Annotated in this window: 54 protein-coding genes and 1 tRNA gene (1 of these 55 running past the window's edge); 25 read left to right on the top strand and 30 right to left on the bottom strand. The window is 64.5% G+C overall.

Annotation, left to right across the window (positions count from 1 at the left end):
- The 17 genes from ABGV18_RS09005 to ABGV18_RS08925 form a co-directional block, all read right to left on the bottom strand.
- A protein-coding gene (locus ABGV18_RS09005) for a DUF4376 domain-containing protein (protein WP_396585726.1) crosses the window boundary here: on the bottom strand, positions 1–279 show its 5' portion. Its footprint begins 288 nt before the window's first position; 279 of the gene's 567 nt are visible here — the first part of the coding sequence; the start codon lies at positions 277–279; its stop codon lies beyond the left edge, outside the window.
- Between the two features lie 3 nt (positions 280–282).
- Positions 283–1,329, bottom strand: a complete 1,047-nt coding sequence (locus ABGV18_RS09000) for a gp53-like domain-containing protein (protein ID WP_396585725.1) — start codon at positions 1,327–1,329, stop codon at positions 283–285.
- 3 nt (positions 1,330–1,332) lie between these two features.
- Entirely contained in the window at positions 1,333–1,878 is a 546-nt protein-coding gene (locus ABGV18_RS08995; protein WP_396585724.1) for a phage tail protein I, read from the bottom strand.
- A complete protein-coding gene (locus ABGV18_RS08990; RefSeq protein ID WP_396585723.1) occupies positions 1,871–2,776 on the bottom strand; it encodes a baseplate assembly protein in 906 nt (301 codons plus the stop codon). Before ABGV18_RS08990 ends, ABGV18_RS08995 begins: the two co-directional genes overlap by 8 nt.
- 1 nt (position 2,777) lies before the next feature.
- On the bottom strand, positions 2,778–3,134 hold the full coding sequence (locus ABGV18_RS08985) for a GPW/gp25 family protein (RefSeq protein ID WP_396581387.1): 357 nt from the start codon (positions 3,132–3,134) through the stop codon (positions 2,778–2,780).
- On the bottom strand, positions 3,131–3,802 hold the full coding sequence (locus ABGV18_RS08980; protein WP_396581388.1) for a phage baseplate assembly protein V: 672 nt from the start codon (positions 3,800–3,802) through the stop codon (positions 3,131–3,133). Before ABGV18_RS08980 ends, ABGV18_RS08985 begins: the two co-directional genes overlap by 4 nt.
- A gap of 83 nt (positions 3,803–3,885) precedes the next feature.
- The gene (locus ABGV18_RS08975) at positions 3,886–4,353 is read right to left on the bottom strand and encodes a phage virion morphogenesis protein (RefSeq protein WP_396581389.1); all 468 of its coding nucleotides are present in this window, start codon (positions 4,351–4,353) and stop codon (positions 3,886–3,888) included.
- Positions 4,350–4,742, bottom strand: a complete 393-nt coding sequence (locus ABGV18_RS08970; RefSeq protein WP_396581390.1) for a phage tail protein — start codon at positions 4,740–4,742, stop codon at positions 4,350–4,352. The genes ABGV18_RS08975 and ABGV18_RS08970 overlap by 4 nt, the downstream gene beginning before the upstream one ends.
- The gene (locus ABGV18_RS08965) at positions 4,739–4,930 is read right to left on the bottom strand and encodes a hypothetical protein (protein WP_396581391.1); all 192 of its coding nucleotides are present in this window, start codon (positions 4,928–4,930) and stop codon (positions 4,739–4,741) included. The genes ABGV18_RS08970 and ABGV18_RS08965 overlap by 4 nt, the downstream gene beginning before the upstream one ends.
- A 52-nt stretch (positions 4,931–4,982) precedes the next feature.
- Positions 4,983–5,543 (bottom strand): 3TM-type holin, encoded by a 561-nt coding sequence (locus tag ABGV18_RS08960; protein ID WP_396581392.1) that lies wholly within the window; start codon positions 5,541–5,543, stop codon positions 4,983–4,985.
- A 14-nt stretch (positions 5,544–5,557) separates the two neighbouring features.
- Complete coding sequence (locus ABGV18_RS08955) at positions 5,558–5,962, bottom strand: N-acetylmuramoyl-L-alanine amidase (protein ID WP_396585722.1); 405 nt, start codon at positions 5,960–5,962, stop codon at positions 5,558–5,560.
- Positions 5,962–6,303, bottom strand: coding sequence for a hypothetical protein (locus ABGV18_RS08950; protein ID WP_396585721.1), 342 nt, complete (start codon positions 6,301–6,303; stop codon positions 5,962–5,964). Before ABGV18_RS08950 ends, ABGV18_RS08955 begins: the two co-directional genes overlap by 1 nt.
- 1 nt (position 6,304) lies before the next feature.
- A complete protein-coding gene (locus ABGV18_RS08945) occupies positions 6,305–6,511 on the bottom strand; it encodes a tail protein X (RefSeq protein ID WP_396585720.1) in 207 nt (68 codons plus the stop codon).
- Positions 6,511–6,963 (bottom strand): head completion/stabilization protein, encoded by a 453-nt coding sequence (locus ABGV18_RS08940; RefSeq protein WP_396585719.1) that lies wholly within the window; start codon positions 6,961–6,963, stop codon positions 6,511–6,513. The genes ABGV18_RS08945 and ABGV18_RS08940 overlap by 1 nt, the downstream gene beginning before the upstream one ends.
- 98 nt (positions 6,964–7,061) lie before the next feature.
- Entirely contained in the window at positions 7,062–7,712 is a 651-nt protein-coding gene (gene gpM / locus ABGV18_RS08935) for a phage terminase small subunit (protein WP_396585718.1), read from the bottom strand.
- A 29-nt stretch (positions 7,713–7,741) separates the two neighbouring features.
- The gene (locus ABGV18_RS08930) at positions 7,742–8,776 is read right to left on the bottom strand and encodes a phage major capsid protein, P2 family (RefSeq protein WP_396585717.1); all 1,035 of its coding nucleotides are present in this window, start codon (positions 8,774–8,776) and stop codon (positions 7,742–7,744) included.
- Between the two features lie 13 nt (positions 8,777–8,789).
- A complete protein-coding gene (locus tag ABGV18_RS08925) occupies positions 8,790–9,635 on the bottom strand; it encodes a GPO family capsid scaffolding protein (RefSeq protein ID WP_396585716.1) in 846 nt (281 codons plus the stop codon).
- A 115-nt stretch (positions 9,636–9,750) separates the two neighbouring features.
- On the opposite strand from ABGV18_RS08925, the gene ABGV18_RS08920 reads away from it, so the two are divergent.
- Positions 9,751–11,559: a terminase large subunit domain-containing protein gene (locus ABGV18_RS08920; protein ID WP_396581400.1), complete on the top strand. Its 1,809-nt coding sequence runs from the start codon at positions 9,751–9,753 to the stop codon at positions 11,557–11,559.
- The gene (locus ABGV18_RS08915) at positions 11,559–12,551 is read left to right on the top strand and encodes a phage portal protein (protein ID WP_396581401.1); all 993 of its coding nucleotides are present in this window, start codon (positions 11,559–11,561) and stop codon (positions 12,549–12,551) included. Before ABGV18_RS08920 ends, ABGV18_RS08915 begins: the two co-directional genes overlap by 1 nt.
- 738 nt (positions 12,552–13,289) lie before the next feature.
- Here ABGV18_RS08915 and ABGV18_RS08910 read toward each other — a convergent pair.
- Positions 13,290–14,798, bottom strand: coding sequence for a diguanylate cyclase (locus ABGV18_RS08910; protein WP_396585715.1), 1,509 nt, complete (start codon positions 14,796–14,798; stop codon positions 13,290–13,292).
- Positions 14,799–15,095: 297 nt separating this feature from the next.
- Here ABGV18_RS08910 and ABGV18_RS08905 point away from each other — a divergent pair, with 297 nt between their 5' ends.
- The gene (locus ABGV18_RS08905; RefSeq protein ID WP_396585714.1) at positions 15,096–15,323 is read left to right on the top strand and encodes a hypothetical protein; all 228 of its coding nucleotides are present in this window, start codon (positions 15,096–15,098) and stop codon (positions 15,321–15,323) included.
- 119 nt (positions 15,324–15,442) lie between these two features.
- Here the strand turns inward: ABGV18_RS08905 and ABGV18_RS08900 are convergent, their stop codons facing one another.
- Together ABGV18_RS08900 and ABGV18_RS08895 are read right to left on the bottom strand one after the other, a co-directional pair.
- Entirely contained in the window at positions 15,443–16,258 is an 816-nt protein-coding gene (locus ABGV18_RS08900) for a mechanosensitive ion channel domain-containing protein (RefSeq protein ID WP_396585735.1), read from the bottom strand.
- A gap of 165 nt (positions 16,259–16,423) precedes the next feature.
- Positions 16,424–17,035, bottom strand: coding sequence for an OmpA family protein (locus ABGV18_RS08895; protein ID WP_396585713.1), 612 nt, complete (start codon positions 17,033–17,035; stop codon positions 16,424–16,426).
- A 255-nt stretch (positions 17,036–17,290) separates the two neighbouring features.
- On the opposite strand from ABGV18_RS08895, the gene mtnA reads away from it, so the two are divergent.
- From mtnA to pyrF, 12 genes are all read left to right on the top strand, one after another.
- A complete protein-coding gene (gene mtnA, locus ABGV18_RS08890; RefSeq protein ID WP_396585734.1) occupies positions 17,291–18,322 on the top strand; it encodes an S-methyl-5-thioribose-1-phosphate isomerase in 1,032 nt (343 codons plus the stop codon).
- A gap of 223 nt (positions 18,323–18,545) precedes the next feature.
- Positions 18,546–21,119 (top strand): DNA gyrase subunit A, encoded by a 2,574-nt coding sequence (gene gyrA / locus ABGV18_RS08885; protein ID WP_396585712.1) that lies wholly within the window; start codon positions 18,546–18,548, stop codon positions 21,117–21,119.
- 121 nt (positions 21,120–21,240) lie between these two features.
- A complete protein-coding gene (serC, locus tag ABGV18_RS08880; RefSeq protein ID WP_396585711.1) occupies positions 21,241–22,323 on the top strand; it encodes a 3-phosphoserine/phosphohydroxythreonine transaminase in 1,083 nt (360 codons plus the stop codon).
- 45 nt (positions 22,324–22,368) lie between these two features.
- Positions 22,369–23,532, top strand: a complete 1,164-nt coding sequence (locus tag ABGV18_RS08875) for an NAD(P)-dependent oxidoreductase (protein ID WP_396585710.1) — start codon at positions 22,369–22,371, stop codon at positions 23,530–23,532.
- 15 nt (positions 23,533–23,547) lie between these two features.
- Positions 23,548–24,693, top strand: coding sequence for a prephenate dehydratase (gene pheA, locus ABGV18_RS08870; protein ID WP_396585709.1), 1,146 nt, complete (start codon positions 23,548–23,550; stop codon positions 24,691–24,693).
- Positions 24,690–25,865, top strand: a complete 1,176-nt coding sequence (hisC, locus tag ABGV18_RS08865) for a histidinol-phosphate transaminase (protein ID WP_396585708.1) — start codon at positions 24,690–24,692, stop codon at positions 25,863–25,865. The genes pheA and hisC overlap by 4 nt, the downstream gene beginning before the upstream one ends.
- Complete coding sequence (locus ABGV18_RS08860; RefSeq protein WP_396585733.1) at positions 25,865–26,797, top strand: prephenate dehydrogenase/arogenate dehydrogenase family protein; 933 nt, start codon at positions 25,865–25,867, stop codon at positions 26,795–26,797. Before hisC ends, ABGV18_RS08860 begins: the two co-directional genes overlap by 1 nt.
- Positions 26,798–26,853: 56 nt before the next feature.
- Positions 26,854–28,209, top strand: a complete 1,356-nt coding sequence (gene aroA, locus ABGV18_RS08855; protein ID WP_396585707.1) for a 3-phosphoshikimate 1-carboxyvinyltransferase — start codon at positions 26,854–26,856, stop codon at positions 28,207–28,209.
- Positions 28,210–28,660: 451 nt separating this feature from the next.
- On the top strand, positions 28,661–29,329 hold the full coding sequence (gene cmk, locus ABGV18_RS08850; RefSeq protein ID WP_396585706.1) for a (d)CMP kinase: 669 nt from the start codon (positions 28,661–28,663) through the stop codon (positions 29,327–29,329).
- A 165-nt stretch (positions 29,330–29,494) separates the two neighbouring features.
- Positions 29,495–31,168: a 30S ribosomal protein S1 gene (gene rpsA, locus ABGV18_RS08845; RefSeq protein ID WP_396585705.1), complete on the top strand. Its 1,674-nt coding sequence runs from the start codon at positions 29,495–29,497 to the stop codon at positions 31,166–31,168.
- Between the two features lie 198 nt (positions 31,169–31,366).
- Entirely contained in the window at positions 31,367–31,663 is a 297-nt protein-coding gene (locus tag ABGV18_RS08840) for an integration host factor subunit beta (protein ID WP_396585704.1), read from the top strand.
- Between the two features lie 2 nt (positions 31,664–31,665).
- The gene (gene pyrF, locus ABGV18_RS08835; RefSeq protein WP_396585703.1) at positions 31,666–32,370 is read left to right on the top strand and encodes an orotidine-5'-phosphate decarboxylase; all 705 of its coding nucleotides are present in this window, start codon (positions 31,666–31,668) and stop codon (positions 32,368–32,370) included.
- Positions 32,371–32,436: 66 nt separating this feature from the next.
- On the opposite strand, the gene mltF is transcribed toward pyrF, so the two are convergent.
- The 9 genes from mltF to ABGV18_RS08790 form a co-directional block, all read right to left on the bottom strand.
- Positions 32,437–33,945 (bottom strand): membrane-bound lytic murein transglycosylase MltF, encoded by a 1,509-nt coding sequence (gene mltF / locus ABGV18_RS08830; protein ID WP_396585702.1) that lies wholly within the window; start codon positions 33,943–33,945, stop codon positions 32,437–32,439.
- A gap of 2 nt (positions 33,946–33,947) precedes the next feature.
- Positions 33,948–34,691 carry a bifunctional demethylmenaquinone methyltransferase/2-methoxy-6-polyprenyl-1,4-benzoquinol methylase UbiE gene (ubiE, locus tag ABGV18_RS08825; RefSeq protein WP_396585701.1) on the bottom strand — a complete coding sequence of 248 codons (744 nt, stop codon included), beginning with the start codon at positions 34,689–34,691 and terminating at the stop codon, positions 33,948–33,950.
- Between the two features lie 35 nt (positions 34,692–34,726).
- Positions 34,727–35,185: a gamma-butyrobetaine hydroxylase-like domain-containing protein gene (locus ABGV18_RS08820; RefSeq protein WP_396585700.1), complete on the bottom strand. Its 459-nt coding sequence runs from the start codon at positions 35,183–35,185 to the stop codon at positions 34,727–34,729.
- A gap of 20 nt (positions 35,186–35,205) precedes the next feature.
- Positions 35,206–36,540, bottom strand: coding sequence for an ATP-dependent protease ATPase subunit HslU (hslU, locus tag ABGV18_RS08815; protein ID WP_396585732.1), 1,335 nt, complete (start codon positions 36,538–36,540; stop codon positions 35,206–35,208).
- Entirely contained in the window at positions 36,537–37,085 is a 549-nt protein-coding gene (gene hslV / locus ABGV18_RS08810) for an ATP-dependent protease subunit HslV (RefSeq protein WP_396585699.1), read from the bottom strand. The genes hslU and hslV overlap by 4 nt, the downstream gene beginning before the upstream one ends.
- A 79-nt stretch (positions 37,086–37,164) precedes the next feature.
- Complete coding sequence (locus tag ABGV18_RS08805; protein ID WP_396585698.1) at positions 37,165–38,169, bottom strand: tyrosine-type recombinase/integrase; 1,005 nt, start codon at positions 38,167–38,169, stop codon at positions 37,165–37,167.
- Between the two features lie 6 nt (positions 38,170–38,175).
- Complete coding sequence (locus ABGV18_RS08800; RefSeq protein WP_396585697.1) at positions 38,176–38,877, bottom strand: DUF484 family protein; 702 nt, start codon at positions 38,875–38,877, stop codon at positions 38,176–38,178.
- A gap of 103 nt (positions 38,878–38,980) precedes the next feature.
- Positions 38,981–39,865, bottom strand: coding sequence for a diaminopimelate epimerase (gene dapF, locus ABGV18_RS08795; protein ID WP_396585696.1), 885 nt, complete (start codon positions 39,863–39,865; stop codon positions 38,981–38,983).
- A 173-nt stretch (positions 39,866–40,038) separates the two neighbouring features.
- On the bottom strand, positions 40,039–42,129 hold the full coding sequence (locus ABGV18_RS08790; protein WP_396581423.1) for a BCCT family transporter: 2,091 nt from the start codon (positions 42,127–42,129) through the stop codon (positions 40,039–40,041).
- 249 nt (positions 42,130–42,378) lie between these two features.
- Between ABGV18_RS08790 and typA the strand changes: the two genes are divergently transcribed.
- The 10 genes from typA to ABGV18_RS08740 all read left to right on the top strand — a co-directional run bounded on the left by typA (position 42,379) and on the right by ABGV18_RS08740 (position 56,121).
- On the top strand, positions 42,379–44,208 hold the full coding sequence (gene typA / locus ABGV18_RS08785) for a translational GTPase TypA (RefSeq protein ID WP_396581424.1): 1,830 nt from the start codon (positions 42,379–42,381) through the stop codon (positions 44,206–44,208).
- Between the two features lie 74 nt (positions 44,209–44,282).
- Entirely contained in the window at positions 44,283–45,638 is a 1,356-nt protein-coding gene (gene ffh, locus ABGV18_RS08780) for a signal recognition particle protein (RefSeq protein WP_396585695.1), read from the top strand.
- Positions 45,639–45,718: 80 nt separating this feature from the next.
- A tRNA-Leu gene (locus ABGV18_RS08775) sits at positions 45,719–45,803 on the top strand.
- Positions 45,804–45,879: 76 nt separating this feature from the next.
- Positions 45,880–47,172: a trigger factor gene (tig, locus tag ABGV18_RS08770; protein WP_396585694.1), complete on the top strand. Its 1,293-nt coding sequence runs from the start codon at positions 45,880–45,882 to the stop codon at positions 47,170–47,172.
- Positions 47,173–47,263: 91 nt separating this feature from the next.
- The gene (clpP, locus tag ABGV18_RS08765) at positions 47,264–47,911 is read left to right on the top strand and encodes an ATP-dependent Clp endopeptidase proteolytic subunit ClpP (protein ID WP_396585693.1); all 648 of its coding nucleotides are present in this window, start codon (positions 47,264–47,266) and stop codon (positions 47,909–47,911) included.
- 114 nt (positions 47,912–48,025) lie between these two features.
- Positions 48,026–49,345, top strand: coding sequence for an ATP-dependent Clp protease ATP-binding subunit ClpX (gene clpX, locus ABGV18_RS08760; protein ID WP_396585692.1), 1,320 nt, complete (start codon positions 48,026–48,028; stop codon positions 49,343–49,345).
- Positions 49,346–49,571: 226 nt separating this feature from the next.
- Positions 49,572–52,004, top strand: a complete 2,433-nt coding sequence (lon, locus tag ABGV18_RS08755) for an endopeptidase La (protein ID WP_396585691.1) — start codon at positions 49,572–49,574, stop codon at positions 52,002–52,004.
- Between the two features lie 202 nt (positions 52,005–52,206).
- The gene (locus tag ABGV18_RS08750) at positions 52,207–52,479 is read left to right on the top strand and encodes an HU family DNA-binding protein (RefSeq protein ID WP_125197932.1); all 273 of its coding nucleotides are present in this window, start codon (positions 52,207–52,209) and stop codon (positions 52,477–52,479) included.
- A 341-nt stretch (positions 52,480–52,820) separates the two neighbouring features.
- Entirely contained in the window at positions 52,821–54,749 is a 1,929-nt protein-coding gene (locus ABGV18_RS08745; RefSeq protein ID WP_396585690.1) for a SurA N-terminal domain-containing protein, read from the top strand.
- A gap of 52 nt (positions 54,750–54,801) precedes the next feature.
- Positions 54,802–56,121, top strand: a complete 1,320-nt coding sequence (locus ABGV18_RS08740) for a cation:dicarboxylate symporter family transporter (RefSeq protein WP_396585689.1) — start codon at positions 54,802–54,804, stop codon at positions 56,119–56,121.
- 126 nt (positions 56,122–56,247) lie between these two features.
- Here ABGV18_RS08740 and ABGV18_RS08735 read toward each other — a convergent pair.
- A partial coding sequence (locus tag ABGV18_RS08735) for a DUF4395 domain-containing protein (RefSeq protein WP_396585688.1) occupies positions 56,248–56,957 on the bottom strand: 710 nt, incomplete at its 5' end.

The raw sequence follows: 56,957 nt of genomic DNA, 5'->3' as shown, positions 1-56,957 counted from the left end.
GCCGTCGGCCTCGGCGGCCTTGCGGGCATCCTCGATCTCGGTGCGTTGCTGAGCAGCAAGGTCCTGGTTTGGCTGTATCGGCTTGCTGACCCAAGCTGGCAATCCATTGCTGTCAGTGCCTCTCATCATTCCGGCAGGAGCTATTCCCACACCGTATTCTTTGAAAATGTCATCGGACACTCTTTTTGCATCAGTCGGCCATGTGCCTGCCGAAAGATAAGATCCCTTAATACTTTCATGGAAAAATGAATTTTCTTTTGCGCTAAAGAAATAGCTCATAAATCAATACCCGATTGCATTCCAGGAAAAAACGGTTGCGTCCGGCGTTCTTACTTTGAATGAGCTGTTGGTGTAGGTATCAGTCTCATACCCGATCGGAACAATGCCACCAGAACTTGCACTTGCAGTTGACACTGTTGCCTCAGTGACTGAAATGTTCAAAACGGAATTGGGGAAGGTGATGGGAAATGAAACCGTTGTTTTGTCGGAAGCAGAGCCACGCCCCCATTGAATAATCAGCCCGGAAAGCCAAGTCGGGAAAATGATATAGCCGGTCTGGGTTAGCGAGACAGAAAACCCCCACCGCATCTTCTTCGGGGTGACGGCCGTGGTGTCGTCAGTGCCGGCATCGGTCTGCGCTTGGGTCGATACCTTCAGCAAACCCAGCACACTCTCCGTCGCCTGCTTGATCTTCCCGGCCAGCTTCTTCGGCGTGACAAACGTCGTGTCGTCGGTGCCGGTATCCGTCTTTGCCTGAGTGGCGGCCGCTGACAAGCCGGTGCGCGTCTCGGTCGCGGTGCGCGCTGACAGACCAGCCGGGGTGACGGCGAGGTTGTCCGCTGTGCCGGTCTGCGTCTGGGCGTTATCGGCGTACTTGGTCACGCCGGGGACGGTTGTCGACGCCGGCGGGTTGGTGAAGCTGGTATCGCCGAAGGTCAGGCTGGTGGCGTTGACGGTGGTGAGGATGATGTCGACGGCCAGCAGCACGCTCGAGGCGGCGGCCTTCTGCATGATGTTGCCGCTGGTGACGGCGTAGATCGCGAACAGCGTCCCGTCGGCAAGGTAGAGGCCGAACTCGGTGACGTCGTAGACGTCGTTGCCTTCGTCCTTGACGGTGACGTGGAAGGTGTCGTCGGCGACGATCTCGCCGCTGATGGTGGTCAGGCGCTTGATCTCGGCCTTGAGCGCGGTGGCCGTCGCGTCCGGTGCGATGGTGTAGCTGCCGTCGCCCAGGCCGATCTCGCTGATGGTGACGGGATCGGTGCCGGTGTTCTCGGCGTTGACGATGGCGGCGCGGCCAGCGTCTGTGATGGTGATGGTGACTGCCATTGGTCAGGCCTCGGTCAGTGAGAGTCGTTGGTATTGGACGAGCCGCGCGGCACCGGCGATGGCGATGGCGCCGTCGGCATTCACCCCGGCGGTGAGGGTGAAATGGCTGCGCACGGGCTTGACGCGGCTGACCTCGTCGATGATGTCGTTCTGGTATTCGGTGGTGGCGGGCACGTCACCGCCGACGGTGAGCAGCAGGTCGAAGGTGTGCGGCTCGGTGGGTGGGTCGTTCTGCCACCATTCCTTGATCGAGAGCGCGCCGCCGAATGAGGCGACCGTGTCGCGCACGGACCGCGCGGTGCCTTTCTTGCGCTGGATCTCGATTGCCTTGCGGATGCGTTCGCGCTTGACGGTCGCGGGCCAGTACGGTTGCCAGGCGTCGAGCGAGAGCGCCCAGGCGAGCCACGGCAGCAGGGCGGCTGGGCAGGTGTCCGGGTCCCAGAGCGTGCGCTGGGGCGTGGGCACGTCTTCGAGGCGGCCGGTGGCCTGCTCGATGGCGCGCTCGGCCTGGGTGGCGCTGGGCGGCAGCAGGGAGGCGCGGTTACTCACCCAGGCCTCCGTCGGTCAGGTTGGTGGCGGTGCAGTAGGCGGCGGTCTGCCGGTCGACGACGATGCTGGATGCGGGGCTTGCGAGCTCGACGCGCTGGACGCCGGGCTGGTGGAGCGCGGCGTAGATGCCGGAGAGGGTGACGTCGAGCCCGAGGCGATGCTGCGCGGCGACGTAGTCGTCGATGGCGGCCTGCGCGGAGGCGAGCACGACGGCGCGGTCTGGGCCGGCGTAGAAGTAGAGCGTGGCGTCGACGGTGTAGTTCTGGATGGTCGCGCTCTGGACGGTGACGGCGTCGGTGAGCGGCCGGACGTCATCGGCGGAGAGGACGTTGTCGACGGCATCGAGCAGGGTCTGGTCGGCGGTGCCGTCGCCAGTGCGCGAGAGCACGGTGACGGTGACGGCGCCCGGGCTGGGGCTGGTGGCGCTGGCGTCGAGCACGTCGCCATCGGACGACAGGGCGTGGAATACGTAGGCGCCCTCTGGCCCAGCCGTCGAGAAGCCTTCCAGCGAGAGCTGGATGCGGCGGCGGAAGTCGCTGTCGCTCTCGTAGGTCGGCGGGATCGGCGGGATGGCGTCCGGATCGCCAGCATCCACCAGCAGGCGATCGACGCCGAACAGCGCGCCGAGGTTGTCCAGGTCGGAGCCTGCGGCGTAGGCGAGCATGACGGCCTTGGATGCCTCGTTGACGCGCTGGCGAAGGATTGTTTCGCGGTAGGCGGCGACTTCGAGCAGCTTGGTGATCGGCTCGGACTCGAGGGCCAGCGTGTCCTCGAGGTCAGGGTCGCGGGCGATCAGGTCGGCCTTCATCGCGGACAGGATGGTCTCGTAGTCGATCGACTCGACGACGTCCGGCGATGCCAGCTGCGAGAGATCAACGGCTGTGAATCCTCCGGCCATGTCAGGACCCCGTGGTGATTGGTAGGCCCGAGAGCGTGACCGGGGTGCCCCGGTAGCTGCCCTCGATGGTCAGATCGAGATGGCCGGCGGCGGCCCGGGCGTCGTTGGCGGCCACGCGGGTAATGTTCAGGCGTGGCTCCCAGCGGGACAGGGCCTCGACGGTGGCGGCGTAGAGCTGCACGAGCGTGCCCTGGTTGAGCGGCTGGTCGAGCAGCCGGAATAGACTCGAGCCGTACTCCCGGCGCATCACCCGGCTGCCCACCGGGGTGGTGAGGATGTCGGTGATCGACTGGCGCAGGTGGTCGATGCCGTCGATCGCGGCGCCGGTGGTCCGGTTCATGCCCTGGTCGGTGATCATTGCGGCTCTCCCGTGGTGCCGCCGGAGTCGCCCGGGTGCGTGTGGTGCTTGCTGCTGATGCCGTCGACGGTGACGTCGCCACCGGTGACGTCGACGCTGCCGCTGATGCTGGCCGTCGCGCCGGCGCCGCCCTGGCCGATCATGCCGGCCAGATAGGTGAGCAGGCCTTGGGCGGTGACGTCGCCGGTGAAGGTGCTGTCGGGCGAGTCGACCACGAGCTTCGGCGTGGTGAGCTTGGTCTGCCCGTCCTCGAGGACCAGCGTGGTGTTGCCGACCTGCAGGGTGATTTTGCCGCCGGCGGGCACGTTCAGGTGGTAGTGCTGGGCGGCGCGGTCGTGGGTTTCCTCGGTGCCGTTCTGGTACCGGGTGGTGTGCTTGGCCGGGTCGGTGCCGGGTGCCGGGTGGGCGTCGCGGTAGAGCGACGGCAGGACGATGCCCTGGGCGAGATCCCCGCCCGGGGAGAGCAGCACGACTTGTTCGCCGACTTCCGGCGCCCACCAGCTGCGATCACCGCCGGCGCGGTGGGTGAGCCACGGCAGCCAGCCGGTCACCAGCTCGCCGATGCGGACTTTCAGCCGCGCGCTCGCATAGTCCGCCTGGTCGACGGTGCCCAGGCGGATCAGGTTCTCGAGGCGGCGATTGATCTCGGCGTTCTGCATGGCGTCCATGGTCGCCCGCGTGGGCGCGGCTGGGTAGGTGGGTCTCGGTCGGTTAGCGCCTGACTGACTTGACGGGCGTTGCCGCTTGTCGGTCAGTCGGGCGTGACCGCGTCGAGGATGGTGTTGGCGATGCGGTCGCGGTCCTCGTCCGTGTAGCCGAGCAGCTTGCGTTGGCGGTAGCGGACCAGCGGGCCGGGCTCCTGCGGGTGGTCCTTGAGGCCGTATTGGTGCACGCGGGCAATATCGGAGGTGCGGCCACGGCCATCGAAGCCAACGGTGGCCCGGCTGGCCGTGGCCTTGAGCTTGAGGAACCGCGAGGTGCGCAGCTTCTTGAACATTTCCTGGCGCTTGCGGATGCGGCCTGTCTTGGTGAGCAGCTGGATGCGGCGGCGGTGGTAGCTGGTGCCGTCTGGCTCCTCCTGCCGGGCGATGCGATCGGCCTGGCTGCGACGCAGGTCGGTGGCGATGCGCTTGGAGAGCTTGCGGCGCGTACCGGGACCGGCGGCGTTGAGGATCTGCGCCATCCACGGTTCGAGTGCGTCGATGCGGCGGCTGCTCATACGGTCGGGTGCGGCCCGTAGAGGTCGGCGGGCTCGACCGGATCGCAGTGGGTGAATCCGCCGGTGGTTGGGTCGCGGCGGACGGCCTCGGTCAGCGGGATGCGCACGGCGAGATCCACGCCCTCGTGGTCGAGCAGGTCGACCTCGAACTCGAGATCGTCCGAACTGATGTCGGGCTGGTGGTCGCGCACCCAGGCGTAGATCGGCCAGAGGACGTTGTCGGCCTGGCCGTTGTACTCGGTGATGGTTACCTCGCCCTGGTAGCGGTATTCGAAGGCGTTCTGGGCGGTACCGACCAGCCGGCCGTCGGATGCGTAGACCGACAGGGTCTCGGTGCTGATGCCGGTGAGTTCGAGGATGTGATCGCGCAGGCCGAGCAGCTTTTTCACGTGTAGCGCTCCCAGTCGTCACGGCATTCGACGTCACACCAGCGGCGCGGCTTTTCCACCGGGGCCTCGCAGTTGAGGCAGTAGCCGGTGGCCTTCGGGCCGGATTCGGCCCTGTTGCGATGCGCCTCAATGGACTCTTGCCGGCGTTGCTCGGCTAGGTCAGAAGCCTTGTCATGGATGTGTTTCACGATTTTTCGCCCCCGCCCTTGAGGGCCTTTGTGGCGCGGTCGATGGCGTCGCTCATTTCTTCACCCGCCCCAGAAGGGAGCCCAGGATGCTGGAGGGCTGCTGGCCGGCGGCAATCTGCTTGTCCTGGCTGCGCTTGGAGACGTTGACGCCGAGGATCGAGGCCATCGTGACGAACAGCCAAACCAGCATGCCGGTGAACGCCTGGTCGGAAACCAGCGTCGGGTCCTTGGCGATCGCGTAGACGAGCGCCGCCGACAGGCCGCCGAACGACAGCGCGAGATTCCAGCCGATGGCAGGGCGCCAGCCGGACTTGTACCAGCCGTCGGCCTGGTACTCGGCGCGCATGGTCTTGTTGATCTCGGTCAGGCGGTTCGTCTCCGACTCGAGGGTGAGCCGCCGCATCTCTTCGGCGTGGTCGATTTCCATGCGTTTGAGGCGCTCGATCGCTTGCGGATCGGCCTGGATGGCCTCGTAAACCGCATCGGGGGTGTTGTCCACCCCCAGCACGGAGGCGACCAGCCCACCGATTGCGCCACCCGGCGCGCCCAGCAGGGCGGTGCCGACCAGCGGCGCGGCCTTGCCGACCAGGTTCCCAACGTCTGACCAGTTCATAAGCGATACCCCTTTCAGTCGATCTGCTTTTTTTGGCGCGCCACCCACCAGGCGTGCGCATCGAAGTTGGGACAGGTCTTGCCGCGGTCATCGAGATCCCGGTGGCCGACGACCAGCGCGTCCGGATGCACCGAGCCCCAGGCAAGCAACAGGGACTCGAGCGCGTCGACCTGCTCGGGGGTGAAAGCGTCCGTGCCGATCAGGCAGACGCCAAGCGCTTCGTCGTTGTGCTTGCGCACGTGGGCGCCTTGCCAGTACGGCGGGCGGCCCATCTCGACGCCACCGTCGCGACGGATCACGGCGTGGTACCCGATGCCGGACCAGCCGCGATCTAGGTGCCAACGGTGGATGTCGGCGGCGGAGTCGTCGCGGCCGTTGGGGCTGTCGCTGCAATGAACGACGAGGTATCGGATGTCCATCAGTCTTTTCTCCGGCGGTTATGCGGGGCGCGGATGAACGACAGCGGGTCGGCGGCGAACTTCTCGCTCAGCTTGAGCAGCCCGGGGATCGCGTTCATGGCCGTCAGGCCGAGGACGAAAGCGATGGCGTTCTCGGTCGGTTGCGATACGTCGAGCCACTGACCAGCGGCCGGCGACAGGTACCCGGCGGTGAGGGTGCCGGTGATCACCGCGAGTACGCGGCCGAACATGCTCAAGTCGTCGATGTATCGCAGGCTGATGACGGCGCCGGCTGCGCCGGCAATAAGGGCGGCGTGTTTGAGGCCGAGAAAGCCTGCGATGCTGGATGCTGGCTCTGTCATGTCAGTCCCAAAGCTGGATGCGGGTGTCCTGCGGGTCGGGCAGGTCGGGAATGCGGACTTCGAGTCCGGCCGGAAGCAGCGGGCCGTAATCCGCGAGCCCCCGGTTTTCCTCGAGCGTGGCCTCGACGATCCCGGGGGCGAGCCGGCCGTGCACGCGCAGGCAGAGCTGGTCGACGGTGTCCGATTGCGTGGTGCGTGCGACATACATCAGATCAGTTCAACGGTGGCCAGGGGCCGGCCGCGCAGGGCGGACAGGCTGTTGCGCACTTCGCGCCACTCGGTGTTGACGCGTTCGTCCAGTGCCTGCGGGTCTCGCGCGGTGCTGTTGCCGACGCGTCGGGAGTCGACGTCGCGGTACTTCTCTAGCAGGCGGGCCTTGGCGTGGTGGTGGACGGCGGCCTGGTAGTAGAGGGCGTCGGTCTGGCCCAGGCCGGTGTCGCCGTCCATCTCTCGGTCCTCGCGGAAGGGGGCGAGTTGCCGGTTGATGTGGGCGACGGCCATCCGCAGCTGGTAGGCGCTGCGCGGGTCGTCGATGGTGTGGTCGACCCGCGCGGCCTCGCGGAATTTGGCGAGCGTGATCTCGGGCCAGAAGTCGCCGGCCGCCTGGATGATCTCGTCGGCGGAGTTGGCGGTTGGCAGTCCGGTGGCGTCAAAACTCACGTCTCACCTCGTTGTGGGTCGGCGGGGATTCGCCGGCAGTGGCCCCGGGAGGACACTCGGGGTTGCCGGCGGGCCGCCGGTGCGTGGTGCACTCGGGATCAGGCGTTTTTCAGCTCGCGCTGCAAACGCTCGATGTCTTTTTTCACACCCACGCGGCTGTTGAGCTGCAGGGCGCGTTCGAGATTGCCCAGGGCCGGCTCCAGGTGGCCGGCTTCGCGCTGGGCGTAGCCGATGGCCTTGTGGAGCTTGGCGCGGGCCGGGTCGGGCATGTCGATCTCGCCGGTGATCTCGCCGACGCGCTCGAGCAGGTCGAGGGCGGGGCGCTCGGTCTCGTCGTCGCCCGGCTTGAGGAAGGCGTTGGCGAGGTCTTCGGCGATGACGGTGCCGGCGTTGCGCTGGTAGCCGTCCGGCATTTCGCCGCCGTGTTCGATCATCGCCTCGGCGATCGGCAGGGCGCCGGCAAAGTCGCCGGTGTCGATGCGCCAGACCATGACGGTGCTGACGATCTCGTCGATGGGTTCGCCGGATTCCAGCGCGGTCTCGACGTAGGGGGCGTATTCCTGCAGGAAGTCACGCTTGAAATCTGCCTTGCGCTCGACGGACTGGATGCCCTTGAGCGAGCGGCGATGCTCGGCGAGCTGGGCGCGCATCAGGTCGAACTGGCTGGCCCGGGCGCGGGGCTTGGTGCCCGAGCTGTCGGACTGTGCCCGTCGACGGATGACGTGCCGTTGTGCGGGTGTCATGACCATGATTCAGTCTCCGTTAGGACACCCCGGGCTTAGGCCCAGGTGGTGCCGCCGTCACTGGTGAACTTGATGTTCTCGGCCAGTGCCATGCCGCCGTTGTCTTCGATGACGTAGGCCTCGTTGACGGACTGGTAGTCCTCGATGCGATCGCGCTCGGGCTTGTCGATGATCGCGCGGCGGGTCGATCCGTTCTGCAGGTAGATCGAGAGGTTGTCGAGGCGGGTGACCGCGACGGCTCGATCCGGGAAGAACGGCAGCTGGACGGCTTGCAGGCCGCCGATGCGCTTGGCGGACATCATCATGTCGAGTGCGTTGGACTCGGTCGGGGTGTCGCCGTGGCTCTCGATCAGCGGGAAGAACTTGTCGACCATCAGGCCGCGGCCGAGGATGGCGACCAGTCCGGTGTCCTGGCGGTACCACGGGTCGATCAGGCTGTTGACGATGTCGAACACCAGCGCGTCGAGGTTGGCGTAGTCGCCGGCGGCGCCCACATGGATCTCGCCGGCGGTGCCGCCTTCGTCCATGACGTTGCTGCCCGTGTCGAACTCGCGCAGCTTCTGCAGCCAGCCCTTGTTGACGTCTTGGAGCAGCGGGTTGGTGGCCCGGTCGGATGTGGCGGCGCGGCTGGTGCCGTTGAAGCCGATCATGATCCGGTCGAGGCGCTGGCGCTGCAGGATCTGGTCGCGCACTTTCCGCTGGAAGTCCGGCAGGTGGGCCCAGGCGTCGAGCTTGCCGTAGGTCAGGTGCGTGTCGAAGTTGGTCTGGGTACACATGTACCCGTCGGTGTCCAGATTGGTCGGGTCGGTGGTGGCCCGATCGGAGGCGCTGGTGTCCGTGGTGCCGGCAATGGTGCTGCCCACGCCCAGGCCGAGCTTTTCGCCCTGCTGGTTGTCGACGCCCATGATGTTGATCCGGCGCAGGAAGTCACTGGACTCCTGCATCTTGTTGATCATGGTCTGTTCGACGGCCGGGGAGGCGGCGAACTTGGTCGAGGCATCGGGCACGCCGTTGAGCTGGGCGATCTGGGCCTTGAAGTCGTTGAAGGCGGTGCGGGTCGTGTTCTTCATGTGGCTCTCCGGGTCAGCAGTCGGTTACGGCGCGGCCGCTGCCGCCGTTGGCGGGTGGGCGGTGGCGATGGTTGGGGCTTTCCTCGCGCTCGATGCTGTCGACGCGCTGGGTGAGGGTGTCGATCTTGTCTTGCCACCCTTCGATTTTTTCGAGCCGCTGCTCGATCTGGGCGAATAGGGCCTCGCCGGCCTGGGCGCCGGAGTCGCGAGAGTCGCGCACCTGCTCGGCGAGCAGTTCGACCGCCTGGGTGATGTCGGCGAACCGGGACTCGTCGTTGCGGGTCTGGCGGCTCAAGAGTTCGCGGACTCGGGCCAGCACGCCGGGCTTGTCCTGCTTGCCGTCACCGGCGCCGTGGTCCTGTTCGTCGTTGAACAGGGCGTCGGCCTCGATGCCGCGGGAGTAGAGGCTGTCGGGCATGTCGCCGTCGAACTCGTCGCGGTGGGCGGCGGAGAAGGCGGCCATCTCGGTGCCGAGACTCGCCGGGCTGTCGGTCATGGCTAGGCCCATCAGGTAGGCCTTGCCGGTGTCGGCGAAGTTGCGCGCGATCTCGATGGAGAAGTAGACCTTCTGGCGCTTGGCGGCGGCGGCCTTGAGTTCCGGCAGGGCGTCGATGGAGGCGTAGAGCGCGCGCTTGGTCTCGCCGCTGGACGGGTCTTTCCAGTCGCGTGCCTCGACGGCGGTGACGTCACCGTAGGCGGGGAACAGGCTGTCGGGGAGCATGCCGCGCAGGTGCTCCATCCAGATGCGGGCCCCGTAGGTCTCGGGGTTGTAGGTCTCGGCCATCTGATTGATCTGGTCGGGGGTGATCTCCCGGCCGTCGATGGTCTTGCCGGAGACGGCTACGCGGTGGAATTTCATGGGCTTGTGCCTCGTCGTTGGTGGCTGGCTTTGATGCTGTTCGGATAGTCCTGCCGTTTCAACGCGTTAGCGGTCAGTTAGTGCCTAAGTGACTGGGGGTGGCGCGATGCAGGCCATGGCCGTCCGTAACATCGGGCGCATGACCGAGACGACACCGTCACCGCTGACCGACGCGCATGCGCACGAACCCCGCGTGATGGCGCGGGCGCTGTATTTCATGGGGTGGCGTATCCCGCAGATCGCGGAGCACCTGGGGCTGAACAAGTTCACGCTCTATGACGCGCGCAAGTCGGAAGGCTGGGATGACTGGGGTGTCATCCGGCAGATCGAGGACACGACTCGGTACCGCTACCACCAGCTGCTGATGAAGCCGAAGAAGAGCAACGCGGAGTTCAAGGAGCTGGACCAGCTACTGCGGGCGCTGGCGCAAACCACACGGATCAAGCGTTACCAGGAGACGGGGCTGGAAGGGGACCTGAACCCGAAGCGCCGCAACGCGGGCGAGCCGAAGGGTGGGTCGCCGAAGCGCAACTTTCTGGCACCGGAGCACCTCGAGACGCTGCGCGAGTCGTTCCGCGATGAGCTGTTCGATTACCAGGCGGCCTGGTACCAGCAGCATGACCAGCGGATCCGCAACCTGCTCAAGTCACGCCAGATCGGGGCGACCTGGTACTTCGCCCGCGAGGCGTTTATGCGGGCGATCGATGACGGGGACCCGAGCATCTTCATGTCGGCGTCAAAGGCGCAGGCGCAGGTGTTCCGCGGCTACATCATTCAGTGGGTGCGCGAGGCGACCGGCGTGGAGTTGGCGGGCGGGCTGGATTCGCCGCTGGCGATTCGCACGGATGCCGGGCAGACGGAGTTGATGTTCTTGGGTACCAATGCGCGCACGGCGCAGTCGTACCACGGCCACGTGTACATGGATGAGTATTTCTGGATCCCTGGCTTCGAGACCTTCAACAAGGTGGCCAGCGGCATGGCGATGCACAAGCGCTGGACGAAGACGTACATCAGTACGCCCAGCGCGGTGACGCATGAGGCCTATCCGTTTTGGACGGGCGAGCATTTCAACCAGGGCCGGGCGGAGCGCGAGCGGATCACGCTGGATGTGTCGAATAAGGCGCTGGCCGGCGGTCGGCTGGACCCGGATGGGCAGTGGCGACAGGTGGTGACGATCGAGGATGCCATCGCCGGGGGCTGCGATCTGTTCAATCTGGATGAGCTGCGGCGGGAGTATTCGCCCGAGGCCTACGCGCAGCTGTTGATGTGCCAGTTCATCGATGATGAATCGAGCGTGTTCCCGCTGTCGATCCTGCAGCCGTGCGGGGTGGATAGCTGGGACGAGTGGGAGGATTTCAACCGGTTGATGGTGCGGCCCTTCGGCGATCGGCCGGTGTGGATCGGGTATGACCCGTCGCCGTCGCAGGATGCGAGCTCGGTGGTCGTGGTCGCGCCGAAGCAGGGCGACCGGCCGGCGCGGGTGCTGGAGAAGGCCAGCTGGCGAAAACTGCCGTACCACGCCCAGGCGGAGCAGATCCACAAGCTGACCAAGAAATACAACGTCCAGCACATCGGCATCGACAAGACGGGGTCGGGCGAGGGCGTGTTCCAGATGGTGCGCCAGTTCTTCCCCAGGGCCCAGGCGCTGCATTACGGCATCGAGGTGAAGAACCGGCTGGTCCAGCGGCTGCTGGGGCTGGTGCACCGGCATGAGATTCAGTGGGATTCGGGTGACACGGATCTCGCGGCGGCATTGATGGCCATTCGCCGGGCGGCAACCGCCTCCGGCTCCAATATCACCTACCAGGCCGGGCGCGATCGTTCCGGCCACGCTGATCTGGCTTGGGCGCTGATGAACGCGCTCGAGCCAATGCCGCTCGATGGGCGGGAGTCGCGTCAGCGATCAACTATGGAGATTTCCTAATGAGCGAGACGACGACGGGCAAGAAGATGGAGGCCTTCACGTTCGGCGATCCGGAGCCGATTCTGGATGGCCCGGGGATCCTGGATTACCTCGAGGCGTGGTCGTTCCGCGAATGGTATGAGCCGCCGGTGTCGTTCGAGGGCCTGGCCAAGTCGATGCGGGCCAACCCGCACCATTCGAGTGCGTTGCTGGTGAAGCGGAACATCCTACTGAACACGCTGGAGACGCATCCGGCGTTGAGCCGGCAGGATGCGTCCCGGCTGTTCCTGGACTACCTGGTCTTCGGCAATTGCTACCCGGAGCGGGTGCTGGATCGAGGCGGGCGGCTAGCGCGGGTGCGGGCCAGCCCGGCCAAGTACACCCGGCGAGGACGGGCCCCCGGTGAGTTCTGGTTCGTACCGAACCTGTTCGAGGAGCATCAGTTCGATCCCGACACGGTCTTCCAGCTGATGGAGCCGGACATCAATCAGGAGATCTACGGGCTGCCGGAGTACCTGTCCGGTTTGCAGGCAGCCTGGTTGAGCGAGTCGGCCACGCTGTTCCGGCGCAAGTATTACAAGAACGGCAGCCACGCCGGCTTCATCCTCTACCTGAATGACGAGTCGGTCGAGCAGGAGGACGTCGACTCGCTGCGCACCGCGCTGAAGGACAGCAAGGGGCCGGGCAACTTCAAGAACCTGTTCATGCATGCCCCCGGGGGTAAGAAGGATGGCATCCAGCTGATCCCGGTCTCCGAGGTCGCCGCGAAGGACGAGTTCTTCAACATCAAGACGGTCGCTCGGGACGATGTTCTGGCAGCTCACCGGGTACCCCCGCAGCTGATGGGGATCGTGCCCACCAACACCGCCGGCTTCGGATCGGCCGAGACCGCCGCCCAGGTGTTCGCTACCAATGAGATCGAGCCCATCCAGACCAGGGTCACCGAGATCAACGACTGGCTGGGCGAGGAGGTGTTCCGCTGGAGGCCCTACACCATCAGCCGAGAGCAGTGATGCGCTGACGCGCCACCAGTCACAACAGCCAGATCACCAACACGGCGGCCGAAAGGCCGCCTTTTTCGTGCCGCCTTCCTGCCGACCAGGCCAGCCCCCCGGGAACCCACGGCGCGCAGTCTGCACCCCACCGCACCTCCGGTTTTCCTGGGGAAAAAATGGGAAAACGCTCGGCTCCGTGGGAGCCGTGGGGCATCGGAAAAGCGTAACAAGCGTAACCATGCCGGGAATTGCTGCCTAAGTGTCTGATATTGAACAGGCTGACGGTTACAAAAAAAGGTGCCCTAGAAGTAACCAGAAAGGTAACCAGCCGCAAGGCGTTGATTTGCAACGAGTAAAAATAAGGCCGCTTCTACATTGGGAAGAGTAACCATGTTACCTATAAGTTACTCTTTTCTGTAACCATCAAACCCTTTGCAAATCAACACCATGCGCCTCGTTTTGGCCCTTGGTTACTGAAGTTACTGTTTTCCGACTCCCCCACGGATTCCAGCCTATCCACGCGCACATGATGCGCCCGCACGTCGATCCTCATTGATCGTGGGAAAGTGTTGGGAAAGATTCAGCCATAATCCGGCCTTCCTGATACTGTGTAAACAACAGCTTAAGAGCGTTTGACCCAGTGGCGCGGGGTTCGAATCCCTGCCTCTCCGCCATATACGCTGGGTCAGCGGACTGAACCCATTGCGCCTGCCGGCTTGTGCCGCAGGCGCTTTTTTTTGTGGCCACGCCCGGAGACTATCCCGGCCGGGTGTCTGCGGTGCCTTCGATGCAGACGCGGTTTCGGCCGGATTGCTTGGCGCAGTATAGCTCTCGGTCGGCACGGCCGATTATCGCCGACAGGGATTCTTCTTGCCGGTGAACGGCGACCCCGGCGCTGATGGTGACGCTGAGCATCGAGTGACCGGCGCGGATTTCCGTCTTCTCCACCGCTTGCCGAATCCGCTCGGCACACTGTCGGGCTTCCTCGAGCCCTTCTCCCGGCAGAAAGACGGCCAGTTCCTCCCCTCCGTAACGCACCGGGATGTCACCGGCGCGGATCTGCTCGCGCACGATCTTGCCGATATGGGCAAGCACCCGGTCGCCCGCGAGGTGGCCGTGATGGTCGTTGACCCGTTTGAAGTGATCGATGTCGAGCATGACCATCGTGAATCCCTGGTCGGGATGCCGAACGTGCATGGCGACCAGCGGTGGAATCGCCTCCTTCATGTATAGCCGTGTAAACAGGCCGGTCAGCGGATCGCGCACCGCGGTGCGAAGCATCTGTGAGCGATTCGCCTCGCGGAGTGCCAGTACCACGCCCGTAAGTGAGATGGCCAGGACGATGATTCCGCCCAGGGCGGCGTAGATCAGGGCGAATGTCGCGGACGTGCGAGTGGAGGTGAAGAAGGTGAGTCGCCAGTTGGTTCCCGAGATCGGCGTCGTGGCGACGCCGACGTAATTGGCTGGCAGCATCAGGAGCGGGTGGGCGTCGGTCTCGGGGCGGGTTTGATAGGGCGTTGGCATGACAGCGGGATCGATGCCCGGATAGCGGCGCTCCTCGTTTAGGCGTTCAAGGGTGGTGGTGGAAAGGGGGTGACGGCTCTGGAGCAGCCACTCATCGCGTGAGGCGGCGAAGATCACTCCATGCTCGTCAGAGAGGGCCCAGTCGACGCTGTCGGCTTCCGGGGGAAGGAGCTCGCCGATGGAGGAAGAGCGCACCTTGATTGCCAGAACGCCGGCAATACGGTCGTCCGCACGGATGGGGCCGGCGACGTAGTAGCCCGGTTCGCTGGACGTGCTTCCCAGGGCCGCGTAAATCGTGGTCCGGCCGTCCATGGCGTTCTGGAAGTAGGGGCGGAAGGCGTAGTTCTCGCCGATGAAGCTCTCGGTGCTCGAGGCCACGGTCGTTCCCGAGGGGCGAATCACGTAGAGGGAATCTAGGTCGAATCGCTCGGCGAGCTGACTGAGAAAGGGGTTGGCGGATGCCGGCGAGGCGGCGGTCGGGGTGCTCTGGATGCGGGGCAGTAGTTCGAGCGCTTGTGGAAGGACGGCGTGGCGCGAGAAGAAAGCACTAAGGGCCGGGCTCCACTGTCGCGCGAGTTGAGCGGCCTTCTCGTCGGCCTGCTGCATGACGGCGTTCGCTCCCCACAGGTAGCCACCAGCTGCCCCAAGCAGTGTCAGGCTGAGGGTCATGGCCAGCAGCCAGTGGTTGCCCAGTGGGCATGCGGGCGCCTCGGCACTTTGCTTCGTCGATCGACGGAACATCTAGGGCCTCCTGCCTGATAGGTCTTCCAGTGAAAACGGTCCAGTCGTCCTTTCCCGGTTTGTCGCTACCGGTCCTGCCGCGAGTTGCCCCTCGAGCCGCGTGGTCGGCTGGACCGTCGGGTCGGCGGCGCGGAACTTTCCGCAAGGTGTAGTCAACGCGAGCGCATGGCTAAGAACCGGTTTATATTCCCATGCGTCGATACAAGGTGACTGCTTGAGAAGGCAACATCATGATCGAGGTGAGGGCCCATCGCGCCCGCTTTCCTGGCTTTTCCGCGGCCTTCCAGTCGTCGGGGCGTGGCCCTGGCCGATCACAACGGTCTGTTGGGCGAAGGCACGGCTAACATGCCGAGTGATATTCATAACACGCGGGTGAATGCGTTGGAAGGAAACGACACTTTCCTTGTCTTCGTGCAGGGTGCCGGTGGCGCTGATTCCACCAAGCGCTTGCTGGACGACGATAGCGCCGTCTCGGCCCGGGGTGGCGTGGCGGTATGGGCGGCGGATACGCTGGAGGTCAGATAACTGACCCGTCGCGCCCGGGGGGCTGTCCCCGGGGGCTGTCCCTAGCTGTCCCTGGCGAGCAAAAGAAAGCCCCGCGGTCCGCGGGGCTTTCCCGGTGCGAGCGGCCGGCCAGGAGCCTCTTATTTCTCGTCGCCGGGTTCGACCGAGCTCACCACCATCTGCGGGAACGGGATGGTGATGCCGTTGGCATCGAAGGCTTCCTTGATCTGCTGTTGCAGGTCGGACTTGATCGTCGGCATGTCGGCCGAGCGAATCCACGGACGTGCCAGCAGGTCGACACTCGATGCGCCGAACTGGTCGACCAGCACGGCCGGAGCGGGGTAGTTGAGGACGCGCTCGTCGTTCTCGAACACACGCATGATCAATTCCTTGGCCTTGGCGATGTCGTCGGCATAGTCGATGCCGATCGCCAGATCCAGGCGACGGGTATCGCGCACGCTGTAGTTGGTGATCGCCGAGGCGTAGAGCTGGCCGTTGGGCACGATCAGTTCGACGTTGTCGGGCGTGTTCATTCGGGTGTGGAAGATGCCAATCTCGTTGACGGTGCCCATCAGCCCCTCAGAGACGATGAAGTCGCCGGCCTTGAATGGACGGAAAATCAGCACCATTACCCCGGCGGCAAAGTTGCCCAGCGAGTCTTTCAGTGCCAAGCCAACGGCGATGCCGGCGCCGGCGACCAGGGCAACGAGCGAGGTCGTGTCCAGGCCCAGCTGCGACAAAGCGGCAATGGCGACGAACAGCAGGAACGCGGTGCGTGCCAGGGCGACGACAAACCCCACCAGCATCTGGTCGAGGCCGCCGCGCCCCATGAGCCTGGCCAGCCAGGGGCTGCCGGCCGTGGCGATGAAGTAGCCGCCGACGGCGATGGCGACGGCAATTACGATCTTGATGATCCAGGGCAATATATACAGGGAGAAAAAGCCTGCTTCTTCCATCACGGTCCCTCTCTGATTTGCATTATCGTGCGTTTTGGGTGGAAGGAGGGGATTGGGTGTCCTGTCTGGGCACCCTCTCGTTCGCTTCGGGTGGGTATGTTAGCGAGCCGCAAACAAAAACACCGCCCGAAGGCGGTGTTTTTTACGTCAGGCGTTGGAAACGCTTTACTGGGCAGTGCCCTGTACGGTGATTTCAACGCGACGGTTCTGGGCGCGACCTTCACGGGTCTGGTTAGTGGCGACCGGGTTCGATTCGCCCATGCCCTGGGTCTCGATCCGGTTGCTCGGAACGCCCTGGTCAACCATGTAGTTCTTGACGGTCGCGGCGCGACGCTCGGACAGGCCCTGGTTGTACGCGTCGGTACCGATGCTGTCGGTGTGACCGACCGCTTCGATGTTCGCGACGGCGTTCAGGTCACCCATGTCGCGGACCAGCGCGTTCAGGGTGTTTTTACCTTCCGGCTTCAGGTTCGACTTGTCGAAGTCGAAGTAGGTGTCCGCCTCGAGGGTGATGGTCTTCATCTCCGGTGCCGGAGCCGGCTCGACGATCGGCTTCGGCGCCGGCTTGGCCTGGACGATCAGTTCCGGGTTGCACGCTTCAATCGCGGTTTCGCTGTTCAGCGTACCGTGATTGTTGTACAGGCAGGTGCCATGGCCGGTCATTACCGGGTCGCCGCTGCTGTTAAACACGTACGGGGAATTACCCCCGGCGAGGGCTTGGCCAGAGAAGGCAAACGTGGCTGCAACGGAGGCAGCGATCACGGTCAATTTCTTCATCTGTGAAATCTCCTTGTTTCTTTGAGGTCAGAGATGACTTTTTAGAGTCGCTAGGAATAGCGCGATTCAGGTCCGACATGGGTTGAATCTCACCCGGATAGTAGCCGCCCCTTCCGGCAAAGTGCAAAAATAGCGCCGATTGATTGCGTAAATCGGTATCAAGATCGAGCAGGGGTGGTTGCACCCCTGGGTGGAAGGAGTGTCCGTTGGTGATTTCGACGTATCTTGGAGTGGGGGTTTGTTTTGCTTAAGACGATGAAATACAAGGACAAACGGCTGCATGTCCTCGACCAGCGGCTTTTGCCTCACCGGGTCGAATGGCTGTGTTGTTCAGGCGCAACGTGCGTGGCAAAAGTGATACGGGAGATGGCGGTGCGCGGGGCGCCTGCCATCGGGGTGGCGGCGGCTTATGGTTATTTGCTGGCCGCGCACGCGGCGATTGCTCGGGGTGACGAGCTCACCCCGACGACGCTTGGGTCAGCCTATCGCGAATTGGCCGCCGCGCGTCCGACGGCCGTCAATCTGGTCTGGGCCTTGGATCGCATGGTTGCCTGCCTGCGTTCGGTCGAATCGCTGGAGCGTGACGAACGGCTGCGTCGTTTGACTGACGAGGCGCAATCCATCGAGGCGCGTGACGTCGAGGCGAATCTCGCCATGAGTCAGCTGGGGGCGGGGTTGATCGATCCCGGCGCCGATCGGGGCTGGGTGCTTACTCATTGTAATACCGGCGCGTTGGCCACCGCGGGGCAGGGCACGGCGCTGGGTGTGGTCCGCGATGCCTGGGCGGCCGGGCGGTTGGAAGGGGTGTATGTGGACGAAACCCGTCCCTGGCTGCAGGGCTCGCGGCTGACGGCCTGGGAGTTGCAGCAGGAATCGATTCCCTACCGCCTTATTTGTGACAGCGCCGCGGCGAGCGTGCTGGCCGCCGGTCAGGTGAGCTGGGTGATCGTGGGGGCCGATCGGGTCGCGGCAAATGGCGATGTGGCGAACAAGATCGGCACGTACGCGCTGGCCGTGCTGGCACGACATCATGGCGTGAAGTTCATGGTGGTCGCGCCGCGTTCGACGATCGATCGCGACTGCCCGGAAGGCGGGGCGATCGAGATCGAGCAGCGGCCGGCATCCGAGGTAAGTGAAATCGCGGGACGGCCGGTGGCCCCCGAAGGGGCCGATGTTTATAACCCGGCCTTCGATGTCACGCCGGCCGGGCTGATCGATGCCCTGGTTACCGAGGCCGGGGTGGTGCATCGCCCGGATCGAGCCGGGGTTGCGCGCCTGTTCGACTGACGAGCCGGCTGGGGCAGCCCTGCAAGGGGCGCTCTGTGGTACGATAGCGCGGTTTGCCGGCACCCCCATCCGACCGCAGCCACAAGGGCTCTGTGGCGGTCTCGCGGGGTTGCGGTGACCCGGCGGGAGCGATGCTCGAAGGTAGTTGCCTTCTCGCCTCGCTGCAGCGGTCGAAAAGATCGCGCCGTTGAATCAGGACACTCGTGGGTACCAGGACACTCGAATGACTCAGTTCGCTCAAGAAATCTTCCCGGTCAATCTCGAAGACGAGATGCGGCAGTCCTATCTCGATTACGCCATGAGCGTGATCGTGGGGCGTGCGCTGCCGGATGCCCGAGACGGCCTCAAGCCGGTACACCGCCGCGTCCTCTACGCCATGCGCGAGCTGGGCAACGAGTGGAACAAGCCCTACAAGAAATCCGCGCGTGTCGTCGGTGACGTCATCGGTAAGTATCACCCGCACGGGGATTCGGCGGTCTACGACGCGCTGGTGCGCATGGCGCAGGATTTCTCCATGCGCAAGATGCTCATCGACGGCCAGGGCAACTTCGGCTCGGTCGACGGCGATGCCCCGGCCGCGATGCGTTACACCGAAGTGCGCATGGCGAAGATCGCCCACGAGCTGCTCGCCGACATCGACAAGGAAACCGTCGATTTCATCGACAACTACGACGGTTCGGAATCCGAGCCGCAGGTCCTGCCCGCCCAGTTCCCGAACCTGCTGGTCAACGGCTCGTCGGGCATTGCGGTGGGCATGGCCACTAATATTCCGCCACACAATCTCGGCGAGGTGCTCGACGCCACCGTCGCGATGATCGACGACCCGGCGATCAACGACGACGACCTGCTCGCGTACGTGCCGGCCCCCGACTTCCCGACCGCCGGCATCATCAATGGCGCGGCCGGCCTGCGTGATGCCTACCTCACGGGTCGTGGCCGCTGCGTGATGCGTGCCCGCGCCGGGTTCGAGGACAGCGAGAAGACCGATCGCACTTCGATCGTGATCACCGAGCTGCCGTACCAGGTCAACAAGGCGCGCCTGATCGAGCGCATTGCCGAACTGGTGCGCGAGAAGAAGATCGACGGTATCGCCGAACTGCGTGACGAGTCCGACAAGGATGGCATGCGCGTCGTGATCGAGTGCAAGCGTGGCGAGATGCCCGACGTGCTCCTGAACAACCTCTACCAGCAGACCCAGTTGCAGAGCGTGTTCGGCATCAACATGGTCACGCTGATCGACGGCCAGCCGCGCACCGTCGGCCTGCGCGAAATCCTCAATGTCTTCCTGCGTCATCGCCGCGAAGTCGTTACCCGGCGGACCATCTACGATCTGCGCAAGGCGCGGGATCGGGCCCACATCCTCGAGGGTCTGGCCGTGGCCCTGGCGAACATCGACCCGATGATCGCCGTGATCAAGGCGGCGCCCACCCCGGCCGAGGCGAAGATCAAGCTGCTCGAAGGCACCTGGGAGTCCGGCGTGGTTCGCACCATGCTCGAGAAGGCCGATGCCGCCGCCTCGCGTCCCGAGGCGCTGGGCGACGCGTTCGGCCTGCAGGAAGACGGCAGCTATCGGCTGTCGACCGAGCAGGCCCAGGCCATTCTCGAGATGCGGCTCAACCGACTCACCGGTCTCGAGCAGGACAAGATCGTCGAGGAATACGCCAACCTCCTCGAACGCATCATCGACCTGCTCGATATCCTGCGCTCGGAAGGCCGCCTGATGCGGGTCATCCGCGAAGAGCTGATGCGGATCCGGGATGAGTACGCCGATGCGCGTCGCACCGAGATCATCGTCGACTACGAAGACCTCTCGATGGAGGATCTGATCGCGGAGGAAGACCGCGTGGTCACGCTCTCTCGTGAGGGCTACATCAAGACCCAGTCACTGACCGATTACCGTAGCCAGCGGCGCGGTGGCCGAGGCAAGGCCTCGACGCGCATGAAGGACGAGGATGTCATCGAGCAGTTGCTGGTGGCCAGCACCCACGCCTGGGTGCTGATGTTCACCAACTTCGGCCGGGTCTACTGGCGCAAGGTCTACCAGTTGCCGCAGGGTGCCCGTGGCGCGCGTGGTCGGCCGGTGGTCAACGTCCTGCCGCTGCAGGACGGCGAGCACATCAACACCATGCTGCCGATCCGCGAGTTCGTCGACGATCACTACATCTTCTTCGCCACGCGCAATGGCCAGGTGAAGAAGACGCCGTTGGTCGACTTCTCCCGTCCGCGTCAGGCCGGCATCATCGCCATCGATCTGCGCGAAGGCGACCGGCTGATCGGCGCGGCGCTGACCGATGGATCCCGCGAGATCATGCTGTTCTCCAACGCCGGCAAGGCGACGCGTTTTGCCGAGGAAGACGTGCGGTCGATGGGTCGTACCGCGGCAGGTGTGCGAGGTATTCGCCTGCAGGACAAGCAGTTCGTGGTCTCGTTGATCGTGGTCGACGAAGGCGAGGTGCTCACGGCCACCGAGCACGGCTATGGCAAGCGCACCCCCACCGACGACTTCCCCGTGTACAACCGGGGCGGGCAGGGCGTGATCGCAATCAACACCAGTGAGCGCAACGGCGAGCTGGTCGGCGCGGTGTTGGTGCGCGAGTCCGACGAGGTGATTCTCATCTCGAACCGCGGTACACTCGTGCGCACCGAGGTGTCCCAGATTTCCTCCCTGTCGCGTAATACCCAGGGCGTGACCCTCATCCGTCTGGGCAAGGACGAGTGTCTGGTTCAGGTCGAGCCGGTCGCGGCCATGGAAGACGAGGGCGACGAGGAAGTCGAGGATCAGGACGCGGGGGAGTGATCTCCGCCGTGGCCGTTGCCACCCCAATCAGCCCGCTCGTTGCGGGCTGTTTTCGATTGAATGATGGACTAGGCGAACGCTCGCCCGGTCGCTTGTTTTCCGTTTCTGTTCAGGAGTAGTCATGGCTCGCGTTTACAACTTCAGCGCCGGTCCGGCGATGTTGCCCACCGAGGTACTTACCCGCGCGCGGGACGAGATGGTCGATTACCAGGGCACTGGCATGTCGGTCATGGAAATGAGCCATCGAGGCAAGGATTTCGTCGGCATCGCCGAGCGGGCGGAAGCCAACTTGCGCAAGCTGATGAACATCCCGGACAACTACAAGGTGCTGTTCCTGCAGGGCGGCGCCTCGACTCAGTTCGGCGCGATTCCGCTGAACCTGGGCAACGGCTCGGGCAAGGCCGACTACCTGAACACCGGCCACTGGTCGGTCAAGGCGATCAAGGAAGCCAAGCGCTTCGTCGACGTCAATGTGGTCGCCGACACCAAGCCGGAAAACTTCACCACGCTGCCGGCCGAGGGAGAGATTAAGTTCTCCAGTGACGCCGACTATGTCCATTACACGCCGAACGAGACCATCGCCGGCGTCGAGTTCCCCTACATCCCCGACACCGGTGACGTGCCGCTGGTCGCGGACATGTCCTCCACCATCCTGTCGCGCCCGATCGACGTCTCGAAGTTTGGTGTCATTTACGCTGGTGCGCAGAAGAACATCGGCCCGGCCGGCCTGACCATCGTCATCGTCCGCGAGGACCTGATGGGCAAGTCACGCGACAACACCCCGGCAATGCTCGACTGGGCCACCCAGGCGGAAGCCGACTCCATGTTCAACACCCCGCCGACCTATGCCTGGTACATGGCGGGCCTGGTGTTCGAGCATCTGCTCGCCAAGGGCGGTCTCGAGGAAATGGGCAAGATCAACCAGCGCAAGGCCGAGAAGCTCTACGCCGCTATCAACGACAATCCGTTCTACAGCAACCCGGTCGAGCCTCAGTATCGCTCCTGGATGAACGTGCCGTTCATGCTGGCCGACGATGCGCTCGACAAGACCTTCCTCGAAGAGGCCGGTCGTCAGGGCCTGGTGACGCTCAACGGTCACCGCTCGGTCGGCGGCATGCGTGCCAGCATCTACAACGCCATGCCCGAGGCCGGCGTCGATGCCCTGATCCACTTCATGAACGACTTCGCCAAGCGCCACGGCTGAGCCTGGCTCGCCTCGCTGTCAGCCACTGTTTTCAAGGAATCCGTCATGTACAAGATTCACACCCTCAATGCCATCTCCAACAAGGGCCTCGAGCGCCTGCCGACCGACCAGTACGACATCGGTGCGGAACTGAACGACGCGGACGGCATCCTGGTCCGCTCGGCCAAGATGCACGACATGGACCTGCCGGATTCGCTGCTGGCGATCGGTCGTGCCGGCGCCGGCGTCAACAACGTCCCGGTGGACAAGATGACCGAGCAGGGCGTGGTCGTCTTCAATGCCCCGGGCGCCAATGCCAACGCGGTCAAGGAACTGGTCATCGCCGGCATGCTGATGTCGATCCGCAACATCGGCCCGGCCTGGGACTTCGCGCGCAAGCTCGAGGGTTCCGACGAGGAGATCAACAAGGCGACCGAGGCCGGCAAGAAGCACTTCAAGGGCTTCGAGCTGCCGGGTCGCACGCTGGGCATCATCGGCCTGGGCGCGATCGGCGTACGCGTGGCGAACTCCGCCAAGGCGCTGGGCATGCGCGTGATCGGCTTCGACCCGGGCATCAGCGTCGAGCGCGCCTGGGAGTTGTCGCCGGACGTCCATCAGGCGGGCAGCGTCGACGAGGTTCTGGCCAAGGCCGATTTCGTCTCACTGCACGTACCGCTGGTCGATGCGACCCGTGACCTGATCAACGCCGAGCGTCTGGCGTTCATGAAGGACAACGTCGTGGTCCTGAACTTCGCCCGCGCCGGTATCGTCAACGAGCAGGCCATGGTCGACGCGCTGGACAACGGCAAGGCCCTGTCCTACGTCTGCGACTTCCCAACCAACCTGACCAAGAACCACCCCAAGTGCCTGGCTCTGCCGCACCTGGGTGCGTCCACCGACGAGGCCGAGGACAACTGCGCGGTCATGGTCGCCGACCAGGTGCGCGACTACATCGAGAACGGCAACATCAAGAACGCGGTCAACATGCCGCACGTTCAGATGGCCCGCTCCGGTGCGCAACGCATCGCGATCGCCAACCTCAACCGCCCGGACATGGTCGGTCAGATCTCGCACATCCTCGGCAAGGCCGGCGTGAACATCGAGCATTTGGTCAACGAGTCGCGCGACAAGGTGGCCTACACCCTGCTGGACGTCGACCGCGAGGTGCCGGCCGCGACCCGCGACGAGTTGGCGGCCATCGACGGCGTTCTGCGCCTCCGCCTGCTCTGATCCCCGTTCGGGCCCATGGGCGGCATACCAGCCAAGTCCGCGGCTGACGCGGCATTGCCCGAGAGCCTGGACGAGGTGCGGGTGCTGATCGACTCGATCGATCGGCAGATTCTCGACCTGCTCAGCCAGCGTGCGCGCCTGGCCGAGCAGGTCGCGTTCATCAAGGAGCGCGATCCCGCGCATCATTCGGGGCAATCGTTCTATCGGCCGGAGCGCGAGGCGCAGGTGCTTTCCCGCATCCGCGACCTCAATCCCGGTCCGCTGGACGACGACACCGTCGCCTGGCTGTTTCGCGAGATCATGTCGGCCTGCCTCGCCCACGAGCGGCCGCTGGCGATCGCGACCCTGGGGCCGTCGGGCACGTTCTCCGAGTTGGCCGCGGTGGCGGCCTTCGGCCACGGCGGCCGGTTGCAGTTCGAGCCGGGCATCCCCGAGGTGTTCCGGGCGGTTGCCGCCGGCAGCGTCGACTACGGTGTGGTGCCGCTGGAGAACTCCACCGAGGGCAGTGTCTCGGTCACGCTCGACTCACTCGCCGGCAGCGACCTGCTGCTCTGCGGCGAGGTGTCGCTGCGCATCGATCAGCAGTTGATGGCGCACCCCCACGCGGCTGGCGCCCCGCGCGTGATCGTCTCGCACGCCCAGTCGCTGGCCCAGTGCCGTGAGTGGCTCGATGCCCATTTCCCGGGCATCGAACGCATGGCCGTGGCCAGCAATAGCGCCGCCGCCCAGCAGGCGGCGTCCGACCCCGAGGTGTTTGCCATCGGCCCGGCCTTCGCCGCCGAGCGTCACGGGCTGGTGGTGCGCGCATCGAACATCCAGGACAACGTCCAGAACACCACCCGATTCGCCGTACTTGGTCGCGAGCCGGTCGCGGCCTCGAACAACGACAAGACCGCTTTGCTGCTGTCGGTGACCAACGAGCCCGGCGCGCTGACACGGCTGTTGCTGCCGCTGTCCGAGGCCGGTATCGACGTGCTGCGCATCGAGTCACGTCCCGCCAGGGACCGTGTCTGGGATTACGTCTTTTTCATCGACATCGCCGGTCATCGTGACGAGCCGGCGGTGGCCGCCGCGCTCGAACAGTTGCGGCCCCATTGCGGTCAATTGCGCGTGCTGGGGTCCTACCCGGTGCCGGTCATCAGCCAGCCGGGAGGCGAATGATGGGCCAGGCCGAGAACGCGTTGTCGTTCGGTCGGGTGCGCGCCTGTGTCGCGGCCATCCGGCCCTACGTCCCGGGCAAGCCGGCCGAGGAGGTCGCGCGCGAGTACGGCATCAGTGACGTGCTCAAGCTCGCCTCGAACGAGAACCCCTTGGGTCCGTCCCCGCGTGCCGTCGAGGCAATCCAGGCCGCGCTTGCCGATCTGCACGTCTATCCGGACGGCAGCGGTTTTCACCTCAAGCGCGCGATCGGCACGCACTTCGACATCCACCCGGAGCAGGTCACGCTGGGCAACGGCTCGAACGACGTGCTCGAGCTGGTCGCTCGCGCCTACCTCGAGCCGGGTGTCAACGCCGTGTTCTCCGAGCACGCCTTTGCCGTCTACGCCCTGGCCACCCAGGCGGCCGGTGCCGAGGCGAAGGTGGTGCCGGCGCGCCCGGCCGACGACCCGGAGATGCCTTTCGGTGCCGAGCTGGAGGCGATGGCCGCAGCGGTCGACGAGCGCACCCGCGTGCTGTTCCTTGCCAACCCCAACAATCCCACCGGGACCTGGGTAGAGGCCGCCGACCTTCGGGCGCTGCTGGATACCGTGCCACCGCAGGTGGTCGTGGTGCTCGACGAGGCGTATACCGAGTACGTCGATGACCCGGCCTTTCCGGATGGCATCGAGCTCCTCGCGCACTACCCGAACCTAATCGTCACGCGCACCTTCTCGAAGATTTTCGGCCTCGCCGCGTTGCGCGTGGGGTTCGCCGTCAGTGACCCGGCGATCGCCAGCCTGCTCGATCGGGTGCGTCACCCCTTCAATGTCAACGCGCTCGCCCTGCGTGGTGCCGAGGCGGCGCTCGAGGACGGCGCATTCATCGCCCGCAGTCGGGAGGTCAACCGGATCGGCTTGGCCCAGTGGACAGCCGCCGCTGAGGCGAACGGCTGGCAGACCGTCCCCAGCCGGGCGAACTTCATCACGGTGATCACGCCGTTTGCCGCCGGGCGGGTCTTCGAGGCCCTGCTGCGCGAGGGCGTGATCGTTCGACCGCTGGGTGGGATGGAACCCCGTGGCGGCTTGTCGCAGGCGTTGCGGATCACCATTGGTACCGAGGAGCAGAACGCCCGTGCCATCGACGCGCTTGAGCGCGTGCTGGCCCGGTTGTCCGACGAGGACGCGTCGGCATGATGTTCCGCCGGCTGGCACTGATCGGCACCGGCCTGATCGGCGGTTCGCTGGCCCTGGCCCTGCGCGAGCGGGGAGAGGTAGGTGAGGTGGTCGGCTACTCGCGCCGACTCGACACCCGCCTGGCCGCCGAGCGCCTCGGCCTGATCGACCGGCCGGCCGATTCGATTGCCGAGGCGGTCGAGGGGGCGGACCTGGTGTTCCTGGCTACGCCGGTCAAGGCGATGGATGCGGTGCTCGGCGAGTTGGCGAGCTGCCTGCCGGATGGCGCGTTGATCACCGACGGCGGCAGCGTGAAGGGCGCGGTGGTCGAGCGGGCGCGGGCGCATCTGTCGGCCGAGCAACTGGCCCGATTCATCCCGGGGCACCCGATTGCCGGGCGCGAGCGTAGCGGGCCGGAGGCGGCCACCGCGGAGCTCTACCGCGGTCACCGCGTGATCCTCACACCGATCGAGGAAAACCGCGCCGAGGACATCGCGCGCATCGAGGCGATGTGGCAGGCGACCGGTGCCCGTATCGAGCGGCTCGACGTGGTCCATCACGATCACGTGCTCGCCGCCACGTCCCATCTGCCGCATGCGGCCGCCTACGCGATGGTCTCGGCACTCGCCCGACTGGCTGAGCGCTACGAGGTCTTTCGCTACGCCGCGGGCGGCTTTCGCGACTTCACACGTATCGCCAGCTCCGATCCGGTCATGTGGCGGGACATTTGCCTCGACAACCGCGACGAGATCCTGGTGATGCTCGATCATTATCGAGCCGAGCTCGACTCCCTGCGGGGCATGCTTGAGTCCGCCGATGGCGCCAAGATCGAGCATTATTTCCACGAGGCGAAGGCCGTGCGTGATGCCCTGTATCCCGTGGCCCAAGCTAACGAGGCCAACGGGGCCAGTCAGGCCAACGGAATCAGCGAGACGGGCAAGACCAGCCGCTGAACCGTCGATAGGCCCGAACCCATTCCTTTTTCAGTCCAACCCCGGATGACCGCGCCATGACCGCAGTTCATGAACCCGCTTCCCTGATCTATCGCAGCACCGCCGCTCAAACGCTCGAGGGCGAGGCGCGGGTGCCGGGCGACAAGTCGATTTCGCATCGCTCGATCATGTTCGGCTCGCTGGCCGAGGGCACTACCGAGATCAGTGGTTTTCTCGAGGGCGAGGACAGTCTCAATACCTTGCGCTGCTTTCGGGCCATGGGAGTCTCCATCACCGACCCCGAAGCCGGTCGGGTGACCATCGAGGGTGTCGGCTTGCATGGCTTGAAAAAGCCGGGAGAGCCGCTCTACGTCGGCAATTCGGGCACATCGATGCGCCTGATGTCCGGCATCCTCGCCGGGCAGGCCTTCGATACGGTGCTTGAGGGCGATGCCTCGTTGTCGCGCCGGCCGATGAAACGGGTGATCGACCCGCTTGCTGCGATGGGCGCACGCATCGACTCCGGCCCCGAGGGGCGTTCGCCGCTAAATATCCACGGCGGGCAGTCGCTCAAGGCGATTGATTACGCGATGCCGATGGCCAGTGCACAGGTCAAATCCTGCGTGCTACTGGCCGGCCTCTACGCCGAGGGTTCCACCTGTGTGACCGAACCGGCCCCCACGCGCGACCACACCGAGCGCATGCTCTCTGGCCTGGGTGTGGGCGTTAAGCGTGACGGCGCGCGCGTCTGCATCGAACAGGCCGACCCGGCGACACGTCGGCTGGAGGCGCGTCGCCTGGAAGTCCCGGCGGACATCTCCTCGGCGGCGTTTTTCCTGGTGGCGGCGAGCATCGTCCCCGACTCGGAGATCCTGCTGACCCACGTGGGGCTGAACCCGACCCGCACCGGCGTGATCGATATTCTCAAGGCCATGGGCGCGGATATCCGCATCGAGGGCCGTCGCGAGGTCGGTGGCGAGCCGGTGGCCGACCTGCGTGTCAAGAGCGCCGCATTGCACGGCATCGAGATCGACGAGGCATTGGTGCCGCTGGCGATCGACGAGTTCCCGGTCATCTTCGTCGCCGCGGCCTGTGCGACGGGGCGGACCGTGCTCACCGGGGCCGAGGAGTTGCGGGTCAAGGAATCCGATCGGATCGCGGTGATGGCCGACGGCCTGCAGAAGCTCGGCATCGATGCGACCCCGACCGCCGATGGCATGATCATCGAGGGACGCGGCGAGCCGACCCCGTTCGGGTCGGCGACCATCTACGCGCAGGGCGACCACCGCATCGCGATGGCATTCGCCGTCGCCGGGCTCAAGGCCCGTGGCGAGGTCACCATCCACGACTGCCAGTTCGTCGAAACCTCGTTCCCGGGGTTTGCCGAGTTGTTCAACCGATTGGGTGGGTGCCTGGAGCTTTCGCGGCACTGAGGCTGGAAAGTCAGCGGGTTTATTCGCCATTGGCCTGCGGCTGATTGAAGGGTGCGTCTCCGTTATGCCTTGCCTCGTGAGCCTCGGGCGGCCGGGGCGAAGCGACAGGGATGTCGCTTCGAGGTTCGCCGCGACAGGAGGTCGCGTCGAACCGGCCCCGAAAAGCCGTCCGAGGCTCACGAGGCCGCGGGCCTCGTCGTGAGGTCCGCGCGCCCGAAGGGCCAAGGCATGGGGTGTCCTTCTTTTTGCCCCTTTTCTTGGACAAGGCAAGAAAAGCGGCTCGCGCGCCCGGCACCGCGGTCGGAACATAGTGACGACAGTTGGCTGGCGTGCGAAATCCCACCCGACGGCTTGAGGAGCGTTCCTTGCCGAAGGGCGGGGTTGCGCAACGGATCGTGGATAGCCGACCGCCACGCCACGTCGGGTAATGTAGCAACATCAGGAGAATTTAATGGTACCGGTCATCACCATCGACGGCCCCAGTGGTTCGGGCAAGGGCACGATCGCCCGGCGATTGGCCGCCCGGTTGGGCTTCGGCATGCTCGATTCCGGCGCACTCTATCGGCTGACGGCACTGGCCAGTCAGAACGCGGGCCTTGCGCCGCAGGCGCCCGAGATCGTCGACATCGCGCGGCACCTTGATTGCTGCTTCGACGAAGAGGGCAAGGTGTTTCTCAATGACGAGAACGTCAGTCGGGAATTGCGCACCGAAACCACCGGCGCGATCGCCTCACAGATTGCCGCACGTCCCGAGGTGCGGGAGGCGTTGTTGCAGCGTCAGCGTGATTTTGCCAAGGCGGCGGGACTGGTCGCCGATGGCCGTGACATGGGCACGGTGGTCTTTCCGGAGGCCCCCGCCAAGATCTTTCTCGATGCCAGCGCCGAGGTGCGCGCCGACCGGCGTTATAAGCAGTTGATCGAGAATGGATTCGATGCTAGTTTTACCGCCCTCGTCGAGGAGATTCGTCAGCGGGATGAGCGGGACCGGAATCGTTCGGTCGCGCCGCTCAAACCGGCGGAAGATGCGTTAGTCGTTGATTCCAGCGATCTTTCCATTGACGAGGTGGAGGCCACGTTGTGGCGCTACATCCAGGATCGGCTCGCCGATCGGGATGCGTAGTGACACGGCGGGGCCGTTGACTCGTGTTTTTGTACGGGCAATGCCGCCCGCTCATCAACAAACAGTTGGTTCTGGCAAACCCAGGGAAGGATAAGCCAGCATTTTTTAACCACGACGGACAGCTACAGGAACGTCCAGTCGTCAACCCTTTGGAAATGCGGATTAATGTCTGAAAGTTTTGCCCAGCTTTTTGAAGAAAGCCTCCAGAATACCGTCATGCAGGCGGGGTCCATCGTCTACGGCAAGGTTGTTGCCATCAATGACGATTACGTCACAGTCGACGTCGGTCTGAAGTCGGAAGGGATCATCCCGACCGAACAGTTCCGCGACGACAACGGTGAGGTCAACCTCGACGTCGGCCAAGAGGTCGAAGTGGCCCTCGATGCCGTCGACGATGCCTTCGGCGAGACCCGTCTGTCGCGCGAAAAGGCCCTGCGGGCCCGTGCCTGGACGAAGCTGGAGAAATCTTTCGACAACGAGGAAATCGTTACCGGCCGCATTTCCGGGAAGGTCAAGGGCGGTTTCACCGTCGAACTCGGCGATGTCCGCGCATTCCTGCCGGGCTCGCTGGTCGACGTGCGCCCGATTCGGGATACCACGTATCTCGAAGGCAAGGACATCGAGTTCAAGATCATCAAGCTCGACCAGCGCCGCAACAACGTGGTCGTTTCCCGTCGTGCCGTGGTCGAGGAAGAGTACAGCGCCGAGCGCGAGGCTCTGCTCGAGCAGTTGCAGGAAGGCATGGTCCTGCGCGGTATCGTCAAGAACCTCACCGATTACGGCGCGTTCCTGGATCTGGGCGGCATCGATGGCCTGCTGCACATCACCGACATGGCGTGGAAGCGCGTCAAGCATCCGTCCGAGATGGTCAACATCGGTGACGAGATCGACGTCAAGGTGCTCAAGTTCGACCGCGAGCGCAACCGCGTTTCGCTGGGCCTCAAGCAGCTGGGCGAGGATCCGTGGAGCGACATTTCCCGTCGTTACCCGACCAGCACCCGCCTGTTCGGCAAGGTCACCAACATCACCGATTACGGCTGCTTCGTCGAGATCGAGGATGGCGTCGAAGGTCTGGTACACGTCTCCGAGATGGATTGGACCAACAAGAACGTCAACCCGGGCAAGCTGGTCAACGTCGGCGACGAGGTCGAGGTGATGATCCTCGACATCGACGAGGACCGCCGCCGGATCTCGCTGGGCATGAAGCAGTGCCAGCCGAACCCGTGGGATGCCTTCGCCGCATCGCACACCAAGGGCGACAAGGTTGCCGGCCAGATCAAGTCGATCACCGACTTCGGCATCTTCATCGGCCTGGACGGCGGTATCGATGGTCTGGTTCACCTCTCCGATCTGTCCTGGAGCGAGGCGGGCGAAGAAGCCGTGCGCCAGTTCAAGAAGGGCGAGGAACTCGAGGCCGTTGTCATTGCGATCGACCCGGAGCGCGAGCGCATTTCGCTGGGCCTCAAGCAGCTCGAGGACGATCCGTTGTCCGACTGGGCGGCCGACAACCCGAAGGGCACCATCGTCAAAGGCACGCTGCGTGAAGTCGACGCCCGCGGCGCCGTGGTCGAACTGGCCGAAGGCATCGAAGGCTATATCCGCGCCTCCGACATTGCCCGCGAGCGCATCGACGACGCCCGCACCGTCCTGAAGGAAGGTGAGGAAGTCGAGGCCAAGTTCATGGGTATCGATCGCAAGAACCGCATGATCAGCCTGTCGATCCGCGCCAAGGATCACGCCGAGGAAACCGAGGCGATGGATGAGCTGAGCAAGGCGCCGAGCACCTCGTCGCCGACCCTGGGTGACCTGCTCAAGGAACAGCTCGGCCGCTCCGAGTAACTCGGAACCGTCGTGTCCGAAAGACGCCATCCTTTGTGATGGCGTTTTTTATGGTTGTCCCCGCCCGATTTTCGGGTCGAACCACGGCCCACAGGCGAGCGGGGAGCCGCGAATTTCCTTAAGATCCCCTACGACTTTCCGGGGGTCTGCCGAACATTAGCTGTGCGCCCCTCGGGGGCGGCAACGGGAGATTGATCGATGACCAAGTCGGAGCTGATCGAACGGCTGGCCGATCGCCAGCAGTACCTGCCCATGCGCGATATCGAGACCTCGGTACGCCTGATGCTCGACGAGATGATGGACGCGTTGAGTAGCGGTGACCGGATCGAGATCCGCGGTTTTGGCAGCTTCTCGCTCAACTATCGCCGCCCACGCCTGGGCCGCAATCCCAAGACCGGCGAGACCGTCTCGTTGGGGGCGAAGTACGTGCCGCACTTCAAGCCGGGCAAGGAATTGCGTGAGCGTGTCAACGCGGCCGTGAAGCAGGAGGACTGAGCGTGGCTCGGCAACGGGCCCAGCCACGTATCTACGTCGCGCTGGATGCCGCGAATGAGGGAAGGGTGCGGGAATTGCTTGCCGCGCTCGATCCGTCGCTCTGCGGGATCAAGATCGGCAAGGAGGCCTTCACGGCACTCGGCCCGAGGGCCGTCGAATGGGCGCGGGAGCGCGGTTTTCCGGTCTTCCTTGACCTGAAGTTTCACGACATCCCCAACACGGTGGCCCAGGCTTGCCGGGCGGCGGCCGACTTGGACGTCGCCTTGGTGAACGTCCATGCCAGCGGCGGCCGGCGGATGCTCGAGGCCGCCCGTGAGGCGATCGGGGCGTCCGAGGATGCGCCGGCCCTGATTGCCGTGACGGTGCTGACCTCGATGGAGGATGCCGATCTCGCCGAGATCGGGGTGGCCGACGGGGCGGAGGCTCAGGTTGGGCGGCTTGCCCGACTGACCGCCGAGACCGGTCTCGACGGGGTGGTGTGCTCGGCTCGCGAGGCGGCGTCCATGCGAGTGCTGTTCCCGGCTGAGACGGGATTGGTGGTGACGCCTGGGGTGCGTCCAGCAGGTAGTGCCCGCGACGACCAGCGGCGCGTTGTCACGCCCGCTGACGCGTTGGCAAACGGGGCGACCAGCCTCGTGATCGGTCGGCCGATCACGGCCGCGGCAGACCCGGGCAAGGCGCTGGAGGCGATTGTCGCTGCGCTTTAACCCGCGAGCCGCGCGTGTTGCGCGAAAAACCCAAACGCCCGTGTCGCCCGTCGAGACGGGCGTTTTTCATGATGACTTGTTTGTCATCGCCATTCGCGGCAAAGACGGGGTTGACTGTCGTTCGGTCAGGAGAACCTTGCGGGTGGCCACCCAGATCATCAGGTCGTGGAAGGCGCGAATGTTCTCCACGTAGTTGACGGTCTCGTCGCCGTTGGCGTAGCCATACCGCATGTCTCGATAGATCGCCGGATCCGAGAGCTGAGGCAGGCGTTCGCGTACATCTGCCCATTGAGCGGGGTCACCGCCTTGTCGGCTTGTCAGTTCGAGGGCATCGCGGAGATGGCCAATGCCGACGTTGTAGGCGGCCAGCGCCAGGTAGGTGCGGTCGGGCTCTGTCGCCTCCTCGGGGACGAGCTCACGCAGCTGGGCGATGTATTTCGCCCCGCTCATGATACTGGCGGTGGGGTCGGTGGGATCGCTCAGGCCAAGATCCCGTGCCGTGGGCAGGACGATCTGCATCAGCCCGTAGGCGCCCTGGTGGGAAACGGCGTCGGGTTGCCATTTGGATTCCTGGTAGCCCACCGAGGCGAGTAGTCGCCAATCGATTTCGTAGCGCTCGCCCGCCTGCCGGAAGGTGGCGAGGTAGGGAAGGGCGTGCGTTTCCAGATCCTGCAGGAACCGTCTTGAGAGTGACTCGTCGAGCCGTTCGAACTGGGCGTAGTGACGATCGACCAGCATCTTGAGCTGCTGGTCGCTGCGGATTTCGGCGAAGAAATGGCGCGCCACCCGGAGCAGTGACTCGTCAGCCTGGCGTGAGAACACCCAGGCCAAGGCCACCGGCGGGCCGACGATTGGGCCCATCGCGACCTCGTCGGAGAGCTTGTGCGCCAGCAGGGCGATATGCGACAAGACCAACGCGTAGTCGATGTCGCCGTGACGGATGCCCTCCAGGATCGCGAGCTTGTCCTGTGCCTCAACCACGTTGAGATCGAGGCTGTCGTCCTGAGCGATGACCCGCTTGAGCCAGAACCGACTTGCCGATCCGCTCGGCAGGGCGATGGTGGCGCCGTCGATGGCGTCAAGGCCGGTGGGAGTCGGCTGGTCAGTGGCATGAATGAGCTTGCGGCTGACCGTGAGGTAGGGTGGCCCGAAGCGAAAGCGCGGCATGCGTGCCGTATCGATGGCCAGCCCGGCTGCGGCGAGATCGACCCGGTTTTGGGCCACCGCCTCGTAGGCGGCCTCGATGCTCGGAACCACCACGTATTCCACGTCGACGCCGATGCGCTCGGCGAATCGGCCTGTCAGGTCGTATTCGAGCCCCTGGGGGCGGTAGCTGTCGGGGATGTAGAGAGTCGGCTCGATCAGGGTGGCGACCCGAAGGACACCGCGATCCTGCACCTGATCGAGTTGCGGGCTGCGCTTGAAGCTCTCGGCAACATCGATGGCGGCCAGTCGTACTGGGCGATCGGCCGGCGTCCAGGTCTGGATCCACCAGGCCAGCGGTGCGACAAAGAGGGCACCCACGCCGAGCAGCGGGATCAGCCATCGACCGATCCCGCGTGGCCGCGTGGCCATCGTCAAAACGTGAAGCCCACGTGGATGGCAACCACACCGAAGCTGAGGTTGTGCACGTCGACGTGATCGAAGCCATTGTCGAGCATCATTCGCTCGAGCGTCTCCTGATCGGGGTGCATGCGAATCGACTCGGCCAGGTAGCGATAGCTGTCGGCGTCATTGGCCAGCAGCTTGCCCATCATCGGCAGGGCGGAGAAGGAGTAGGCGTCGTAGGCGCGCTCGACCAGTGGATTGGTCGGTTTGGAGAACTCGAGGATCACCACGCGTCCGCCGGGCTTGACCACGCGCGCCATCTCGCCGAGCGCGCGGGCCTTGTCGGTGACGTTGCGCAGGCCAAACCCGATGGTCACGCAGTCGAAGCGGTTGCTTTCGAACGGCAGATCTTCGGCGTTGGCGAGGCTGTACTCGACGTTGTTGAAAATGCCCTGCTCGTCGAGCTTTTCGCGCCCGATGGCGAGCATGCTGGCGTTGATATCGGACAGCACGACCAGTCCCGTGTCACCGACGATGCGCGCCATGCGCGCCGCGAGATCACCGGTGCCAGAGGCCAAATCCAGTGCCTGGCCACCGCGCTTGAGGCCGGTGTATTCCAGTGCCGCGCGCTTCCACAGCCTATGGATGCCCAACGACATCGCATCGTTCATCAGGTCATAACGACCCGCCACGGAGTCGAAGACCGAACCCACCAGCCGGGACTTCTCCTCGCGCGGGACTTCCCGGTAGCCAAAGTGCGTCTTCTCGGTCATGGTCGGTTCTCTCGTCAGGGATGCGGGGGTGACCGCTAGTCGCGCGTCGATGACCCCGATGAATCGTCGGTCTTGGTTGCCTTGCTACCTGCCGATAATACATCGTAAGGGGCCGCCGGTTCGGCGCCCTCGGGGTCGCGCTCGACGCCCGCGGAAGACAGGCGTTCGAGATAGTAGCTCCAGTGCTCGTCGCGCCGGTCGCCCAGCTCGCGCAGCAGCCCCCAGTCGTACAGGCCGCTGTCGTGCCCGTCGTCGAACACGAGTTTGACCGCATAGCGACCCACCGGTTGCACGTCGAGGATCTTCACCCGCTCCTTGCCCAGTACCAGCATCATCTCGCCCCCGCCGTGGCCGCGCACCTCGGCCGAGGGGCTGAAGACGCGCAGGTACTCGGCGGCGAGATCGAAGGCTGCCCCGTCCGGGAAGACGAGGCTCAGCGAGCGGCGATCCTTGGCCAGGCGAATCTGCCGCGGGGCGGGTGGGTTGGTTGCCATGCGATACCTCGGGTGTTCCCTTACAGGATGTAGCGGCTCAGGTCTTCGTCGCGGGCCAGTTCGCCCAGGCGTTCCTCGACGAAGTCGGCGTCGAGCGAGAGCGTCTTGTTCTCGCCGCTCGCCTCGAAACTCAACTCCTCCAACAGATGCTCCATGACCGTGTGCAGACGCCGGGCGCCGATATTCTCGGTGCGATGGTTCACCTCGTAGGCAATTTCGGCGATGCGTCGGATGGCATCGTCGCTGAATTCGATGGTCAACCCGTCGGCGGCGAGCAGGGCGGTGTGCTGGCGTGTGAGTGCCGCGTCCGGCTCGGTGAGGATGCGGACGAAGTCGTCGCTGGAGAGTGCCTCGAGCTCGACCCGGATCGGCAGGCGGCCCTGCAACTCGGGGATCAGGTCCGAGGGGCTGGAGACGTGGAAGGCCCCCGAGGCGATGAACAGGATGTGATCGGTGCGCACCATGCCCACCTTGGTGTTGACGGTCGAGCCCTCGATCAGCGGCAGCATGTCGCGCTGGACGCCCTCGCGGGAGACCTCGCCGCCGCCCTGTTCGGCGCGCTTGGCGACCTTGTCGATCTCGTCGATGAACACGATGCCGTTCTGCTCGACACGGTCGGCGGCCTCGGCGCGGATCTCTTCCTCGTTGACCAGATTCGCGGCCTCCTCGTCGGTCAGCGCGGAAAGGGCTTCAGCGACGGTCATGCGCCGGGTCTGGGTCTTGTCCTGGCCCATGTTCTGGAACACCGAGCGCAACTGGCTGGCCATCTCCTCCATGCCCGGCGGGGTCATCACGTCGATGCCGGCCGGGGCCTGACGCAACTCGATTTCTACCTCGCGGTCGTCCATCTCGCCCCGACGGATCTTGTCGCGAAACTTCGTGCGGGTATTGCGATAGGCCTCCTCGCCGTGGCTGTCGTCGTTCTGCCACGGATCGCGCGGGGCGGGCAGCAGGGCGTCGAGCACACGGTCTTCGGCGGCCACCTTGGCGCGATCCCTCACCTCGACCATGGCCTCCTGGCGCACCATCTTCAGGGCGTACTCGGCCAGGTCGCGGATCATCGATTCGACATCGCGACCGACGTAGCCGACCTCGGTGAACTTGGTCGCCTCGATCTTGAGGAACGGCGCGTTGGCGAGCTTGGCCAGCCGGCGGGCGATCTCGGTCTTGCCCACGCCGGTCGGGCCGATCATCAGGATGTTCTTGGGCGTGATCTCGCTCTTGAGCGGCTCGTCGACCTGCTGGCGACGCCAGCGATTGCGCAAGGCGATGGCGACCGCCTTCTTGGCGGCATGCTGGCCGACGATGTGCTTGTCGAGTTCCGAGACAATCTGTGCGGGAGTCAGGTTCATCAGTCGAGTTCTTCGATGGTGAGCTTGTGATTGGTATAGATGCAGATATCGCCGGCGATGTGCAGCGCGGTTTCCACCGTTTCCCGGGCGGAAAGGTCCGAGTGGCGCATCAGCGCGGTGGCAGCCGATTGGGCATAGGCACCGCCGGAGCCGATCGCAATCAACGCATCTTCCGGTTCGATCACGTCGCCGTTGCCACTGATGGTGAGCATGGCGTTGCGATCGGCGACCACCAGCATCGCCTCCAGCTTGCGCATCATGCGGTCGGTGCGCCAGTCCTTGGCCAGCTCCACGGCCGAACGCAGCAGGTTGCCGCTGTATTTCTCCAGCTTGGCCTCGAAACGTTCGAACAGCGTGAAGGCATCGGCGGTCGCGCCGGCAAACCCGGCAATCACCTTACCGTCGTAGAGCGTGCGCACCTTGCGCGCGTTGCCCTTGACCACGGTGTGGCCGAGCGTGACTTGGCCATCGCCGCCGATGACGGTCTGGCCGTTCTTGCGCAGACAGAGGATGGTGGTGCCGTAGAGGGTGTCTTCGTGGTGAGCCATGGAAAACGGTCGGTTCCGGTTGATGGGTGGGCCGATGGGTCGATCTGAACGAAAGACAGTGTAGGCGATGGGGGGCTTTTCAACCCGGCTCGTCGCTGCTCTGGGTATCGTTCTTGGGCGTTCCCTTGCCGTGGCGCATGGCGCGGGGATGGGCGCGCTCGTAGACGCCCATCAGGTGCTGGAAATCGAGGTGGGTGTAGATCTGGGTGGTCGAGAGACTTTCGTGTCCCAGCATCTCTTGAACGGCGCGCAGGTCGCCCGAGGATTCGAGTACGTGCGTGGCGAAGGCGTGACGCAACTGGTGAGGGTGCAATGGCGCCTCGAGCCCGGCCTGACGAGAGGCGTGGTTGAGGCGCAGTTGCACGGAGCGGGCCGACAGCCGTCGGCCGCGGTTGTTGATGAACACGGCCGTGGTGCCGGTCCGATCCCATTCGCGGCGGGCGGCCAGCCAGTCCTGCATCGCGGCACGGGCCTGGCGGCCCACCGGCACGATGCGGGTCTTGTCGCGTTTGCCGGTGACCCGCGCCTGCCCGGAGGCCAGATCAAGATCGGTCAGGTCGAGGCCCACCACTTCCGCCAGTCGCAGGCCACTGCCGTAGAGCCACTCGAACAGGCAGCGATCCCGCAAGGCGCGGATTTCGGTGGTGCGTTGTTGCGCCGGGGTTTTCCGTGTTTTCTCTGAGGCGTCGGCCGACGCGCTCGGGCCGTCGAGCAGGCGGGTCAGCGTCTCGACATCCGGGGCGTTGGGTAACCGCTTCGGGGCTTTTGGCGCCTTGAGCAACAGCGGGTCGGCCGGGCAATCGAGGCCAAGGCGTTGCCAGAAGCCCAGCAGGCGCTTGACCGCGCTGACGTGGCGGGCGATCGAGCGGGGTGATTGGCCGGCGCGGGCTAGCTCGGCGAGAAAACGACGCAGCGATCGATCGTCGATCGCGGCGCTCGATTCGATGCCGAGGGTGTTGAGGTGGTCGGCCAGCCGCGACCACGAGGCCTGATAGGCCTTGCGGGTGAGCGGGTTGAGCCGATGATCGGCGTCCAGTGCCTCGGTCGCCCGGTCGAAGGCTGTTGTCAGCGGGGCGGCGGGCATGATCGATCAGTGGCTGTCGCTGTCACTCGCGGCCTGCTCGAGAAACGCCCCGGCGAGTTCGCCGATCTGTTCGAGAAAGTGCGTGCCCTGGGCGGGATTGAAGCCATCCGGCAGGCGGCGGCCCAACGCGACGATGTGGCGGGTGGGGCCAGACCCGCGAGCCGGCACGGCGATCAGGGCCACCGAGCCGGTCTGCGGCAGTGCATCACCGAACAAGGTCTGACGCACCGTGTCGTGGGGGCGGCCGCAGAAGGGGGTGGGGTTGTCCAGCCAGCCGGCGAGAAGCCGTCGGGTCTCCTTGTCGAGATCGGCCACCGGCACGACCCGACAGGTGTCGACCTCGAAGTCGGCCTGAATCTGCTTTTCGAGCGCGGCCGGAGAGCGATCCGTGGCGGTCAGCAGCCCTTCGCAAAAGCGGTGCAGCAGGCGGTCGGCGTCGGCGTTGTCGGCGGCGACCTGGTGGAGCTGGTCCAGGGCGTGGCGGTGCCGGAGGGCCTGGCCGCGCCAGCGGCGCAATTGCCAGTGATGCAGGGAGACGATCGGCTGAGGTGGGCCGGGCAGGTCGATGTGATCGAGGATTTCCGGGTGCTCGAGGAACAGGTCCGGATGGGCGCGCAGATAGTTAAGCACCGTCTCCGTGCTCGGTGTTTGCTGATCGCCGACCTCGGCGTCCGTATCGGCAAGTTCGAAGGCCACGTTCTCGCTCATGCGTAATCCCTTGATAGTTATTGGCAGCTTGCGCCTCTGCGGGCGCTGATAGCGTTCACCTTACCCCCGCATGCCAGACTCGGCAATGCGGTCGTCATTGCAGTCAATCAGCCGGGTTGATCGGGATTTCGCCGTCGAAGACGAAGGTTGCCGGGCCGGTCATGAACAGGGAGTCGCCCTCGCGGCCGGACCACTCGATCGACAACGCGCCACCGCGCAGATCGACCCGGCAGGGCGAGTGCAGTCGCCCGGCCTGAATGCCGGCGGCGACGGCCGCGCAGGCCCCGGTGCCGCAGGCCAGGGTCTCGCCTGCCCCCCGCTCGAACACCCGCAGGTCGATGTGGTCGGGGCGATGCTGCTGGACAAAGCCGACATTCACCCGTCGCGGGAAGGCCGGGTGCGACTCGAGCGCTGTGCCCACGGCCTCCACCGGGAAGCGCTCGAGATCCTCGACCTGAACCACCGCATGCGGGTTGCCCATCGAGACGGCCTCCAGCGTGACCCGGTCGAGCCCGCCGGGGTGCCCGCTGAGCATCAGGGTGTAGGGCGGCTGGCTCGCCGTGATTGGCGGCTTGAACGGAATGGCCTCGGGGGCGAAGCGGGGTCTGCCCATGTCGACCCGAACGCGCTCGTCGTCGGTCAGATGCAACACGATCGGCCCACCGGCGGTCTCGACGCGGATCTCGCGCCGGTCGGTCAGTCCGCGTTCGGCAACGAAGCGCGCGAAGCAGCGTGCGCCATTGCCGCACTGTTCGACCTCGCCGCCATCGGCGTTGAAGATCCGGTAGCGGAAATCGGCTTTCGTGCCGCTCGGCGCCTCGATCAGCAACAACTGGTCGAAGCCGATGCCGAAGTGGCGGTCGGCCCAGCCCTGGATGCGCGTCGGGGTCAGCCAGTCGGCGATCGGCAGGGGGCGGCTGACGGCATCGACCACCATGAAGTCGTTGCCCAGTCCGTGCATCTTGGTGAATGCCAGCCGTTCGGCCATGGAATGCCTCGTCGTGATGGGGTGCGTGATGCCAGCAATTCTATCATCCGACTCTATTGCCAGCGGCGGGAACCCCGGTTGGTTCGGGTGTTCAGCGAATCTTCGAGCACAAAAAACCCGCCACGGCCGTGGCGGGTTGTCGGGTCGATCCGAGTGTCGTCCGCGCGGGACGATCAGCTGTCGGTCGTCGGCCCGCTCTTGCCGTTGCCCAGCTCACGTATTCGATCACTGTGGAGGTCATCGTCATGCTCTTCCATCTTCCACGGCAGGATGGCCGGGGAGGTGTGCAGGAAGTGCATGTATTTCTCGAACTGGTCGAGGATGTCGCTGATGACCGTCTCCCGGTCGTAGCCGTAGATGTTGTAGGAGCGGCCACCGCGGCGCATATAGACCTCTGCGCGGTAGTAGTGGCTGTCACCGTCGAGCGAGCGATCCTGCTCCGGGAAAGCGAAGCCCGGCTTGGCGTAACCGCGCAGGCGCACCTCGTAGATGAATTCCATCTCGCCCGGCTTGGTGACGTTCAGGTGAGCGCGGCAGCGTTCCTCGTCGAAATGGGATTCGACTGGCCAACCCTGATCGCTCAACTCGTCGCGCACCTGATCCATCGCCTCGGCGACATCGGTTTTGATGAACGCGGCGACGGGCTCGCGCTTCGGGAAGCTCATCATGTTGGTTACCCGCTTGCGCCAGTTATCGACGCCGCCGAGGCTGCCGTGACGGCCGGCATTCATGTGGTGCTGCAGGCTCACTTCGCGATGCCCCTCGATCTGCAACGCGCGCCACATGCCCACCGCGGCGATCAGCATGATGATCGCGAACGGCAGTGCCGCGGTGATCGAGGCCGTCTGCAAGGCCCCGAGACCCCCGGCAAGCAACAGCACCGAGGCGACCACGCCCTCGAGTACGGCCCAGAAGACCCGCTGGAGTGCCGGGGTCTGCATGGCACCGCCGGAGGCCAGCGAGTCGATCACCAGCGAGCCGGAGTCCGAGGAGGTCACGAAGAAGGTGATGATGAGCACGATCGTCAGGAAGGAGATGATCGGCGTGAGCGGCAGCAACTCGAACAGCTTGAACAGGGCGATGGCCTTGTCCGTCTGCACCTGCCCGATCAGGGCGTCGGCCCCTTCGTGCATGATGGCGTTGAGCGCGGTGTCACCGAAGACGGTAAACCAGAAGAAAGTGAAGATTGTCGGCACGAACATCACGCCCAGCACGAATTGCCGGATGGTGCGCCCGCGGCTGATCTTCGCGATGAATAGCCCGACGAACGGTGCCCAGGCGATGGTCCAGCCGAAGATGAACAGGGTCCAGTTGCCGATCCAGTCGTTGGACTCATAGGCTTGCAGGCTGAAGGTGCGTTCGACGATGTTCGAGAGATAGAAGCCGGTGTTCTCGACGAAGGCCTCGAGCAGGAAGATGGTCGGGCCCATCAGGAAGACGAACAGCACCAGCGCAATCGCCATGATCATGTTCAGCTGCGAGAGGCGCTTGATCCCCTTGTCCATGCCCGCGACCACCGAGACGGTCGCTGCGGCCGTGATCAACGCGATCGCAATGATCTGCACCGTGGTGTTGACCGGGATTTGCGGCCAGAGGTAATTCAGGCCCGCGTTGATCTGCGAGACGGACAGACCCAGCGTGGTGGCGATGCCGAACATCGTGCCGAGGATGGCGAACACGTCCACCGTGTGGCCGATCGGGCCGTGAATGCGCTCACCGATCAGCGGGTAGAGCGCCGAGCGCATCGACAGGGGTAGCCCGTGGCGAAAGGCGAAGTAGGCCAGCACGAGGCCCACCAGGCCGTAGATCGCCCAGATGTGAAAGCCCCAGTGGAAGAACGAGATCTGCAACGCCTGCTTGGCCGCCTCGATGGTCTCGGGCGAGCCATCCGGGGGGCTGGCAAAGTGGAGCACCGGCTCGGCCACGCCGAAGAACAGCAGCGCGATGCCATAGCCGGCCGAGAACAGCATGGCGAACCAGGAGGGGAAGCTGTATTCCGGCTCGGAGTGGTCCGGGCCGAGCTTGATATGCCCCCAGGGTGAGACGGCCACGGCGATGAAGAAGACGAGGAAGATCGCCACGGCCAGCATGTAAAACCAGCCGAAATCGTTGGTGATCCAGTCGAGGACCTGGGCGAAGACGTCACCGGCGCGATCGGGATCGATGACGGTGCCGATCACCAGCAGCGCGATGACGGCCACGGCGGGCAAAAAGACCGGCATCAAGAGCACGGTGTGCTTGCCGACAGTGGGGGTGCTGCTCATGGGGGCTCCCTGCGTTCTCGTGCGTTTTTGTAGGCGGTGTCGCGCAATGCCCGGCCGAGGCACTCGGCGACCAGGACCTCCTAGGTATATCAGCCTCGCCCCGCTTTTGCTAATCTTTGCGGCCACCCGCCTGTCTGTTCGAGCCATGTCTTGACGGCGTTGCCGCTTTCTTTTGCGTTTGCAACTCGGTCGATTCGGCTTTTGTGTTTATACTGCGCGCCCTTATTTCAATCCCTTGGACCGTTTTTTGTGATCGCCAATCTTCGTAATATCGCCATTATCGCCCACGTTGACCACGGCAAGACCACGCTGGTCGACCGCCTGTTGCAGCAATCCGGCACCCTCGATGCCCGCACCGACCACGGTGAGCGGATCATGGACTCCAACCAGATCGAGAAGGAGCGTGGCATCACGATCCTGGCCAAGAACACGGCGATCAAATGGCACTCTCCCAAGGGTGAGGACTGGCGCATCAACATCGTCGACACCCCCGGACACGCCGACTTCGGCGGCGAGGTCGAGCGGGTCATGTCGATGGTCGACTCGGTGCTGCTGCTGGTCGACGCGGTCGACGGGCCGATGCCGCAGACGCGCTTCGTGACCCAGAAGGCCTTCGAGCACGGGCTCAAGCCGATCGTGGTGATCAACAAGATCGATCGCCCGGGTGCGCGCCCGGACTGGGTCATCAACGAGGTGTTCGACCTGTTCGACCGCCTGGGTGCCAGTGACGATCAGCTCGATTTCCCGATCGTCTACGCCTCGGCGCTCAACGGCTACGCGGGTCTGAATGACGACGTCCGTGACGGCGACATGATCCCGCTGTTCGAGACGATCACCGAACGCGTCCCGGCCCCGGACGTTGACCCGGATGGCCCGTTCCAGATGCAGGTCTCCAGCCTCGACTACAACCCCTACGTGGGCGTCATCGGCATCGGCCGGATCAAGCGCGGCAAGGTCAGCACCAACACCACGATCAAGATCATCGGTCGTGAGGGCGAGGTGCGCAATGGTCGCATCTTGCAGATCATGGGCTTCCACGGTCTCGACCGGGTCGAGGTGGATTCGGCCCAGGCGGGCGATATCATCGCCTTCTCCGGCGTCGATCCGCTCTACATCTCCGATACGCTCTGCGACCCGGAGAATGTCGAGGCGCTGCCGCCGTTGACCGTCGATGAGCCAACCGTTTCCATGACCTTCCAGGTCAACACCTCGCCGTTCGCCGGTCGTGAAGGCAAGTTCCTGACCAGTCGCCAGATCCGCGAGCGGCTCGATCGCGAACTGGTACACAACGTCGCCCTGCGGGTCGAGCAAGGCGACGACCCGGACAAGTTCCGCGTCTCCGGCCGTGGCGAGCTGCACCTGTCGGTGTTGATCGAGAACATGCGCCGCGAAGGCTACGAGCTGGGCGTGTCGCGTCCCGAGGTCATCGTTCGCGAAGTCGACGGCGCCAAGCAGGAACCCTACGAGCAGCTGGTTGTCGATATCGAGGAGCAGCACCAGGGCGGCGTGATGGAGAAGATCGGCGAACGTCGCGGCGAAATGCGCAACATGGAACCCGACGGCCAGGGCCGGGTGCGCTTGGAGTTCATGATTCCGTCGCGCGGCCTGATCGGTTTCCGCACCGAGTTCCTGACCGCCACGCAGGGCAGTGGCCTGCTGTTCTCGGTCTTCGATCACTACGGTCCGTACCAGCCGGGCATGGTGGGGCAGCGCAACAACGGCGTGCTGATCGCCTCGGACACCGGCAAGGCGCTGGCCTATGCGCTGTTCAACCTGCAGGATCGCGGTCGCCTGATGATCGGTCACAGTGACGGGGTCTATGAAGGCCAGGTAGTGGGCATCCACGCCCGAGACAACGACCTGACCGTCAACGTGCTCAAGGGCAAGAAGCTGACCAACGTGCGGGCCGCAGGCACCGACGAGGCGCTGACGCTCAGCCCGCCGGAGCGCTATACCCTTGAGCAGGCGCTCGAGTTCATCGATGATGATGAGCTGGTCGAAGTCACGCCCGAGTCGATCCGCATCCGCAAGAAGTACCTGACCGAGAACGAGCGCAAGCGCGCTGGCCGCAAGGGCTGAATCTCGTCTCGGCGCCTTCATGGCGCCGGATCGTTTCGCCGCCACGGATTGCCACGGGCAGGAGTGGATGACGCATGTTTGACAATCTCTCCACGCGACTCGGCGGGTTGCTCGATGGCCTCAAGGGCCAGGGCCGCCTGACCGAGGACAACATCAAGGATGCCCTGCGTGAGGTGCGCATGGCGTTGCTCGAGGCCGACGTGGCCCTGCCGGTGGTGCGCGAGTTCATCAAGGACGTGCGCGAGCGGGCGGTGGGTGCCGAGGTGGCCAAGAGCCTCCAGCCGGGCCAGGTATTCGTCAAGATCGTCAACGACGAGCTGACTCGCCTGATGGGCTCGGAGAATGCCGAGCTCGATCTGGCGGCGCGTCCACCGGCGGTGATCCTGATGGCCGGCCTGCAGGGCGCGGGCAAGACGACCACCGCCGGCAAGCTCGGCCGTTGGCTGAAGAACAACCAGAAGAAAAAGGTGCTGGTCGTCTCCGCGGACGTGTATCGCCCGGCGGCGATCGACCAGCTCCAGACCGTGGCCAAGCAGGTCGGTGTCGACTTCTTCCCGTCTTCGAGTGACCAGGACCCGGTCGAGATCGCGAAGGCCGCCCGCAAGGAGGCCGAGCTCAAGTTCTACGACGTGCTGATCGTCGACACCGCCGGCCGCCTGCACGTCGACGAGGAGATGATGGGCGAGGTCGCCCGCATCCATGAGGCGGTCAACCCGATCGAGACGCTGTTCGTCGTCGACTCGATGACGGGTCAGGACGCAGCCAATACCGCCCAGGCCTTCCACGAGCAACTGCCGCTGACCGGCGTGATCCTGACCAAGGCCGACGGTGACGCCCGCGGCGGGGCGGCGCTGTCAGTGCGGCAGGTCACCGGCAAGCCGATCAAGTTTCTCGGCGTGGGCGAGAAGCTCGACGCACTCGAGCCGTTTCACCCGGATCGGATCGCCTCGCGCATCCTCGGCATGGGCGATGTCGTCTCGCTGGTCGAGCAGGCACAGGAAACCGTCGATGCCGACAAGGCCAAGGCCCTGGCCGACAAGGTGCGCTCGGGTAAGGGCTTCACGCTCGAAGACATGCGCGACCAATTCAGCCAGATGCTCAAGATGGGCGGGATGGGTGGTCTGATGGACAAGCTGCCCGGCATGGGCAAGCTTGGTGCCGATGCGAAGCAGAACATTGACGACAAGGACATCAAGCGCATGATCGCGATCATTGACTCGATGACGCCGGGCGAACGTCAGCGTCCTGACATCATCAAGGGCTCGCGCAAGCGCCGGATTGCGAACGGTTCGGGCATGCAGGTCCAAGACGTCAATCGTCTGCTTAAGCAGTATCGTGATATGCGCGACATGATGAAGAAGCTTTCGGGCGGCGGCATGAAGAAGATGATGCGCTCAATGAAGGGGCGCATGCCGGGCCTGCCGTTCTGACGACGTGCGGTGGAACCAAGCCGTTCGCTTTGGGCGTGCGGTCGGCTCCGGTATACTGTCCGGCTTTGACCGGACACCCGGCGAGAGTGGCGGAATTGGTAGACGCACTGGTTTTAGGTACCAGCGCCTGACGGCGTGAGAGTTCGAGTCTCTCCTCTCGCACCAGACCCGATAGGCGTCCCGCCGTCCGATGGCGGGACGAACGACATCCAGACATTTGTTTTTTTGAGGTATCGCATCCATGCAGGTTGAATTGCAGCCGGCCGAAGGCCTGACCCGTCGCCTGGCGATCGAGGTCCCCGCCAACGAGATCGACGAGCAGGTCGAGAAGCGTCTCAAGGACATGCGTGGTCGCGCCCGCATCGACGGCTTTCGCCCGGGCAAGGCGCCCTTGTCGGTCATCCGGATGCAGTACGCCGGGCGGGTCCGCGACGACGTCATCGGCGACGTCATGGGGCAGAACTTCCAGAAGGCCGTTGAGGAAAACGAGCTGCGCGTTGCCGGTCAGCCGAACATCGAGTCGATCGAGAACAACAAGGCCGGCGAGCCGCTGAAGTTCACCGCGGCCGTCGAGGTCTACCCGGAGATCGAGCTGGGTGATCTGTCCAAGCTCAAGGTCGAGACCGTGACCAGTGAAGTGGCCGACGAGGATGTCGACGAGATGATCGACACCCTGCGCAAGCAGAACGCGGACTGGAAGAAGGTTCGCCACAAGGCGCGCAAGGGCGAGAAGGTCACCATCAACTTCGTCGGCAAGATCGACGGCGAAGTCTTCGAGGGCGGCTCGGCCGAAGGCGTCGAGGTGGTCCTGGGCGAAGGGCAGATGCTGCCGGACTTCGAGAAGGGCCTGAAGGGCATCAAGCCGGGTGAGCCGGTCACCATCGAAGTGGCCTTCCCCGAGGAGTACCAGGCCGAGCATCTGGCCGGCAAGACCGCCGAGTTCGAGATCGAGGCGACCCAGGTCGAGGAGCAGGTGCTGCCTGAGGTTGACGACGAATTCGCCAAGAAATTCGGCGCCGACTCGGCCGACAAGCTGCGTGAAGACGTGCGCGACAACATGGAGCGCGAGCTCAAGCAGACGATGCGTCGTCGCAACAAGGACCGCACCATCGAGGCCCTGACCGAGTCGCTCGAGTTCGACGTGCCCTCGTCGCTGATCGACGACGAGTCGGTGTCGATGCGCGACCAGTTCGTTCGCAACCAGATGCCGGATGCCGATCCGAGCATGCTCGACGCCACGCTCTTTCGCGAGCAGGCTGAAAAGCGCGTGCGCATGGGCCTGGTGATCATGGAAGTGGTCAAGGCCGCCGACCTCAAGCCGGAAGACGAGCGCGTCGATGACTTCATCAACGAGATCGCTGCCGCCTACGATGAGCCCGAGCAGGTGGTGGCCCACTACAAGGGCGATCATCAGATGATGGGCAATGCCCGCACCGTGGTCCTTGAAGAACAGGCGGTCGAGCACATTCTTGGCAAGGCCAAGGTCAGCGAGAAGAAGGTTCCCTTCAAGGAACTGATGAATCCGCAGGGCTGAGGCCGACGCGGGCGCATCGTGAAGAGGTTCCCAAGCCGACCGGAATCTGGCCGCCCTCGAGGCGGCCGAACCGTTTATACCGAGGTGATGAATGAAAGAGGCGTTTGAAAGCCACAATGGCGGCCAACCGGAAATGAATGCCCTGGTGCCGATGGTCGTCGAGCAAAGCTCCCGGGGCGAGCGCGCCTACGACATCTTTTCGCGCCTGCTCAAGGAACGGGTGATCTTCATCGTCGGTCCGATCGAGGACCAGATGGCCAACCTGATCGTCGCCCAGCTGTTGTTCCTCGAGTCGGAGAACCCGGACAAGGACATCCACCTCTATATCAACTCGCCGGGTGGCGTGGTTACCGCCGGCATGGCGATCTACGACACCATGCAGTTCATCAAGCCGGACGTCTCGACCCTGTGCATCGGCCAGGCGGCCAGCATGGGTTCGTTCCTGCTTGCCGGTGGCGCGGAAGGCAAGCGCTATGCGCTGCCCAACTCGCGCATCATGATCCACCAGCCGCTGGGCGGCTTCCAGGGTCAGGCCTCGGATATCAAGATCCACGCCGAGGAGATCATCAAGCTGCGCGAGCGTCTCAACGGCATCCTGTCGCATCACACCGGTCAGAGCCTCGAGCAGCTCGAGCGTGATACCGATCGGGACAACTTCATGACGGCCGACCAGGCTTGCGACTACAATCTGGTCGACAAGGTGCTGACCAGCCGCCGAAAGGCCGGCAAGGCGGATTGACCAGACCAATCAAGGCCGTCTGCGACCGTTTACCGGCGGCGACCCCATTCAGTCGATCGGCCGACCCGCGTAGCGCTCGGCCGCACCGACCCACGAGGTTCGACGAGAACAGCCATGGCTGAGAAGACGAAAGACACGCAGGATCTGATCTGCTCGTTCTGCGGCAAGAGCCAGGACGAAGTCAAAAAACTGATCGCTGGCCCGAACATCTATATCTGCGACGAATGCGTCGAGCTGTGTAACGACATTCTGCGTGAAGAAGTGGAGGCCGAGGGCGAGAACGGCCCGGAGCGTCTGCCGACCCCGCATGAACTGGTCGCGGCACTCGACGAGTACGTTATCGGCCAGATGACGGCCAAGCGGGCGCTGGCGGTGGCGGTGTACAACCACTACAAGCGACTGAACCTGTTCGGTGAGCGTCGTCGCGATGCCGAGGATGGCGACGTCGAGTTGTCGAAATCGAACATCCTGCTGATCGGCCCGACCGGCTCGGGCAAGACCCTGCTGGCCCAGACACTGGCCCGCGTGCTGGACGTGCCCTTCACCATCGCCGATGCGACCACGCTCACCGAGGCGGGCTACGTCGGTGAGGACGTCGAGAACATCCTGCAAAAGCTCCTGCAGCGTTGTGACTATGACGTCGAGAAGGCCCAACACGGCATCATCTACATCGACGAGATCGACAAGATCACCCGCAAGTCGGAAAACCCGTCGATCACCCGCGATGTCTCCGGCGAGGGTGTGCAGCAGGCCTTGCTGAAGATGATCGAGGGCACGACCGCCTCGGTGCCGCCGCAGGGCGGGCGCAAGCACCCGCAGCAGGAGTTTGTCCAGATCGACACCAGCAACATGCTGTTCATCTGCGGCGGGGCGTTTTCCGGGCTCGAGCAGATCATTCGCCAGCGTGTCGAGAAGGGCGGCATCGGTTTCTCCGCCGAGGTGAAATCCGAGCTCGATCAGAAGGCCACCGACGAGCTGCTGACCCAGATCGAGTCGGAGGACCTGACCCGCTTTGGCCTGATTCCCGAGTTCATCGGGCGCCTGCCCGTGATCGCCACGCTCACGGAGCTCGACGAGGACGCGCTGATCCGCATCCTCACCGAGCCGAAGAACGCGTTGACCAAGCAGTACGAGCGCCTATTCGAGATGGAAGACGTCGAACTCGAATTCCGCGAGGATGCCCTGCGCGAGATCAGCAAGAAGGCCATCCTGCGGCGCACCGGCGCACGCGGCCTGCGTACCATCATGGAGCATATCCTGCTCGATACGATGTACGAGGTGCCGTCTCTCTCCAACGTGGAGAAGGTCGTGGTCGACGGCGCGGTGGTTCGAGCCGAATCCGAGCCCTACCTCGTCTACGGCAAGGGGCGTGATCAGTCTGACGAGACCGAAGAGACCGCCGCCGAGCATGACAAGGCCTCATCGGATCGCTGAAGCGGTTGGCGTCCCTGTCGCGATCTCCCGCACCCCGGCCTGTCCGGGGTGTTTTCGTGTGGGCGCCCGATTGAGCTAGCGCCGGGCGGTTTCCTGACAGAATGCGCTTGAAAAGCTATTCTCCGGTCATACGTCAAGGGAAACCCATTGATTCCCGGCCGCGCGTTTCGGCGCGGTCGGCCATCCGAATACATCGCCGTCACGGCGCCATAGGTATACCCCTTATATGAGTCACAGCGAAGAATCCTCTACCGTCATTTCGCGCTCGCCGCGTCAGGTCGACGTGCTGCCACTGCGCGATGTGGTCGTTTACCCGCACATGGTGATTCCGCTGTTCGTTGGGCGGCCGAAATCGGTGGCCGCACTCGACGAGGCGGTCAAGGGCAGCAAGCAGTTGCTGCTGGTCGCGCAGAAGGATGCCGAGAACGACGATCCGAGTGTCGGTGACTTGCACCGGGTGGGCACGCTCGCCTCGATCCTGCAGTTGCACAAGCTCCCCGATGGCACCATCAAGGTGCTGGTCGAGGGCATCGAGCGGGTGGAGCTCGACCGCGTGCACGAGCTCGACGGGCATCTGACCGCCGAGGTCCACTCGATCGAGCCCACGTCGGAGACCGACGAACGCGAGGTCGAACTCGAGTCGCGGGCGCTTCTCAATCAGTTCGAGAGTTACGTCAAACTCAACAAAAAGACCCCGCCCGAGGTGTTGACCTCGCTGTCGGGCATCGACGATGTCTCGCGTCTGGCCGACACCATCGCCGCGCACATGGCCTTAGGGCTGGAAGAGAAGCAGGCGATTCTCGAGACCATCGATCTGCATCAGCGCATCGAGCGCTTGATGATGCTGATCGAATCCGAGATCGACACGCTGCAGGTCGAGCGCCGCATCCGCGGTCGCGTCAAGCAGCAGATGGAGAAGAGCCAGCGCGAGTACTACCTCAACGAACAGATGAAGGCGATCCAGAAAGAGCTGGGCGACCTCGAGGATGGCGGCAACGAGCTCGACGATCTCGAGAACAAGATCGCGAAGGCCGGCATGACCAAGGAGGCGCGCGAGAAGGCGAAATCCGAGCTCAACAAGCTCAAAATGATGTCGCCCATGTCCGCCGAGGCCTCGGTGGTGCGCAGTTACCTCGACTGGATGGTCGCCGTGCCCTGGAAGAAGCGCACGCGCATCAAGCACGATCTCGACGCGGCCGAGGCGGTACTCGAGGCCGATCACTTCGGCCTGGAAAAGGTCAAGGAGCGGATCATCGAGTATCTCGCGGTCCAGATCCGCGTGCGCAAGATGGCCGGCCCGATCCTCTGCCTGGTCGGCCCCCCGGGCGTGGGTAAAACCTCGCTGGGTCAGTCGATCGCCAAGGCCACCAACCGCAAGTTCGGCCGGATCGCGCTGGGCGGCGTGCGTGACGACGCCGAGATCCGGGGTCACCGGCGCACCTACGTCGGCGCCTTGCCGGGGCGGATCGTGCAGGCCCTCTCGAAGGTCGGCACCAAGAACCCCCTGATCCTGCTCGACGAGATCGACAAGATGGCCTCCGACTTCCGTGGCGATCCGGCCGCGGCCATGCTCGAGGTACTCGACCCCGAGCAGAACAAGGCGTTTGCCGATCACTACATGGACGTCGACATCGACTTGTCCGAGGTAATGTTCGTCTGCACGGCGAACAGCTACAACATCCCGGGGCCGCTGCTCGACCGGATGGAAACCATCCGTATCGCCGGCTACACCGAGGACGAGAAGACCGAGATTGCCAGGCGCTATCTCCTGCCCAAGCAGATCAAGGCCAACGGCCTGGTGGACGGTGAGTTGACGGTCAGCGACAACGCCATCCGCGACATCATCCGCCACTACACCCGTGAGGCGGGCGTGCGCAACCTCGAGCGCGAGCTGGCCAAGATCTGTCGCAAAGTGGTGCGTGAGCTGATCACCGCCAAGAAGAAGGGGGTCTCGGTCACGCCGAAGAACCTCGACAAGTACCTCGGCGTGCAGCGTTTCGACTTCGGTCGGGCGGAGGAGACCGACCAGGTGGGCCAGGTGACGGGACTGGCCTGGACCGAGGTGGGCGGCGATCTGCTGACCATCGAGGCGACCACGGTGCCGGGCAAGGGCAACCTCAAGTACACCGGTAAGCTCGGTGAGGTGATGCAGGAGTCCATCCAGGCGGCGCTGACGGTCGTGCGCGCCCGTGCCGATACCCTGGGTATCGATCCGGACTTCAACCAGAAGAGCGACATCCACGTGCACGTGCCGGAAGGCGCGACGCCGAAAGATGGGCCATCGGCGGGCAGTGCGATGTGCACCGCGATCGTCTCGGCCCTGACCGGGATCCCGGTCAGGGCGTCGGTCGGCATGACCGGCGAGATCACCCTGCGCGGCGAAGTGCTGCCGATTGGCGGGCTCAAGGAAAAGCTGCTGGCAGCCCAGCGTGGCGGTATCGAGACCGTGTTGATTCCCGAGCAGAATCGCAAGGATCTCGTCGAAATTCCCGACCAGATCAAGAAGAAACTCGACATTCGGCCGGTTCGCTGGATCGACCAGGTGCTCGAGGCGGCGCTCGTGCGCATGCCGATGCCCAACGAGACCACGCCGCCGGGTGATGTGGGTCTGATCGAGAAAAAAAAGCGCAGCGGTAAGGGCAAGAACCTGGCTCACTGAGCCGGGGTGAGAGGCTCGGAATGCTAGCTGTCGCGCCAGAAAGCCGTCGCGCGGGCCATTTGCGTGTTGACACGCCGAAGGTCGCACTTGTATAACTGTTTTCGCTGTTTCCGTGCGGTGGCCAGCTGCGCCGCGACCTGACGCTGACGCGCGGTGAGCCGGAACCCGAACAGACACTTTTTTCACCAAGGGATGACAAGGTATGAACAAATCTGAACTGATCGATGCGATGGCCGACAACGCTGGCATTTCCAAGTCGGCGGCCGCGAGTGCCCTGGATGGCTTCATCGATGCCGTTGGTGGCGCGCTGAAGAAAGGCGATCAGGTTACGCTGGTAGGCTTTGGCACCTTCCTGGTTCGTGAGCGTGAGGCCCGGACTGGCCGCAACCCGCGTACCGGCGAGACGATCAACATCAAGGCCTCCAAGCTGCCGTCCTTCAAGGCAGGCAAGGGCCTCAAAGACGCGGTCAACTGATCGATCCGTACGGAATATAGGCGGGATGCGGGCCGGTATAACGGCCCGACACCCGACAAGAAGGGGCGGCAACGCCCCTTTCTTTTTGCCTGGCGCATGCGTGGGCAATGCCATGGGGTGATGCCCCCACCTGTAAACTTGCTGGTCTCCGGCCGACCGTTGGCCGGGCCGGTACAGGTCGAACAACCGTCCGATGGACGGCGGCACAAGTCGTCGGTGGCATGGGTTGGCGGCGTTGCCCCTGCTATCATGCGGCTCGATTTGCGCCGATCATCGTGCCGTCGGAGTGACGGCCGCGCTGCACACCACCAAGACAGACCCGAAGCGGGAGTGACGTAGACATGTTGATGGATATCCGCGAGAAGATTCGCGGCTGGCTGGCTTATGTAATCGTTGGTTTGATCAGCATCCCGTTCGCGTTGTGGGGTGTGGGCGAATACCTGGGCGGCGGCCGGGACACGCTGGTCGCCGAGGTCGAGGGTGAAGAGATCACCGCCCGTCAATTGGACCAGGCCTTTAGCGAGCGCCGTCAGCAGTTGATCGCACAGAGTGAGCGGCAGATCACCGCCGAGATGATCGAGCAGATGGGGCTCAAACGTCAGGTGCTCGACCAGATGATCAACGAGCGCCTCCTGGTCCAGTTCATCCGTGAACAGGGCTACGTGGTCCCCGACGGTCTGGTGGCCGCCACGATTCGCGGCATCTCCGCCTTCCAGCGCGACGGACAGTTCGATCGCGAGGCCTACGAACGCCGCCTCGGCCAGCAGGGCCTGTCGGTCGAACAGTTCGAGAACGACATCCGGCGTGATCTGCTGTTCAACACCCTCGACAATGCCCTGGTTGGCAGCGCCTTCGTCACCGCACCCGAAGTGCGTCAGCTGGTCGCCTTGCGTGACCAGTCGCGTGAGGTCGGACTGGTGCGTATCGACCGCGGGGCGGTCGCTGCCGGCATCGACAATCCCGACCAGACGACCCTAAAGGCCTACTACGACGACCGGGTCGAGGCCTTCCAGCGCCCCGAGCAGGTCAAATTGGCCTACATCGAAATCACGCCGGAAAAGCTCGCGGCCTCGCAGGAGATCAGTGACGCGGCCCTGCACTCGGCCTACGAGGACTATCGCGACCGTCAGGCCGACGAGGCCGTGCGTCGTGCCCGTCATATCCTGATCCAGCTACCCGGCGATGCCGATGCGGCCACGGTCGATAGCGCGCGTGAACGTCTGGAGACGGCGCGCGAGGCAATCGAGTCGGGCGAGGCCACCTTCGAGGAAAAGGCCACCGAGCTGTCGGACGATGGCAGCACCCGCGATAGCGGTGGCGATCTTGGCCGTGTGGGCGAAGGCGAGATTGCCGCATCCTTCGATCGCGCCGTCGCCGCACTGGGCGAGGGCGAGATCAGCGAGCCGGTGCGCACCCGCTTCGGTTGGCACCTGATCCAGGTCTACGAGGTCGGCCAGGCCGAGGTGCCGCCGCTGGAAGAGGCGCGGGGCGAGTTGATGGAGCAGCTCAAGCGGGAGGCCGCTGAAAGCACCTATTACGAAGCCGCCGAGCAGCTGGCCAGTGTCAGCTACGAGCAGCCCGACAGCTTGGTCCCGGCCGCCGAGGCCGTCGGTCTGGAGATCGAGACCAGTGACTGGATCAGCCGGAAAAGGGGTGACGGCATCGGCGAGCGTCGCGCTGTGCGCGAGGCCGCCTTCGAGGAGGCCGTGCTCGAGGAGCGTTTCAACAGCCAACTCGTCGAGCTCGACAACAGCCACGCCGTGGTCCTGCGTGTCGAGGAGCATCGTGAGGCCCAGCCGTTGCCGTTCGAGGACGTTCGCGACCAGGTCGTCGCGCAGTGGCGAGCCGAGCAGGTTGAGGCCGCCATCGCCGAGCTGGCCGAGGCGATTGAATCCGATCTGGCCGCGGGCAAAGAACCGGCCGAGCGTGTGGCCGAGGTCGATGCCGCCAGCTGGACCCCGGCGCAATGGGTTGGCCTTGGTGATGCCAATGACGAGATGCCCGCGGAAGCGCTCTCGGCGGCCTTTGGCCTGACCCCGCCCGGCGAGCAGGCGGTGAGCGCGGCGACCACCCAGCTATCCGATGGCGATACCGCCGTGGTGGTGCTCCGTGGCGTGCGTGCCGGTGAGCCGGCCGAACTGGATGCCGAGACCCGCAACCTCCTGGCCGGCCAGTTGGAGAGCAACCAGGCCAATCGCCTGATCGATGCCTTCATGCGCTCGTTGCGCGTCGAGGCAGACGTCGAGATTCGCGAGCGCGCTTTCGACTGACAGTGACGGTTCACGCCTGTCATGACAGCGACGGGCGAGAGGGAGTGATTGCATGGCCTTGCACTGGCAGATCCTGACCGCGCTGGCGGCGGCCTTCCTGGTCGGCGCCGTGTTCGGCACCGAGGCGGCCGGCATTCCCCTGCTCGGTATCTACGAGTTTGTCGGTGGCCTGTTCCTCGATGCGCTCAAGATGCTGATCGTGCCGCTGATCACCGCCTCGATCATCACCGGCGTGGCGAGCATCGGTAGTGCCGGCGGCGTCGGCGTCATGGCCGGCCGCACGGTCATCTATTACCTGTTCTCGACCACCCTGGCCGTCACCACGGCGCTGGTGATCATGAATCTGTTCCAGCCCGGGATGTCCGGTGGCCAGCCGTTGTCGGAAAGCGTCTCGCTGCCGGCGATCGGTGACGAGGTCAGCGGCCGGCTGGAGGGCAAGGAGCTGTCCGAGTTCTTCAACATCCTGCGCGACATGGTGCCGGCGAACATCGTCCAGGCCGGGGCGGAGGCGCAGATGCTGGGCCTGATCTTCTTCTCGGTCCTGTTCGGTATCGCGCTGACCCGTGCGACCTCGCCTGGCATGCAGACGGTCAAGGACTTCTGGGCCGGCGTGCAGGACGTGATGATCCAGATCACCCACTGGGTGATGAAAACCGCGCCCATCGGCGTGTTTGCGCTGGTGGCCGGAGTGATCGCGGAAAGCGGCGTGTCCGTGATTCTGCCCATGATCGATTTCTTCTTCGCCGTGATCATGGGGCTGGCGATCCACGCCCTGGTGGTGCTGCCACTGCTGCTCTGGCTGGTTGCGCGGCGTTCCCCAATCCGTTTCATGCGTGCGATCTGGCCGGCCCTGCTGGTTGCCTTCTCCACCTCCTCGTCGGCGGGCACCTTGCCTGTCACCCTGCAGTCGCTCACGCAACGGGCCGGCGTGTCGCGTGAAACCGCCTCATTCGTGCTGCCGCTGGGGGCGACCATCAACATGGACGGCACGGCGCTCTACGAGTGCGCCGCGGTGCTGTTCATCGCCCAGGCCTACGGCGTGGACCTCTCCTTGTCGATGCAGGTGCTGATCGTCGTCCTCGCCCTGGTGACCTCGATTGGCGTGGCGGCCGTGCCGTCGGCGAGCCTGGTCGCGATCGCCCTGATCCTCGGCGTGCTGGGCCTGCCGCTGGAGGCCATGGGGCTGTTGCTGGTGGTCGATCGGCTGCTGGACATGGTGCGCACCTCGGTGAACGTCTACAGCGATGCCACCGGCGCGGTAATCATCGCCCGGCTGCGCGGTGAAGATCGTGTCCTGATGGATACGCGCCCGCCGGGCGGCGAGATGGGCAACGACATGGGCGAGATGGCCCCGCGTGGTGAACGAGGCTGAGGCGTGCCGGCCAACGGGACGCGTTGAGGGACGACTCGCCCCCACAAAAGAAAGGCCCGCCGGTTCTGGCGGGCCTTTTTCGTTCGGCCGGACGGGCGCGCGCTCGTGGCCGACCGATATACCTTGTCAGTACGACAGGCTGTCGAGGTCGATGCTGTCGAAGTTGTGATCGTCGACTTCGACGCTTTCCTGGATATTCCAGAGGTTGTACTCGGGAATGGCCCACAGCAGGGCGAGGAACGCGACCACGAAGATGACCTGCCACCACTTGATGCGCTGGATCGGGTCGAGCTGCTTGACGCGACACGCACCGCCGGGACACAGCTGCGCCTTCTCGCCAGTGATCAGATTGTAGGCCGTGCAACCCAGGCAGATGCCGAAGGCCGACTCGAAGGCCAGGAACAGCAGACAGGCCGAGCAGCCGACCAGGTTCAACAGGCCGGTGTTGGCTTGGACGAATACCACCCAGATCATGAAGGCCGCGATGAGCAGGCCGATGGACCAGGCCACACGTTTCTGCGGTGCGCCGACGTATTCGACCTCCTGATTGCGGGAGATCAGGCGGCCCATGATCATGAACGGCGCGTACAGCGGATTGATCAGCACGCGAATGCCGAATTCGACCGTGAACGCCAGGATCAGCAGGCGTTCCCACATGAAATCGCCGCTGAGATAGCCCTGCGCGAAGGCAAAGCCGGCGAACAGCGCGAGCAAACCGGCCGCGGCGCGGGCTTCGCGCTCGTTGATGACCCGAACCGGGTATTCGTCGATCTGCTCACCAAAATGAAAGACCTTGCGGATGCCGGTATCCATGTTCCCTGTCTCCTCCAGTATGT

Source organism: Guyparkeria halopsychrophila, from assembly GCF_044582135.1.
Taxonomy (GTDB): Bacteria; Pseudomonadota; Gammaproteobacteria; order Halothiobacillales; family Halothiobacillaceae; genus Guyparkeria.
Note: the sequence above shows the minus strand (reverse complement) of the source record. Positions and strands in the feature narration are given on the sequence as shown.

Bases quoted from the DNA above. Each gene is read 5' to 3' on its own strand.
- ABGV18_RS09000 (WP_396585725.1), bottom strand. From the start codon at position 1,329: ATGGCAGTCACCATCACCATCACAGACGCTGGCCGCGCCGCCATCGTC.
- ABGV18_RS08990 (WP_396585723.1), bottom strand. From the start codon at position 2,776: ATGGCCGGAGGATTCACAGCCGTTGATCTCTCGCAGCTGGCATCGCCG.
- ABGV18_RS08985 (WP_396581387.1), bottom strand. From the start codon at position 3,134: ATGATCACCGACCAGGGCATGAACCGGACCACCGGCGCCGCGATCGAC.
- ABGV18_RS08980 (WP_396581388.1), bottom strand. From the start codon at position 3,802: ATGGACGCCATGCAGAACGCCGAGATCAATCGCCGCCTCGAGAACCTG.
- ABGV18_RS08975 (WP_396581389.1), bottom strand. From the start codon at position 4,353: ATGAGCAGCCGCCGCATCGACGCACTCGAACCGTGGATGGCGCAGATC.
- ABGV18_RS08960 (WP_396581392.1), bottom strand. From the start codon at position 5,543: ATGAACTGGTCAGACGTTGGGAACCTGGTCGGCAAGGCCGCGCCGCTG.
- ABGV18_RS08955 (WP_396585722.1), bottom strand. From the start codon at position 5,962: ATGGACATCCGATACCTCGTCGTTCATTGCAGCGACAGCCCCAACGGC.
- ABGV18_RS08950 (WP_396585721.1), bottom strand. From the start codon at position 6,303: ATGACAGAGCCAGCATCCAGCATCGCAGGCTTTCTCGGCCTCAAACAC.
- ABGV18_RS08945 (WP_396585720.1), bottom strand. From the start codon at position 6,511: ATGTATGTCGCACGCACCACGCAATCGGACACCGTCGACCAGCTCTGC.
- gpM (WP_396585718.1), bottom strand. From the start codon at position 7,712: ATGGTCATGACACCCGCACAACGGCACGTCATCCGTCGACGGGCACAG.
- ABGV18_RS08930 (WP_396585717.1), bottom strand. From the start codon at position 8,776: ATGAAGAACACGACCCGCACCGCCTTCAACGACTTCAAGGCCCAGATC.
- ABGV18_RS08925 (WP_396585716.1), bottom strand. From the start codon at position 9,635: ATGAAATTCCACCGCGTAGCCGTCTCCGGCAAGACCATCGACGGCCGG.
- ABGV18_RS08920 (WP_396581400.1), top strand. From the start codon at position 9,751: ATGGCCGTCCGTAACATCGGGCGCATGACCGAGACGACACCGTCACCG.
- ABGV18_RS08915 (WP_396581401.1), top strand. From the start codon at position 11,559: ATGAGCGAGACGACGACGGGCAAGAAGATGGAGGCCTTCACGTTCGGC.
- ABGV18_RS08910 (WP_396585715.1), bottom strand. From the start codon at position 14,798: ATGTTCCGTCGATCGACGAAGCAAAGTGCCGAGGCGCCCGCATGCCCA.
- ABGV18_RS08900 (WP_396585735.1), bottom strand. From the start codon at position 16,258: ATGGAAGAAGCAGGCTTTTTCTCCCTGTATATATTGCCCTGGATCATC.
- ABGV18_RS08895 (WP_396585713.1), bottom strand. From the start codon at position 17,035: ATGAAGAAATTGACCGTGATCGCTGCCTCCGTTGCAGCCACGTTTGCC.
- mtnA (WP_396585734.1), top strand. From the start codon at position 17,291: ATGAAATACAAGGACAAACGGCTGCATGTCCTCGACCAGCGGCTTTTG.
- gyrA (WP_396585712.1), top strand. From the start codon at position 18,546: ATGACTCAGTTCGCTCAAGAAATCTTCCCGGTCAATCTCGAAGACGAG.
- serC (WP_396585711.1), top strand. From the start codon at position 21,241: ATGGCTCGCGTTTACAACTTCAGCGCCGGTCCGGCGATGTTGCCCACC.
- ABGV18_RS08875 (WP_396585710.1), top strand. From the start codon at position 22,369: ATGTACAAGATTCACACCCTCAATGCCATCTCCAACAAGGGCCTCGAG.
- pheA (WP_396585709.1), top strand. From the start codon at position 23,548: ATGGGCGGCATACCAGCCAAGTCCGCGGCTGACGCGGCATTGCCCGAG.
- hisC (WP_396585708.1), top strand. From the start codon at position 24,690: ATGATGGGCCAGGCCGAGAACGCGTTGTCGTTCGGTCGGGTGCGCGCC.
- ABGV18_RS08860 (WP_396585733.1), top strand. From the start codon at position 25,865: ATGTTCCGCCGGCTGGCACTGATCGGCACCGGCCTGATCGGCGGTTCG.
- aroA (WP_396585707.1), top strand. From the start codon at position 26,854: ATGACCGCAGTTCATGAACCCGCTTCCCTGATCTATCGCAGCACCGCC.
- cmk (WP_396585706.1), top strand. From the start codon at position 28,661: ATGGTACCGGTCATCACCATCGACGGCCCCAGTGGTTCGGGCAAGGGC.
- rpsA (WP_396585705.1), top strand. From the start codon at position 29,495: ATGTCTGAAAGTTTTGCCCAGCTTTTTGAAGAAAGCCTCCAGAATACC.
- ABGV18_RS08840 (WP_396585704.1), top strand. From the start codon at position 31,367: ATGACCAAGTCGGAGCTGATCGAACGGCTGGCCGATCGCCAGCAGTAC.
- mltF (WP_396585702.1), bottom strand. From the start codon at position 33,945: ATGGCCACGCGGCCACGCGGGATCGGTCGATGGCTGATCCCGCTGCTC.
- ubiE (WP_396585701.1), bottom strand. From the start codon at position 34,691: ATGACCGAGAAGACGCACTTTGGCTACCGGGAAGTCCCGCGCGAGGAG.
- ABGV18_RS08820 (WP_396585700.1), bottom strand. From the start codon at position 35,185: ATGGCAACCAACCCACCCGCCCCGCGGCAGATTCGCCTGGCCAAGGAT.
- hslV (WP_396585699.1), bottom strand. From the start codon at position 37,085: ATGGCTCACCACGAAGACACCCTCTACGGCACCACCATCCTCTGTCTG.
- ABGV18_RS08805 (WP_396585698.1), bottom strand. From the start codon at position 38,169: ATGCCCGCCGCCCCGCTGACAACAGCCTTCGACCGGGCGACCGAGGCA.
- ABGV18_RS08800 (WP_396585697.1), bottom strand. From the start codon at position 38,877: ATGAGCGAGAACGTGGCCTTCGAACTTGCCGATACGGACGCCGAGGTC.
- dapF (WP_396585696.1), bottom strand. From the start codon at position 39,865: ATGGCCGAACGGCTGGCATTCACCAAGATGCACGGACTGGGCAACGAC.
- ABGV18_RS08790 (WP_396581423.1), bottom strand. From the start codon at position 42,129: ATGAGCAGCACCCCCACTGTCGGCAAGCACACCGTGCTCTTGATGCCG.
- ffh (WP_396585695.1), top strand. From the start codon at position 44,283: ATGTTTGACAATCTCTCCACGCGACTCGGCGGGTTGCTCGATGGCCTC.
- tig (WP_396585694.1), top strand. From the start codon at position 45,880: ATGCAGGTTGAATTGCAGCCGGCCGAAGGCCTGACCCGTCGCCTGGCG.
- clpP (WP_396585693.1), top strand. From the start codon at position 47,264: ATGAAAGAGGCGTTTGAAAGCCACAATGGCGGCCAACCGGAAATGAAT.
- clpX (WP_396585692.1), top strand. From the start codon at position 48,026: ATGGCTGAGAAGACGAAAGACACGCAGGATCTGATCTGCTCGTTCTGC.
- lon (WP_396585691.1), top strand. From the start codon at position 49,572: ATGAGTCACAGCGAAGAATCCTCTACCGTCATTTCGCGCTCGCCGCGT.
- ABGV18_RS08750 (WP_125197932.1), top strand. From the start codon at position 52,207: ATGAACAAATCTGAACTGATCGATGCGATGGCCGACAACGCTGGCATT.
- ABGV18_RS08745 (WP_396585690.1), top strand. From the start codon at position 52,821: ATGTTGATGGATATCCGCGAGAAGATTCGCGGCTGGCTGGCTTATGTA.
- ABGV18_RS08740 (WP_396585689.1), top strand. From the start codon at position 54,802: ATGGCCTTGCACTGGCAGATCCTGACCGCGCTGGCGGCGGCCTTCCTG.